Source organism: Acidovorax sp. (assembly GCF_046291265.1).
In the GTDB taxonomy this organism is placed as follows: Bacteria; Pseudomonadota; Gammaproteobacteria; order Burkholderiales; family Burkholderiaceae_C; genus Acidovorax.
The window spans coordinates 53,258-109,696 of the sequence record NZ_JBKBTV010000002.1; the positions used below are offsets into that span (position 1 = coordinate 53,258).

General features: G+C 64.3%; 52 protein-coding genes and 1 tRNA gene (2 of these 53 only partly in view). 36 read left to right on the plus strand and 17 right to left on the minus strand.

Features of this window, described 5'->3' with window-relative positions; translation table 11 throughout:
* The 6 genes from ACK41V_RS01170 to ACK41V_RS01195 form a co-directional block, all read left to right on the plus strand.
* Positions 1-313, plus strand: the 3' portion of a protein-coding gene (locus ACK41V_RS01170) for a hypothetical protein (RefSeq protein WP_409776624.1). It extends 38 nt beyond the left edge of the window; the window shows 313 of its 351 coding nt (coding positions 39-351); its start codon lies beyond the left edge, outside the window; the stop codon is at positions 311-313.
* 202 nt (positions 314-515) lie between these two features.
* On the plus strand, positions 516-995 hold the full coding sequence (gene aroQ / locus ACK41V_RS01175; RefSeq protein WP_409776627.1) for a type II 3-dehydroquinate dehydratase: 480 nt from the start codon (positions 516-518) through the stop codon (positions 993-995).
* 30 nt (positions 996-1,025) lie between these two features.
* The gene (gene arfB / locus ACK41V_RS01180) at positions 1,026-1,442 is read left to right on the plus strand and encodes an alternative ribosome rescue aminoacyl-tRNA hydrolase ArfB (protein ID WP_409776630.1); all 417 of its coding nucleotides are present in this window, start codon (positions 1,026-1,028) and stop codon (positions 1,440-1,442) included.
* A gap of 137 nt (positions 1,443-1,579) precedes the next feature.
* Positions 1,580-2,419, plus strand: a complete 840-nt coding sequence (locus ACK41V_RS01185) for a DODA-type extradiol aromatic ring-opening family dioxygenase (protein WP_409776632.1) — start codon at positions 1,580-1,582, stop codon at positions 2,417-2,419.
* A 214-nt stretch (positions 2,420-2,633) separates the two neighbouring features.
* Positions 2,634-3,305, plus strand: coding sequence for an alpha/beta hydrolase (locus ACK41V_RS01190; protein ID WP_409776635.1), 672 nt, complete (start codon positions 2,634-2,636; stop codon positions 3,303-3,305).
* 150 nt (positions 3,306-3,455) lie between these two features.
* Positions 3,456-4,346 carry a DUF3014 domain-containing protein gene (locus ACK41V_RS01195; RefSeq protein ID WP_409776638.1) on the plus strand — a complete coding sequence of 297 codons (891 nt, stop codon included), beginning with the start codon at positions 3,456-3,458 and terminating at the stop codon, positions 4,344-4,346.
* A 27-nt stretch (positions 4,347-4,373) separates the two neighbouring features.
* Here the strand turns inward: ACK41V_RS01195 and ACK41V_RS01200 are convergent, their stop codons facing one another.
* Positions 4,374-4,841: an Lrp/AsnC family transcriptional regulator gene (locus tag ACK41V_RS01200; protein WP_409776641.1), complete on the minus strand. Its 468-nt coding sequence runs from the start codon at positions 4,839-4,841 to the stop codon at positions 4,374-4,376.
* A 102-nt stretch (positions 4,842-4,943) separates the two neighbouring features.
* Between ACK41V_RS01200 and mdeB the strand changes: the two genes are divergently transcribed.
* Positions 4,944-7,607 carry an alpha-ketoglutarate dehydrogenase gene (gene mdeB / locus ACK41V_RS01205; RefSeq protein WP_409776644.1) on the plus strand — a complete coding sequence of 888 codons (2,664 nt, stop codon included), beginning with the start codon at positions 4,944-4,946 and terminating at the stop codon, positions 7,605-7,607.
* A 198-nt stretch (positions 7,608-7,805) separates the two neighbouring features.
* On the opposite strand, the gene ACK41V_RS01210 is transcribed toward mdeB, so the two are convergent.
* The 10 genes from ACK41V_RS01210 to ACK41V_RS01255 form a co-directional block, all read right to left on the minus strand.
* Entirely contained in the window at positions 7,806-8,957 is a 1,152-nt protein-coding gene (locus ACK41V_RS01210) for a DSD1 family PLP-dependent enzyme (protein WP_409776647.1), read from the minus strand.
* Between the two features lie 30 nt (positions 8,958-8,987).
* Entirely contained in the window at positions 8,988-9,959 is a 972-nt protein-coding gene (locus ACK41V_RS01215; protein WP_409776650.1) for a threo-3-hydroxy-L-aspartate ammonia-lyase, read from the minus strand.
* A gap of 70 nt (positions 9,960-10,029) precedes the next feature.
* A complete protein-coding gene (locus tag ACK41V_RS01220; protein ID WP_409776652.1) occupies positions 10,030-11,028 on the minus strand; it encodes an ornithine cyclodeaminase family protein in 999 nt (332 codons plus the stop codon).
* Positions 11,029-11,035: 7 nt separating this feature from the next.
* Complete coding sequence (locus ACK41V_RS01225; protein WP_409776654.1) at positions 11,036-11,728, minus strand: transcriptional regulator; 693 nt, start codon at positions 11,726-11,728, stop codon at positions 11,036-11,038.
* A gap of 107 nt (positions 11,729-11,835) precedes the next feature.
* A complete protein-coding gene (locus ACK41V_RS01230) occupies positions 11,836-12,666 on the minus strand; it encodes a zinc-dependent peptidase (protein WP_409776657.1) in 831 nt (276 codons plus the stop codon).
* Between the two features lie 35 nt (positions 12,667-12,701).
* Entirely contained in the window at positions 12,702-13,493 is a 792-nt protein-coding gene (locus ACK41V_RS01235; RefSeq protein ID WP_409776660.1) for a UDP-2,3-diacylglucosamine diphosphatase, read from the minus strand.
* A gap of 36 nt (positions 13,494-13,529) precedes the next feature.
* Positions 13,530-14,036: a peptidylprolyl isomerase gene (locus tag ACK41V_RS01240; protein WP_409776662.1), complete on the minus strand. Its 507-nt coding sequence runs from the start codon at positions 14,034-14,036 to the stop codon at positions 13,530-13,532.
* 26 nt (positions 14,037-14,062) lie between these two features.
* The gene (locus ACK41V_RS01245) at positions 14,063-14,644 is read right to left on the minus strand and encodes a peptidylprolyl isomerase (RefSeq protein ID WP_409776665.1); all 582 of its coding nucleotides are present in this window, start codon (positions 14,642-14,644) and stop codon (positions 14,063-14,065) included.
* On the minus strand, positions 14,641-15,933 hold the full coding sequence (locus ACK41V_RS01250; RefSeq protein WP_409776668.1) for a L,D-transpeptidase family protein: 1,293 nt from the start codon (positions 15,931-15,933) through the stop codon (positions 14,641-14,643). Before ACK41V_RS01250 ends, ACK41V_RS01245 begins: the two co-directional genes overlap by 4 nt.
* 60 nt (positions 15,934-15,993) lie before the next feature.
* Positions 15,994-17,082 carry a tetratricopeptide repeat protein gene (locus tag ACK41V_RS01255; protein ID WP_409776671.1) on the minus strand — a complete coding sequence of 363 codons (1,089 nt, stop codon included), beginning with the start codon at positions 17,080-17,082 and terminating at the stop codon, positions 15,994-15,996.
* Between the two features lie 213 nt (positions 17,083-17,295).
* Here ACK41V_RS01255 and cysS point away from each other — a divergent pair, with 213 nt between their 5' ends.
* The 7 genes from cysS to ACK41V_RS01290 all read left to right on the plus strand — a co-directional run bounded on the left by cysS (position 17,296) and on the right by ACK41V_RS01290 (position 25,087).
* A complete protein-coding gene (gene cysS / locus ACK41V_RS01260; RefSeq protein WP_409776673.1) occupies positions 17,296-18,678 on the plus strand; it encodes a cysteine--tRNA ligase in 1,383 nt (460 codons plus the stop codon).
* 48 nt (positions 18,679-18,726) lie between these two features.
* Entirely contained in the window at positions 18,727-19,398 is a 672-nt protein-coding gene (locus ACK41V_RS01265) for a DNA-3-methyladenine glycosylase family protein (protein ID WP_409776676.1), read from the plus strand.
* A 98-nt stretch (positions 19,399-19,496) separates the two neighbouring features.
* Positions 19,497-20,474 carry an acetyl-CoA carboxylase carboxyltransferase subunit alpha gene (locus ACK41V_RS01270; RefSeq protein ID WP_409776679.1) on the plus strand — a complete coding sequence of 326 codons (978 nt, stop codon included), beginning with the start codon at positions 19,497-19,499 and terminating at the stop codon, positions 20,472-20,474.
* Positions 20,475-20,660: 186 nt separating this feature from the next.
* Entirely contained in the window at positions 20,661-22,511 is a 1,851-nt protein-coding gene (locus ACK41V_RS01275; RefSeq protein WP_409776682.1) for a methyl-accepting chemotaxis protein, read from the plus strand.
* Positions 22,512-22,638: 127 nt separating this feature from the next.
* Positions 22,639-23,604 (plus strand): tRNA lysidine(34) synthetase TilS, encoded by a 966-nt coding sequence (gene tilS, locus ACK41V_RS01280; RefSeq protein WP_409776685.1) that lies wholly within the window; start codon positions 22,639-22,641, stop codon positions 23,602-23,604.
* Between the two features lie 79 nt (positions 23,605-23,683).
* Positions 23,684-24,952 carry an aspartate kinase gene (locus tag ACK41V_RS01285; RefSeq protein ID WP_409776688.1) on the plus strand — a complete coding sequence of 423 codons (1,269 nt, stop codon included), beginning with the start codon at positions 23,684-23,686 and terminating at the stop codon, positions 24,950-24,952.
* A 42-nt stretch (positions 24,953-24,994) separates the two neighbouring features.
* Positions 24,995-25,087 (plus strand) — tRNA-Ser (locus ACK41V_RS01290).
* Between the two features lie 152 nt (positions 25,088-25,239).
* Here ACK41V_RS01290 and ACK41V_RS01295 read toward each other — a convergent pair.
* From ACK41V_RS01295 to ACK41V_RS01305, 3 genes are read right to left on the minus strand one after another with little or no spacing between them, the layout of a single operon-like run.
* Entirely contained in the window at positions 25,240-25,683 is a 444-nt protein-coding gene (locus ACK41V_RS01295; protein ID WP_409776691.1) for an RNA-binding S4 domain-containing protein, read from the minus strand.
* Positions 25,680-27,143: a sensor histidine kinase gene (locus ACK41V_RS01300; protein WP_409776694.1), complete on the minus strand. Its 1,464-nt coding sequence runs from the start codon at positions 27,141-27,143 to the stop codon at positions 25,680-25,682. The genes ACK41V_RS01295 and ACK41V_RS01300 overlap by 4 nt, the downstream gene beginning before the upstream one ends.
* The gene (locus ACK41V_RS01305) at positions 27,140-27,829 is read right to left on the minus strand and encodes a response regulator (protein ID WP_409776697.1); all 690 of its coding nucleotides are present in this window, start codon (positions 27,827-27,829) and stop codon (positions 27,140-27,142) included. The genes ACK41V_RS01300 and ACK41V_RS01305 overlap by 4 nt, the downstream gene beginning before the upstream one ends.
* Before the next feature lie 275 nt (positions 27,830-28,104).
* On the opposite strand from ACK41V_RS01305, the gene ACK41V_RS01310 reads away from it, so the two are divergent.
* The 15 genes from ACK41V_RS01310 to ACK41V_RS01380 all read left to right on the plus strand — a co-directional run bounded on the left by ACK41V_RS01310 (position 28,105) and on the right by ACK41V_RS01380 (position 46,019).
* Complete coding sequence (locus tag ACK41V_RS01310; RefSeq protein ID WP_409776700.1) at positions 28,105-29,064, plus strand: Bug family tripartite tricarboxylate transporter substrate binding protein; 960 nt, start codon at positions 28,105-28,107, stop codon at positions 29,062-29,064.
* A 90-nt stretch (positions 29,065-29,154) separates the two neighbouring features.
* The gene (locus tag ACK41V_RS01315; RefSeq protein ID WP_409776702.1) at positions 29,155-29,673 is read left to right on the plus strand and encodes a tripartite tricarboxylate transporter TctB family protein; all 519 of its coding nucleotides are present in this window, start codon (positions 29,155-29,157) and stop codon (positions 29,671-29,673) included.
* Between the two features lie 12 nt (positions 29,674-29,685).
* A complete protein-coding gene (locus ACK41V_RS01320; protein ID WP_409776705.1) occupies positions 29,686-31,191 on the plus strand; it encodes a tripartite tricarboxylate transporter permease in 1,506 nt (501 codons plus the stop codon).
* Between the two features lie 334 nt (positions 31,192-31,525).
* Positions 31,526-32,179 carry a DUF2325 domain-containing protein gene (locus ACK41V_RS01325; RefSeq protein ID WP_409776708.1) on the plus strand — a complete coding sequence of 218 codons (654 nt, stop codon included), beginning with the start codon at positions 31,526-31,528 and terminating at the stop codon, positions 32,177-32,179.
* Between the two features lie 105 nt (positions 32,180-32,284).
* Positions 32,285-33,793 (plus strand): sigma-54 interaction domain-containing protein, encoded by a 1,509-nt coding sequence (locus ACK41V_RS01330; RefSeq protein ID WP_409776710.1) that lies wholly within the window; start codon positions 32,285-32,287, stop codon positions 33,791-33,793.
* A gap of 151 nt (positions 33,794-33,944) precedes the next feature.
* Positions 33,945-35,141, plus strand: coding sequence for a substrate-binding domain-containing protein (locus ACK41V_RS01335; RefSeq protein WP_409776713.1), 1,197 nt, complete (start codon positions 33,945-33,947; stop codon positions 35,139-35,141).
* Positions 35,142-35,365: 224 nt separating this feature from the next.
* Positions 35,366-36,904, plus strand: a complete 1,539-nt coding sequence (locus tag ACK41V_RS01340; RefSeq protein ID WP_409776716.1) for a prolyl oligopeptidase family serine peptidase — start codon at positions 35,366-35,368, stop codon at positions 36,902-36,904.
* A 228-nt stretch (positions 36,905-37,132) separates the two neighbouring features.
* Positions 37,133-37,915, plus strand: a complete 783-nt coding sequence (locus tag ACK41V_RS01345) for an ABC transporter ATP-binding protein (protein WP_409776719.1) — start codon at positions 37,133-37,135, stop codon at positions 37,913-37,915.
* A complete protein-coding gene (locus ACK41V_RS01350; protein WP_409776722.1) occupies positions 37,912-38,637 on the plus strand; it encodes an ABC transporter ATP-binding protein in 726 nt (241 codons plus the stop codon). Before ACK41V_RS01345 ends, ACK41V_RS01350 begins: the two co-directional genes overlap by 4 nt.
* Positions 38,638-38,752: 115 nt before the next feature.
* Entirely contained in the window at positions 38,753-39,742 is a 990-nt protein-coding gene (locus ACK41V_RS01355) for a branched-chain amino acid ABC transporter permease (RefSeq protein ID WP_409776725.1), read from the plus strand.
* 7 nt (positions 39,743-39,749) lie between these two features.
* Entirely contained in the window at positions 39,750-40,823 is a 1,074-nt protein-coding gene (locus ACK41V_RS01360; RefSeq protein ID WP_409776728.1) for a branched-chain amino acid ABC transporter permease, read from the plus strand.
* A gap of 79 nt (positions 40,824-40,902) precedes the next feature.
* A complete protein-coding gene (locus ACK41V_RS01365) occupies positions 40,903-43,053 on the plus strand; it encodes a D-(-)-3-hydroxybutyrate oligomer hydrolase (RefSeq protein WP_409776731.1) in 2,151 nt (716 codons plus the stop codon).
* A 94-nt stretch (positions 43,054-43,147) separates the two neighbouring features.
* Positions 43,148-44,314, plus strand: coding sequence for an ABC transporter substrate-binding protein (locus ACK41V_RS01370; RefSeq protein ID WP_409776734.1), 1,167 nt, complete (start codon positions 43,148-43,150; stop codon positions 44,312-44,314).
* Positions 44,315-44,481: 167 nt separating this feature from the next.
* A complete protein-coding gene (locus ACK41V_RS01375) occupies positions 44,482-45,351 on the plus strand; it encodes an alpha/beta fold hydrolase (RefSeq protein ID WP_409776737.1) in 870 nt (289 codons plus the stop codon).
* Between the two features lie 200 nt (positions 45,352-45,551).
* Positions 45,552-46,019: a DM13 domain-containing protein gene (locus tag ACK41V_RS01380; protein ID WP_409776739.1), complete on the plus strand. Its 468-nt coding sequence runs from the start codon at positions 45,552-45,554 to the stop codon at positions 46,017-46,019.
* Positions 46,020-46,032: 13 nt separating this feature from the next.
* Here the strand turns inward: ACK41V_RS01380 and ACK41V_RS01385 are convergent, their stop codons facing one another.
* A complete protein-coding gene (locus tag ACK41V_RS01385) occupies positions 46,033-46,275 on the minus strand; it encodes a glutaredoxin family protein (protein ID WP_409776742.1) in 243 nt (80 codons plus the stop codon).
* A 120-nt stretch (positions 46,276-46,395) separates the two neighbouring features.
* Here ACK41V_RS01385 and ACK41V_RS01390 point away from each other — a divergent pair, with 120 nt between their 5' ends.
* From ACK41V_RS01390 to ACK41V_RS01415, 6 genes are all read left to right on the plus strand, one after another.
* On the plus strand, positions 46,396-46,962 hold the full coding sequence (locus ACK41V_RS01390) for a lipocalin family protein (protein WP_409776745.1): 567 nt from the start codon (positions 46,396-46,398) through the stop codon (positions 46,960-46,962).
* On the plus strand, positions 46,959-47,978 hold the full coding sequence (locus ACK41V_RS01395; RefSeq protein WP_409776748.1) for an NAD(P)/FAD-dependent oxidoreductase: 1,020 nt from the start codon (positions 46,959-46,961) through the stop codon (positions 47,976-47,978). The genes ACK41V_RS01390 and ACK41V_RS01395 overlap by 4 nt, the downstream gene beginning before the upstream one ends.
* Positions 47,979-48,024: 46 nt before the next feature.
* On the plus strand, positions 48,025-48,210 hold the full coding sequence (locus ACK41V_RS01400) for a DUF2256 domain-containing protein (RefSeq protein WP_409776751.1): 186 nt from the start codon (positions 48,025-48,027) through the stop codon (positions 48,208-48,210).
* On the plus strand, positions 48,207-49,529 hold the full coding sequence (locus ACK41V_RS01405) for a DASH family cryptochrome (RefSeq protein ID WP_409776754.1): 1,323 nt from the start codon (positions 48,207-48,209) through the stop codon (positions 49,527-49,529). The genes ACK41V_RS01400 and ACK41V_RS01405 overlap by 4 nt, the downstream gene beginning before the upstream one ends.
* Positions 49,526-51,076, plus strand: coding sequence for a cryptochrome/photolyase family protein (locus ACK41V_RS01410; protein ID WP_409776757.1), 1,551 nt, complete (start codon positions 49,526-49,528; stop codon positions 51,074-51,076). Before ACK41V_RS01405 ends, ACK41V_RS01410 begins: the two co-directional genes overlap by 4 nt.
* Positions 51,077-51,374: 298 nt before the next feature.
* Positions 51,375-52,088 (plus strand): SDR family NAD(P)-dependent oxidoreductase, encoded by a 714-nt coding sequence (locus tag ACK41V_RS01415; RefSeq protein ID WP_409776759.1) that lies wholly within the window; start codon positions 51,375-51,377, stop codon positions 52,086-52,088.
* 145 nt (positions 52,089-52,233) lie between these two features.
* On the opposite strand, the gene ACK41V_RS01420 is transcribed toward ACK41V_RS01415, so the two are convergent.
* Together ACK41V_RS01420 and ACK41V_RS01425 are read right to left on the minus strand one after the other, a co-directional pair.
* Positions 52,234-53,910 (minus strand): response regulator, encoded by a 1,677-nt coding sequence (locus tag ACK41V_RS01420; RefSeq protein ID WP_409776762.1) that lies wholly within the window; start codon positions 53,908-53,910, stop codon positions 52,234-52,236.
* A gap of 11 nt (positions 53,911-53,921) precedes the next feature.
* Positions 53,922-55,457, minus strand: a complete 1,536-nt coding sequence (locus ACK41V_RS01425; protein WP_409776764.1) for an ATPase domain-containing protein — start codon at positions 55,455-55,457, stop codon at positions 53,922-53,924.
* A gap of 335 nt (positions 55,458-55,792) precedes the next feature.
* Here ACK41V_RS01425 and ACK41V_RS01430 point away from each other — a divergent pair, with 335 nt between their 5' ends.
* Positions 55,793-56,439 carry the 5' portion of a lysophospholipase gene (locus ACK41V_RS01430; protein WP_409776767.1) on the plus strand. The gene runs 235 nt beyond the window's last position, so the window shows 647 of its 882 coding nt (coding positions 1-647); the start codon lies at positions 55,793-55,795; its stop codon lies beyond the right edge, outside the window.

The following is a 56,439-nucleotide window of genomic DNA, read 5'->3' on the forward strand; positions in this document are numbered from 1 at the left end:
GGCTGGTGTGGCGCTGGCCTTGTTGACTGGTGCTGGCGCTGCCCAAGCCCGCAATGACGTGAATTGGTCGATTGGTGTCGGCGTACCCGGCGTGGTGATCGGTGCCAGCAATGGTTACTACGCACCCGCACCCACTTATTACGCCCCGCCACCCCCTGTGTATTACGCGCCTCCCCGGCCTGTGTATTACGCACCTCCCGCTTATTACGCTCCAGCGCCGGTTTATTACGGCCATGGCTATCGCGGCCACCGCCACCATGACCGTCACGACCGCCACCACGGCCGTGGGCATGACCGCCACGGTCACCGTTGATCGGCTAATCGGTCTGTTTTTGTAACCAACCTCTTGGGCGCAAGTCGCGCTCACAGGCAGCTTCCTGCGAGGGCTGCTTTTTATAACGGCCCTTCGGGGCCGTTTTTCTTGGGCGTCTGCTTGGCGGCGCTGTTTGGGCGCGCCGCATAATCCGGCACTCTGGCCTGCCAGCGTGGCAGGCGCAACGCCCCCGGAGTGCTGCATGTCGTCTGTGAAGAACCAAACCGTTTTTGTATTGAATGGCCCCAACCTGAACCTGCTGGGCACGCGCGAGCCTGCTGTGTATGGCGCCGCCACCTTGGCCGATGTCGAAAAGCTGTGTGCCACAGCGTGCGAGCGCCACGGTTTTGCGCTGCGGTTTCACCAAAGCAACCACGAAGGCGCGCTGGTGGACTGGATTCACGAGGCTGGCCGCCTGCACGCTGCGGGCGAACTGGCGGGCGTGATCGTCAACGCCGGGGCCTACACCCACACCAGCATTGCCCTGCACGACGCCACCAAGGGCACGGGCATCACGCTGATTGAGCTGCACATCAGCAACGTGCATGCGCGCGAGTCGTTCCGCCACCATTCGTACATGGCGGCTGCTGCCAAGGCGGTGATGTGTGGTTTTGGCGTGTTGGGCTATGGCCTGGCGATTGATGGACTGGCCCAGTTGCTGGCCCAGAAGCCTGCGGCCTGACGCTGCACAGGCATGGGGGTAGATAGATATATGAATCCCCCATTGCCCCTGCAGGTGTCTGAGGACGAGGTAGAAATTACCGCCATGCGCGCGCAGGGCGCGGGCGGGCAGAACGTCAACAAGGTATCGAGCGCGGTGCACCTGCGTTTTGACGTGATGGCATCGTCGCTGCCGCTGGACGTGAAAGAGCGCCTGCTGTGTTTGCGCGATTCCCGCATCACGCAAGACGGGGTGGTGATCATCAAAGCCCAGCAGTACCGCAGCCAGGACCAGAACCGCACCGACGCGCTGGAGCGGCTGAACGCGCTGGTCAACACCGTGGCAGTGCCGCCGCGCGTGCGCCGGGCCACCAAACCGACCTATGGCTCCAAACAGCGGCGGCTGGAGGGCAAAACCCAGCGCAGCGAGACCAAGGCGCTGCGGGGCAGGGTGCGCGACGGGTCTTGATGGGCGCCATCGAGGCGCATCTTTTGCAGTCGTCAATGCACTATTGGACCCACCAGTAGAACAATCTGTCTGGCCTGCAGGGCTTGGTATCGGGGGCCATCGGTCCTACATTCAGTGCATCCACCAATGGAATCGCCATGTCTGACTTTGCCCAAGCCCCCATCCCTGTCACTGCTCCCGCTGTGACTGTTCCCGCGCTGTTCGTATCACACGGCGCGCCGTTGTTTGCCATCGATGCTGGCACCACGGGGCCTGCGCTCACGCAGTGGGGCGCAAGCCTCAAGGCGCAATACCCCGGCCTGCGCGGCGTGGTCATCATGTCGCCGCACTGGATGGCGCGGTCCCCACAGGTTATGACCGGGCCGCAGCCTGCCACCTGGCACGACTTTGGTGGTTTCCCCCAGGCGCTGTACCAGTTGCAATACCCCGCCTCGGGCTCGCCCGCGCTGGCGCAAGAGGTGCTCAGCCTGCTGCAGGCCGCCGGTGTGGCCGCGCAAGGCGATGCGGCCCGCCCTTTTGACCATGGCGCCTGGGTGCCACTGATGCATTTGTTCCCGCAGGCCGACCTGCCGGTGGTTCAGGTGGCCTTGCCCGTAGGCGCTGGCCCGGCCGAGGTGTACGCGATGGGTGCCGCCCTGCGCAGCCTGCGCGATCACAACGTGCTGGTGGTGGGATCGGGCAGCATGACGCACAACCTGGCCGAGTTTTTTGGCGGCGAGCGCGAGCCCGCACCCTATGTGCTGGAGTTCAGCCGCTGGATTGAAGACGCGCTGGCCCGTGGTGACATGGCCGCGCTGCTCAACTACCGCAGCCAGGCCCCGCACGCCAGCCGCGCGCACCCGACCGAAGACCACTTCCTGCCCATCTTCTTTGCGCTGGGCGCGGCGGGCGACGACCTGCACGCAAACTACTTGAGCCGCGAGGTGATGTACAGCATGCTGTCGATGGATGCTTTTGCCCTGGAACCGGTGCATTAAGGATGGCCCGCATAACTCCCTGCGGTCGGTGACAGCGCGGCATCGGGCGGTCTACTGCGTTGCTTTTCTTGCCAATAGCCGGGCTATTGGCTGCAAAAAGACGCCTTGTAGCCCATCCCGATCCGCACTATCACCGCCTCGCGAGGGTCATGCAGGCCATCCTTAATCCCCGGTTTCACAATTTTTAAGTAAAAACTGCCGCTAGCGCTTATCTATGCTCAATCTACCGCTCACATTTTTGCAGCGCCCCGCTGCCTCCACCACGCCCCGCCCCTGGCTGCTGGTGCTGATGCACGGTGTGGGCAGCAACGAGCAGGACCTGTTCAGCCTGGCGCCGCAGATTCCGGAGCGTTTTCATGTGCTGAGCCTGCGTGCACCGTTTCGCATGGGGCCGGGCTCGCATGCGTGGTTTGATTTTTCGATCGAGCCGGGTGGCGAGCGCAGCATCAACGAGGTGCAAGAGGCCGAAAGCCGGGCTGTGTTGGCCCAGGCAATCCAGTCTGCGGCCGAGCAACTGGGCATTCCGCCCGAGCGTGTGGTGGTGGGCGGCTTCAGCCAGGGCGGCATCATGGCGCTGTCGTTGCTGCTGACCCAACCCGCGCTGATGCAAGCCGCCATGGTCTGGCACAGCCGCCTGTTGCAGCAGGTGGTGCCGTTGACGGCGCCTGCAGACGCGCTGCGCGGCAAGCAGCTGTGGCTGAGCCACGGCACCCACGACAACGTGATCCCGCTGGCCCACGCGCAGGCCATTGCGCACCACATGGCGCCGCTGCCGGTGACGGTGTCGTACCACGAGTTCCCCAGCGCGCACGAGATTCGGCCGTCTGAGCTGGCGGCCACCGTGGCGTGGTTGGAGTCGCTGTCGACCACGCCGACGGCGTTTTAGTAGCGGGTTCGTGAGGCCCGGTCTACATCGCGTTACCGGCGCCTCAACAAGCGGGTTTCCAATCAAGCAGCTCCCATGTGGGAATGACATGGAACGCCCGGCGCAGCAGCCGCTCGGACAAGGGTTGTTCCTGATCTTCAAGGAGACCCGATGCCCGATCAAGAAACCGCCGAATTCCGCCCCGCGCCAGAGCGCACATCGTCCACGCCTTGGGTTGCCGCTGGCGTACTGGCCTGTGCGGTCGCCGCCGGTGCCGCCTGGTGGTTCTGGCTGCGCCCTACCGAGCCACCGGCGGCGCCCCCGCCCGTGACCACCGCCCCCGAAGCACCCGCGGCGCCGCCCCCCATGTCCGAAGCCTCGGTCCCCCAGAACCCTGTCGATGCGCTGGCCCCGGCCGACACCGCCTTGCCCGCACTGGCGGAGTCCGACAAGCGGGTGACAGAAATGCTGGCCGAATTGCTGGGCAGCGACAAGGTCGCAAGCTTCTTGCTGACCGAAGGGTTTGTCCGCCGCGTGGTGGCCACGGTCGACAACCTGGGCCGCGCCCAGGCCCCGTCGCGCATGTGGCCTGTGCAGCCCATGCCACAGCGGTTTGTGGTGGATGGCGAGGGCGATGCGCCGACCACCGTTGCCGCCTCCAATGCCGCCCGCTACAGCGCCTTTCTGACCTTTGCCGAAGCCGTGCCGCTCGAATCTGCCGTGGCCTTGTATGCGCGGCTGTACCCGCTGTTCCAGCAGGCATATGAAGAGCTTGGCTACCCCAAGCGCTACTTCAACGACCGCCTGGTGGCCGTGCTGGACCACCTGCTGCTGGCGCCCGAACCCCAGGGCCCGCTGCGCGTAAAGCTCACGCCGGTCACTACCGAAGTGCCCAACCTGCGCCCCTGGGTGCGGTATGAGTTTGTCGACCCGGCGCTGGAATCGCTCTCCAGCGGGCAGAAGGTTCTGGTGCGCATGGGGCCTGCCAACGAGGTGCGTGCCAAGGCGCTGATCCGCGACCTGCGCAAGCGTGTGGCGACGAGCGAGGTGGCGCGCAAGTAGCGCACCTTTTTCAGCCCGCAGGTGGCGTTATGCCGCGGGCAGGGGCAGGGCGGTTTTGTAGCGCACCTGCTTGAGCGCAAAGCTCGACCGGATCTTCTCCACCCCCGGGATGGGGGCGAGCTGCTCCAGAATGAACCGCTCCAGCGCCCCAATGTCGGCCAGCGCCACGCGGATCAAATAGTCGCTGTCGCCGCTCATCAGGTAGCACTCCATCACCTCGTCGTGCTCGGCAATGCGCCGTTCAAAGTCGGCCAGGGCTTCCTTGCTTTGGGTCTTGAGGCTGATGCTGATGAACACGTTGAGCCCCAGGCCCAGCGCCGCCGCGCTGGCCAGCGCCACGTAGCGGTTGATGACACCCGCTGCCTCCAGCGCCTTCACGCGAGCCAGGCAGGGCGAGGGCGACAAATGCACGCGCCGCGCCAGCTCCACGTTGGACAGTGAGCCGTCAGCCTGCAGCTCGGCCAGAATGCGCACATCGAGGGTGTCCAGTTTCATGTGCTGCAGTTTATGGGTTTTGCGGCATAAAGTGCCATGGTGACGATGGGCGGAAGCCAGAACGGCAACTCATTTGGGCGAAGCCTCGCTACAGTGGCAAGCATGAACGCCCTCACCCATCACGCCCTGCTGCAACAAGCCCCTGGCGCAATCCTGGACGCCGACCCGGAAGAAACCGCGGAGTGGCGCGATGCCTTCCTGGCGCTGGTCGCCACCCAAGGCCCCGAGCGCGCGCGGCACATGCTGCAAGAGCTGGTGCGGATGGCGCGCGCGCAGCGCATCGGCTGGCAGCCCGACCTGAACACGCCGTATGTGAACACGGTGGCGGTGCAAGACCAGCCTGTGTTCCCCGGCGACTTGGCGGTGGAAGAGCGCGTGGCCTCCATCGTGCGCTGGAACGCACTGGCCATGGTGGTGCGTGCCAACCAGGCCTATGGTGAACTGGGCGGCCACATCGCCAGCTATGCCAGCGCGGCCGACCTGTTCGAGAGCGGGTTCAACCACTTCTTCCGTGCCCGTGAAGGGCTGGGCGAGGGGCAGCACCGGGGCGACCTGGTGTTCTTCCAGCCGCACAGCGCGCCCGGCGTGTACGCGCGCGCCTTCATGGAAGGCCGCCTGTCCGAGCAGGACCTGATGCACTACCGCCAGGAGCTCACGGCGCCGGCCGCCGGCGCGCAGGGCCTGTCGAGCTACCCCCACCCCTGGCTGATGCCGGACTTCTGGCAGTTCCCCACCGGCTCCATGGGCATCGGCCCCATCAGCAGCATTTACCACGCGCGCTTCATGCGCTACCTCACGCACCGCAACCTGCTCGACTGCAGCCAGCGCAAGGTGTGGGGCGTGTTCGGCGATGGCGAGATGGACGAGCCAGAGAGCATGAGCGCGCTGACCCTGGCCGCGCGCGAGGGCCTGGACAACCTGGTCTGGGTGGTCAACTGCAACCTGCAGCGGCTGGACGGCCCGGTGCGCGGCAACGGCCGCATCATCGACGAGCTGGAGCGCCTGTTTGCTGGCGCGGGCTGGAACGTGGTCAAGCTGGTCTGGGGCAGTGACTGGGACGGCCTGTTCGCCCGCGACCTGACCGGGGCGCTGGTGCGCACGCTCGAAGGCACGGTGGACGGCCAGATGCAGACCTTTGCCGCCAAGGACGGCCGCTTCAACCGCGACAATTTCTTTGGCCAGAACCCCGAACTGGCCGCGCTGGCCCAGGGAATGACCGACGAGCAGATCGACCGCTTGAAGCGCGGTGGCCACGACCTGGTAAAGATCCACGCTGCCTACGCTGCTGCCAGCGCGCACAAGGGCCAGCCCACCGTGATCCTGGCGCACACCAAGAAGGGCTACGGCATGGGCACGGCCGGGCAGGGCAAGATGACTACGCACAGCCAGAAGAAGCTGGACGAGACCGACCTCATCGAGTTCCGCAACCGCTTCAACCTGCCGCTCAGCGATGAGCAGGCCACCAGCCTGGCCTTCTTCAAGCCTGCCGAAGACAGCCCCGAGATGCGCTACCTGCGCAGCCACCGCCAGGCCCTGGGCGGCTACCTGCCGCGCCGCGACACCACCTGCGACGCGCTGCCCGTGCCCGCCATCGAAAGCTACGCACAGTTTGCGCTGCGGGCCGATGGCAAGGAGATGAGCACCACCATGGCCTTCGTGCGCATGCTCGGCAGCCTGCTCAAGGACGCCACGCTGGGCCCGCGCATCGTGCCCATCGTGGCCGACGAGGCGCGCACTTTCGGCATGGCCAATTTGTTCAAGCAGGTCGGCATCTACAGCAGCGTGGGCCAACGCTATGCGCCCGAAGACATCGGCTCGGTGCTGAGCTACCGCGAGGCGCTGGACGGCCAGATCCTCGAAGAGGGCATCAGCGAGGCCGGAGCCATCGCCAGCTGGACGGCCGCGGCCACCAGCTATACGGTGCATGGCCTGGCCATGCTGCCGTTCTACATCTACTACTCGATGTTCGGCTTTCAGCGCGTGGGCGATGCCATCTGGGCCGCAGCCGACCAGCGTGCGCGCGGCTTCCTGCTGGGCGCCACCTCGGGCCGCACCACGCTGGGCGGTGAGGGCCTGCAGCATCAGGACGGCAGCAGCCACCTGGTGGCCGCGACCATTCCCAACTGCAAGGCTTATGACCCGGCCTACGCGGGCGAGATGGCCGTGATCATCGACGCCGGCATGCGCGAGATGGTGACCGAGCAGCGCGACGTCTTCTACTACGTCACGCTGATGAACGAGAACTACGCGCAGCCGGACCTGCCCGAGGGTGCGGCAGAAGGCGTGTTGCGTGGTTGCTATTGTTTCAAGAGCTATCAGCGCTTGTCAGATAAGCGCGAGAGCCCGATTTCATCCAAAACTATCACCCTGATGGGCTCCGGCGCCATCCTGACCGAGGTGGTCAAGGCCGCTAAGTTGCTGGCCGCCGAAGGCGTGGATGTCACCGTGCTCAGCGTGACCAGCTGGAGCGAATTGGCACGCGATGGTGTGGCCTGCGAGCAGCGCGCCATCACAGGACAAGATACGCCGGGTACCCCCTGGCTTGCAGCACAGCTGGCCGCCACCAGCGGACCGGTGATTGCTGCCACCGACTACGTGCGCGCTGTGCCCGAGACGGTGCGCGCCTTTGTGCCCGAGGGGCGCAAGTACATCACGCTGGGCACCGATGGCTTTGGCCGCAGCGACACGCGCGCAGCGTTGCGCGAGTTCTTCGGAGTGGATGCGGCTGCGGTGGCGCGGGCAGCGCGGTTTGCGCTGAATGTGTGATGTTTTGTCTGATGGGGTGCGTGCCTCAGACAGACCGTTCGCCCGGAACCAGTTGAAGGGCAGTTCGCAAAAAGCGCCCTGGTTTCGACAGGCTCAGCCTGAACGGATGGGACGAATCTGAGGCAGATAGAAAATCAGGTGTTTTTGGCCTCTAGCGCTTATCCTATAAGCGCTAGTAGCTATTAATTTGGGAGTAAATCACCACCCGCCGAACCGCGCCCAGGTTTCCTTCACCACACCGTCTTCTACCGCGTGGTACTCGCCGTACTGCGCACCTGTGGCACACGCATGGTTGGGCAATATGCGCAGCTGCATCCCTACCGGAAACCGCTGTGCAATATCGACGTCGCTCTGCAGTTGCCCGTCGGCGCGCGACAGAATGCCGTGCTCCTGGTTGGCCCCGGTTAGCACATAGCCGTCCAGCACGTTGCCGTTCACATCACACACCTGTCCGTAGCCATAGTCGCGCGGCTGTTTTTGTGTGCCCCGGTCGCGGCTCATCGCCATCCAGCCCGCGTCGACGATGGCCCAGCCCTTGTCCGCCTGGTGGCCGATCACGGTGGTGAGCACGCTCAGTGCGATGTCGTCGGTGCTGCACACGCCGACGTTGTGCATCACCAGATCAAAGAACACGTAGACGCCAGCGCGCACTTCGGTCACGCCCTCCAGGCTGCGGGCCGACAGCGCAGTGGGGGTGGAGCCCACACTCACCACGGCGCAGGGCAGGCCCTCTGCGCGCAGGCGCTCCGCAGCGCGCACGCAGCCTGCGCGCTCCTGCTCGGCCAGGGCCGTCAGCGCGTCTGGCGTGTTCAGGTCGTAGCTGCCTCCGGCATGGGTCATCACACCGGCCAGGCGCATACCGCCGTCGTGCAGCGCGCGGCCCACGGTGATGAGGGCGGCCTCGTCGGGCTTGATGCCGCTGCGGTGGCCGTCGGTGTCCACTTCGATCAGCACGTCAAACACTTCGCCCTGCGCGCGGCCAAATTCGGCAATCGCGGTGGCGGCTGCCGCGTTGTCGGTGATGATTTTCAGGTCGCACCCTTTGCGCCGCAACGCCAGCGCCTGGGGCAGTTTGTGCGGCACCATGCCCACGGCGTAGAGGATGTCGGTCACACCGTCGGCAAAGAACTGTTCGGCCTCTTTCAGCGTGGACACCGTGATGCCCTGCGCGCCCGCAGCCACCTGCGCGCGCGTGACCGCCGTGCATTTGGCCGTCTTGGCGTGCGGGCGAAACCGCACCCCCAGCGCGTTCATGCGCGCTTGCATCCGGGCGATGTTGCGCTGCATGCGGGGCCGCTCGATGAGGGCTGCGGGCGTGTCGATGTTGATGAGAGCGGCATGGGTTGGCATGGGGCGGTCCTGAAGGTGTGGCGGGGCTGCTTATGCCGATAGCAAGGCGCTGAACCGCGCCAGGTCCACATTGCCGCCGCTGATGAGCACGCCCACGCGCTGGCCCTTGAGTTCATCGCGCATGGCCCGCGCGGCCGCAAAGCCCAGGCAGCCGGTGGGCTCCACGATGAGCTTCATGCGCTCGGCAAAAAAGCGCATGCCGTCCACCAGCTGTTCGTCGGTCACGGTCAGGATGTCGTCCACATCGCGCTGGATGATGGGGAAAGTGATGTTGCCCAGATATTGCGTTTGCGCGCCGTCGGCAATCGTCTGCGGGGTATCGATGCGCACGATGGCACCGCTGCGAAACGACTGCTGGCCGTCGTTGCCCGCTGCGGGCTCGACGCCGTAGAGCTTGGTCTTGGGCGACAGCGCCCGCGTGGCCAGGGCCGAGCCCGACAGCAGGCCACCGCCGCCCAGGCAGACGAAAAACGCGTCCAGCGGGCCCACTTCTTCAAACAGCTCCTTGGCCGCTGTGCCTTGCCCGGCCAGCACGTCGGCGTGGTCGTAGGGTGGGATGAGCGTGAGGCCGTTGCGCTCGGCCAGGTCGCGGGTGATCTGTTCGCGGTCTTGGGTGTAGCGGTCGTAAAACACCACGGTGGCGCCGTAGCCCTGCGTGGCGGCCACCTTGGCGGCAGGCGCATCCTGCGGCATCACGATGGTGGCGGGTATGCCCAGCTCGCGCGCAGCCAGTGCAATGCCCTGCGCGTGGTTGCCGGACGAGAACGCGATCACCCCTGCCTTGCGCTGCGCCGCGTCAAACTTTGCCAGGGCGTTGAAAGCGCCCCGGAACTTGAAGGCGCCCATGCGCTGCAGGTTCTCGCACTTGAAGAACACCTGCGCACCAAACTCTTCGTTGATGGTGCGTGAGGTGAGCACGGGCGTGCGGTGCGCGTGGCCGGCAATGCGGGCGGCGGCGGCTACCACGTCGTCGTAGGTGGGGAGCGTCTGGGCAGGGGTCATGGTGTTGCGAAGTCCAGGTGGGGTCAAAAAAGGGGAGGAACAGGAACGGGAGGTGAGGGGCTGCAGCCGATCACCACGGCCAGTCGATGCGAATGCCCAGGCCCTGTGCCATGGCCTGCGTGTGCAGCATGCGGGCCACGGTCAGGTCTTGCAGGGCCAAGCCGGTCATGTCAAAAACAGTGATGTCATCGGCGCTGCGCCGCACGGCCAGCTGGCTGGTGAGCACGTCGCCCAGCTCGGTGCAGGGCAGCTCGGGTGCCGCCCACTGCGCCTCGCCGATCTGGCGGGCCTGGGTGGCATCGTCTACAAACAGCCGGGTGCGCTGCAGCAGGCTCTCGGGCAGCTCGCGTTTGCCTTGGGTGTCGGTGCCCACGGCGTTGATGTGGGTGCCGGGCTGCACCGCGTTGGCGTGGAACAAGGGGCCACCGCCGGGTGTGGCGGTGATCACTACGTCGCTGGCGGCCACGGCGGCATCCACGTCAGAGGCCAGCGCCATGTCGCAATGGTCGGCAAACGCCGCTTCAAAGGCCGGTGCGCGCTGGCCGTTGTGCGTGGCGTAGCGCACGGTGCGCAGTGTGGGCAGGGCGGCCAGTGCATGGCGCAGTTGCACGCGGGCCTGCACACCGGTGCCGAAGATACACAGCCGTTCGCTGCCGGGGCGGGCCAGTTGCAGCAGGCCCAACGCCCCTGCTGCACCCGTGCGCTCGGTCGTGATGGCGTTGCCGTCCAGCACGCACAGTGGGCGGCCTGTGGCGGGGTCGATGAGCAAGACGGTGGCCTGGTGCGGCTCGCTGCCGCGTGCGCGGTTGGCAGGCCAGAAGCCCGCGGCCTTGAAGCCCAGCAGGCCTTGGCTGGACACATCGCCCGCCTTGATGCCGAACACCCCGCCCGTGGGCAGTGCCTCGCGCACCACCGGGAACACGCGGCCCGCGCGCTGGCTGTGCAGGGTAAAGGCCTCGCGCACGGCGGCCAGCACAGCGTGCGGCTGCAGCAGGGCGGTGACCTGGTGCGTGTCGAGCAGCAGCAGTTGCTGCGCCGACGTTGCAAGGGGTGTGTTGGCCACGGTCATGGTGGGGTTACCTCACGTCGCCGTACACGGTGGCGCGCGATACGCCCAGGTGCTGGGCCACCACCTCCATCGCGCGGCGCACTTCGAGGCTGCCCGAGTCCTTGAGTTCGCGCAGCAGCGCGCGCCGCTCGGCCGCCTTCAGCGCGCGCGGCGCGGTGGACAGGCGTGCCGCAAACTGGTCGATGCGCTGGCGGATAGCCTCGGCGCCCGCGGGGTCCAGGGTCTCGCTGAGGCCGGTCTCGCCCGTAATCGCCGTGAACTGGCCCACCACACTTTGCAGGCTGCGGAACTGCGTGAGGTCCACATTCAGGCACAGCGCCGCAATGTAGTGGCCCGACGCATCCTTGATGCCCACGGACGTGCTTTTGGCCTGGCGGCCATCGGCAAACTGGTTGGCGTAGTTGGTAATGACCTGTGGGTAGTCGGGGTCGGCAATGCGGGCCAGGCCCAGTTCGGTGGTCGGGTCGCCCACGCCACGGCCCGACAGGTTGTTGTGGATGGCCAGGATGGAGTGTTTGGGGTCGAGCAGGTCGTGCACCACCACTTCGCAGAACGGCGCGAAGGTAGCGGCCAGGCCTTGCGCGATCTGTTCGATCTGGCTGAGCAGGGCGGTCTGCTCAGCGGCGCGTGCGTTGCGTGCGGAGGGGCGGCGTGCGACGCGGGGGGATGGCGAGGAATGGGGAGCGGCTTTGTCAGGCATGTCGACAATTTATGCAATTTTGGATAAATTGTCAAAAAATGGACAAACCGTCTATCCGTTGATCCGCGCGGCGTTCATCGCTGGCGGCAGGCACAGGGCAAAGGGGCTCAGTGTGCGAGTGCAGGGCGCTTGAAAAACGCGTCCAGCGCGGGCATCAGCGTGGGGAACTCTTGCGCGAATCTCTCGCGGTTTACAAAGTACGCCTCGCAGGCCACTGCAAAAAATTCTGACTGCGATGTGGCGCCGTAGGCGTCCAGCCAAGGGCGCTCGGTACCAAAACGCTCGGACAGGATCACGCGCTCGCGAAACTGCTCATACGCGGGCTCCCAGGCCGCCCACCAGGCGGCATAGGCCGCGCGGCCACTGCGGGTGCCCAGAAAACCTGCGGGCAGGGGCGGGCAGCCATTGGGCTGGCCGTTGCGCATGTCGAGCTTGTGCACAAACTCATGCACCACCACGTTGTGGCCGCGCGCCGTGTTTTCGGTGGCATTGGCTACATGTTCCCAGCTCAACATGATGGGGCCGCGCTCCATGGCCTCGCCCAGCAGCACCTGCGTGTGTTCGTGCACCACACCGGCTTCGTCCACGGTCTGGCGGCGCGCCACGGCCTCACCCGGGTGCAGCACGATGGTGACGAAATCGTCGTACCAGTCCAGCGCCTTGGCCGGGTCGCCCCAGTGCAGCAGCGGCAGGCAGGCCTGGGCAGCAATGTCGATGGCCATGGCGTCGGTCACCACCAGGCCGTGCGCTCCGTGGAACTGCTTGTGGTGCAGAAACAAGGCGCTGATGGCGCGCAGCTTGGACTGGTCGTGCAGCGACAAGGCGGCCAGAAACGGGTAGCGGTGCAGCGTCTGGAGCCACAGCGCAGCGGAGATGTCGGGCACGGGCGCCACGGTGGCGCGCACGCGGCTCCAGAGTCGATTGAAAAGAGGTGGCATGGCGATCAGGCAGCAGGAATCAAGTCCCGCGCAGTTCAGGATCGCTCGTACATGGGGACCAGGGCGATGCGTTCCAAGCCCGCGCGGGACAAACGCAGTGTTTCTGCGCGGGGAGGTAATGCGGCGGCGTCCCAGTCGCTCAGCACCACGCGCTGCAGCCCGGGGGCCAGCATGTGGTTGGCCGGACGGTGGGTGTGGCCGTGGATGAGGGTGTGCGCGCGCGCTGCTTGCAACCATGCGATGGCCGCGGGGCCATCGACATCGGCATAGGTGGCGCCCGATTGTTTGCGGGCCTCGCTCTCCTCGCGAATGCCACGCGCCTGCGCGCGACGCGTGGCCAGGGGCTGGGACAGAAATTGCGTTTGCCACGCTTCGCTGCGAGCCTGCACGCGAAACCGCTGGTAGTCCACATCGTCCAGGCACAACAAATCGCCATGGCTGAGCAGGAAGCGCTGGTCGCCAAACCCAAGCACCGTGGGGTCTGAAAGGCCCGTGATGCCGCAGTGGGCAAGGAAAGCAGCGCCCGCCAGAAAGTCGCGGTTGCCGTGCATGAAGTACACGGGCAGGCGCTGGGCGGCGGCCTTTAACGCTGCGCAGCCTTGGGCTTCAAAGCTGCCGGGCTCCAGCAGGGCATCGTCGCCCACCCACACCTCGAACAGATCGCCCAGGATGAACAGGGCGTCGGCCTGTGTGGTTTGCAGGTAGTGCTGCCACGCGGCGACAGTGGCGGGCTCGCTGGCCTGCAGGTGCAGGTCTGAAATGAATTCGACCGTGCGCCAGTGCGAAGGAGCGGCTAGCTCCTCGAACCGGGGCACGGTCGTGGTCACGACTTTGAAATCAGGCAGCGCTAGATCAAAGTGAGATCAGAGTGCCACGGCCTTCTCGATGATCACGTCTTCCTTCGGCACGTCGTCATGGAAACCCTTGCGGCCCGTGGGCACAGCCTTGATCTTGTCCACCACGTCGGCGCCACCAACCACCTTGCCAAACACGGCGTAGCCCCAGCCCTGAGCCGAGGGAGCGGTGTGGTTCAAAAAGCCGTTGTCGGCTACGTTGATGAAGAACTGCGCGGTGGCCGAGTGCGGGTCGCTGGTGCGGGCCATGGCCACGGTGTAGTTGGCGTTCTTGAGGCCATTGTTGGCTTCGTTCTCGATGGGCGCATCCGACGTCTTTTGCGTCATGCCGGGCTCAAAACCACCGCCTTGCACCATGAAACCGGGGATCACGCGGTGGAAAACGGTGTTGTTGTAGTGGCCTTTGTTCACATAGGCCAGGAAGTTCTCGACCGACTTGGGCGCCTTAGCGGCGTCGAGTTCGAGGGTGATGACGCCGTAGTTGGCGATGTGCAGTTCGACTTGGGGGTTGCTCATGGCAATGCTTCTTTCTGAATGAAAAATCACTTCACCAGCGTGGCGGACGTGATGGTGACGGGGGTGTTGGGCACGTTTTGGTGGCCGCCCTTGTTGCCAACGGCTACGGCCTTGATCTTGTCGACCACGGCCGTGCCTTCAACGACTTTGCCGAACACGGCATAGCCGTGGCCGTCAGGCTGGGGGGCGTTGAGCATGGCGTTGTCCTTCACGTTGATGAAGAACTGCGAGGTGGCCGAGTTGGGGTTGCCCGTGCGGGCCATCGCAATGGTGTAGGTGTCGTTCTTGAGACCGTTGCTGGCTTCCAGCGCGATCGGTGGCTTGGTGGGCTTTTGCTGCATGTCGGCCGTGAAGCCGCCGCCCTGGATCATGAAGCCGTCCATCACGCGGTGGAACACGGTGCCGTCATAGTGCTTGTCGTTGACGTAGGCCAGAAAGTTCTCGACCGTCTTGGGGGCTTTGGCCGGGTCCAGTTGCACCACGATGTCACCCATCGAGGTGGTCAGCTTGACCTTGGGCGCAGTCTGTGCGTGCACATTTGCTACTGAAAACATAGCTGCTAGCGCAACACTGGCAAGCGCCAGGGTCGAATTTCTTCTGGAAATCATCCAATTACTCCTTCGAAAAATATCTGCCATTGTTGGCCACGTCGCGTCCAGTATTGGCGCTTGACGGGGCCGGTGCGGGCGCCTTCGGCGACTTCGCCGAACGTTACCACCATGGTGTCGGCCGAGTCGGTCCACCGCAGGTAAGACTTGTCCTTGAGGTGGAGTTCCCGGCCGCGCAGGGCACGGGTTTCGGTCTGTAACACCTGGGTCCACTCGGTCAGCGGCTTCTTGCGGTGGCTTTGAAAGTCTGGCGCATAAAAGCCGAGCAGACGTTTCATGTCGCCCTCGGTCTTGGCGCTGCGCCAGGCGTTCAGCACGGCGTCAAACGCCTTGCGGTCTGCCTGGACGCTGTGCGGCGCCACCCACTGCAGTTGCCGCGCAATCACGACGGGGGTGGAGCGGGGCTCCACGGTGCGCAGGATGCGCTCCAGGTCGGGGTTGGCCAGCACCAGGCAGCCATCGGTGGCCAGCGGGGCGCGCGCAAACTGGTCGGGCGGCGTGCCATGCAGCCAGATGCCGCTGCCGGTCTTGCCCCGGCTCAGGTCCAGCGGGTTGGGGTAGTTGATGGGCAGGGCGCCCGCGCCGTAGAAGTCCTTGAGCGTGGCGGGGTCCAGGCGACTGGTGATGAAATACACCCCGAGTGGGGTGCGCTGGTCGCCTTCCACCGTCTTTTCGATGCCAAGCTTGCCCACCGAGGCGTAGTAGTCGGCGACCAATCGCAGGCCCGTCGCCGTGTTCTCGAACAGGTACAGGCGCGAGCGGGAGGCGTCAATGGCGATGGCGTGGCGCGAGCGGGGGGGGAGTTCCAGAAACTGCGCTGGAATCGTGTGCGCCGCAGGGCGGCTGCGCTGCGCGTCGACACGCTGGCGGGATTCGGTACGCAACTCTTCCAGCGTGGTGGCAGCCTGGATGCTGCGGGTGGAATCCGGCTCGGGCAGGTCGCCCAGGCGGCGGATGGGGCGGGTGCGGGCCGTCAGCAGGTCGCCCACGGCCAGCTGCGCCAGCTGAAAGTTGGGGTAGTCGCTGGCCAGGGTTTCGGCCTGTTTGAGGGCTTCTCGCCCGCGGCCTTCTGCAATGAGCTTGTATACCGCCAGCAAGCGGGCTTCGGCCTGGCCGTCACGCAGGTGGGTGCCGGGTGTGGGTGCGGTGGCTGGAGCGGACGGTGCGGGGCGCCGTGCAACGTTGTTTTGCGACAGCACGGGGGTGGCCTGCAGGAGCGCGGCCCATACCAAAACGCCGACCAGCGTCTGTCGGCTGCGCGCGTCCCAGTGCACAGAGGTTTGCGGCATCTCAGGGCAGCAAAAAAAACGCCCGCGCTCCAGGCGCAGGCGCGGTGGCGGAAATCACGATCAACCGCCTGTGGATTCGCGCACGATGGTCCAGCGACCATTGTTGTTCACAAGGTCCAGCGTCTTGCGGCTGGACACGTTGAGCGCGTCGGCGCTGTAGGCCTGGCGAAACCGTGCGGTGGCTTTGGCGCCACTGACGGAAACGGTCATGTCAGACAGCTGCACATTGATTTTGGATTTGCCCACGATGCGCGATTCGCGCTCTTTTTCCCACGCGCTGCGCGACTGGCTGCCAGGCGGGTCAAAAGATTTGTCGTACGCCGCCAGGTAGGCAGGCATGTCCTTGGCTGACCATGCCGACGCCCACGCCTGCACCGCCGAAGTGACGGTCTGGATGGCTGCATCGCTGGCCGCAGCCGAGGGCGCTGCGGGTGCAGGAGCGGGCGCAACGGGCGCGGCCGCCACTGCCGGGGCTGGAGTGGGGGCTGCTGCAGGTGCGGGAGCCGCTGGCGTTGCCGCGGGGGCTGGGGTCGGTGCAGCAGCTGGTGCCGGTGCTGGCCGCTGCGTAGCCACAACGGCTGGGGCAAGGGCTGCAGCGGCAGGGCGCCCGGCTTTGCCGGTGGTGTCTGCCGAAAACAGTTCGCGGATCAATGCCAGCTTGGGTTTGACCGAGTTGGCATTGTTGGCGTCCAGCTGCAGCGCCTTGTTGTAGGCCTGGCTGGCCAGTTTGGCGTAGATGTCGCCCAGGTTTTCGTGTGCGGTGGCGTAGCTGGGGTTGGTGCGGATCGCCATTTCCAGCGCGGTGCGGGCCTTGTCTAACTGGTTCTGGTTGGCGTGCAGCACGGCCAGATTGTTGTAGGGCTCGGGCAGCTCTGGGTACTCTTCGGTCAGCTTGGTGAAGGTGGCGATTGCATCGGCCTGCTTGCCGGAGTCGGCCTGCGCGACACCGCGCAAGAAGCGCAGTTGCGGGTCCTTGGGGTTGGCGGCCAGGCGCTGGTCGGCTTTGGTCAGCGCTTCGGCGGCCTTGCCCGCTTTGAGCAACTGGGTGATGTCGGCATAGTCATCGGCGTGAACCACGCCAGTGCCCAGCAGCGCGGTCAGGGCCAGCAGGCGCAAAAGTCGTGGGAGTGTGCTTCGGACTTGCTTCATGGGGGATCAATTGGGTTGGGCAGCGTCTCGCTGGGCGGGCAGCTTATACTGCGGCGGATTGTAGCTGAGGGGGTTGTCATGACGGTGCGCTGTTGCCGCTGGTGATTTTGCTGGTCGCCCCTTGCCGGGCGCTCCCCCTTGCGGGGCCATCGCCCCTTGCTGCCGGGTGAGCCGCCTCGCCCATCCTCCCCCATCTCCCGTTATTGGTATCCCATGAGTTTGCGTATCTACAACACGCTGTCGCGTGCATTGGAGGATTTTTCCCCGCTCGAACCTGGCCATGTGCGCATGTATGTGTGCGGCATGACCATTTATGACCTGTGCCACATCGGCCACGCCCGCATGATGATGGCGTTTGATGTGGTGCAGCGCTGGCTCAAGGCCAGCGGGATGAGGGTCACGTATGTGCGCAACATCACGGACATCGACGACAAGATCATCAAGCGCGCGCTGGAGCGCGGCATCACCATCCGTGCCCTCACCGACGAGATGATTGCTGCCATGCACCAGGACATTGGCCTGCTCGGCATCGAGCCCCCGTCTGCCGAGCCCCGCGCCACCGAATATGTGCCCCAGATGCTGTCGCTCATCAGCCAACTGGAAGGTAAGGGTCTGGCCTACCGAGCCAGCAATGGCGACGTGAACTACTCGGTCCGCAAGTTTGACGGCTACGGCAAGCTTTCGGGCAAATCGCTCGATGAACTCCGCGCTGGCGAGCGCGTGGCCGTGCTCGATGGCAAGGAAGACCCGCTCGACTTTGTGCTGTGGAAGTCCTCCAAGCCCGAGGAGCCGCCCGAGGCCAAGTGGGACAGCGAATTCGGCTCCGGCCGTCCCGGCTGGCACATCGAGTGCTCGGCCATGTGCGGCGCCACGCTGGGCGAGACATTCGACATCCACGGCGGTGGCATGGACCTGCAGTTCCCGCACCACGAAAATGAGATCGCCCAGAGCGAGGGCGCCACGGGCAAGCCCCTGGCCAAGTTCTGGGTGCACAACGGTTTTGTGCGGGTGGACAACGAGAAGATGTCCAAAAGCCTGGGCAATTTCTTCACCATCCGTGATGTGCTCAAGCAGTACGACGCTGAGACGGTGCGCTTTTTCATCGTCCGCGCCCATTACCGCAGTGCACTCAACTACAGCGACGCCCACCTGGACGACGCGCGCCAGGCCTTGAAGCGCCTGTACACCGCCCTTAGTCTGGTCGCGCCTGCTGAAGTGGGTACCGTCGATTGGGCTGACCCCTACGCCGCGCGCTTCAAGGCGGCGATGGACGAGGATTTCGGCACGCCCGAGGCCGTGGCCGTGCTGTTTGATCTGGCAGGCGAAGTCAACAAGACCCGCTCGGCCGCACTGGCGGGGCTGCTGAAAGCGCTGGGCGGTTGCCTCGGTATTCTTCAGGGCGACCCCAAGACCTTCCTGCAGGCCGGCGCGTCGGATGTGGGCGAGGCCGAGATCCAGACGCAGATCACCGCACGCGCGGCTGCCAAGGCTGCGAAGAACTTCGCCGAGGCCGACCGCATCCGCAATGCGCTGCTGGCCCAGGGCATCGTGCTGAAGGATTCAGCCGCCGGAACCACCTGGGAAGCCGCGCAGTGATTTTGGTATTTTTAATGAAAAACGCCTCCAGGGCATATGGGACGCCCGGTGGCAGCTACTAAAAAAATAGCATCTGATGTGCCGGATGTTGAGTCCGTGTTGGCCACGCCCGACTACTGGGCGGAGGCTTGCAGGCACCTGGTGAAGAAGGACCGGGTGATGAAGCGTCTGATCCCGCAGTTTGGCGATGCCGCATTGCAGAAACGCGGCGATGCGTTCACCACGCTGGCGCGGTCGATCGTGGGCCAGCAGGTCTCGGTGAAGGCCGCGCAGACCGTGTGGGAGCGTTTTGTTGCGCTCCCCCGCAGCATGAAGCCCGGCAGCGTGCTCAAGCTCAAGATCGACGACATGCGGGCGGCGGGCTTATCCGCGCGCAAGGTCGACTACCTGGTAGACCTTGCGATTCACTTCGAAGAGGGCAAGCTGCACGTGAAGGACTGGGCGGCGATGGACGACGAAGCCATCATTGCCGAGCTGGTCGCCATCCGCGGCATTGGGCGCTGGACGGCCGAGATGTTCCTGATCTTCTACCTGATGCGCCCCAACGTGCTGCCGCTGGACGACCCGGGGCTGATCACCGGCATCAGCCAGAACTACTTTTCTGGCGAATTGGTCAGTCGCAGCGATGCCCGCGAAGTGGCCGAAGCCTGGAAGCCCTGGTGCAGTGTGGCGACTTGGTATATTTGGCGCTCGCTGGACCCCGTACCCGTTGCCTACTGACGCTGTCTGACGCGCCCTACACAACCCGTTACACGTCGGTTACAGTGCGTGCCATTCGTGGCAGCCGTACACCGGTGCGATCCCCAAGGAGAAAAACGTTGGCGAAAAAAACCTTTCTGGATTTCGAACAGCCCATTGCTGAGCTGGAGTCCAAAATCGAAGAACTGCGCTACGTGCAGACCGAGAGTGCCGTCGATATCTCGGAAGAGATCGACCAGCTGAGCAAGAAGAGCCAGCAACTCACCAAAGACATTTACAGCGAACTGTCGCCCTGGCAGATCACGAAGATTGCCCGCCACCCCGAGCGTCCCTACACGCTCGACTACGTGCGTGACATCTTCACCGACTTTGTCGAACTGCATGGCGACCGCCACTATTCGGACGACCTGTCCATCGTGGGCGGCCTGGCGCGTTTCAATGGCCACGCCTGCATGGTGCTCGGCCACCAGAAAGGGCGCGACACCAAAGAGCGCGCCATGCGCAACTTTGGCATGAGCAAGCCCGAGGGCTACCGCAAGGCCCTGCGCCTGATGAAGACGGCCGAGAAGTTCAAGCTGCCCGTGTTCACCTTTGTGGACACGCCCGGTGCCTACCCCGGCATCGACGCCGAAGAGCGCGGCCAGTCCGAAGCCATCGGCCGCAACATCTTCGAGATGGCCCAGCTCGAAGTGCCCATCATCACCACCATCATTGGCGAAGGCGGCTCCGGCGGAGCACTGGCCATAAGCGTGGCCGATCAGGTGGTCATGCTGCAGTACGCCATCTACTCGGTCATCAGCCCGGAAGGCTGTGCCTCCATCCTCTGGAAGACCAGTGACAAAGCCCAGGAAGCTGCCGACGCCCTGGGCATCACCGCCCACCGCCTGAAGGCGCTGGGCTTGGTGGACAAGATTGTGAGCGAGCCCGTGGGTGGAGCCCACCGCGACCACAAGCAGATGGCGGCCTTCCTGAAGCGCGCCTTGGGCGACGCGTTCCGTCAGGTGGCCGACCTCAAGACCAAAGACCTGCTGGACCGCCGCTACGACCGCCTGCAGAGCTACGGTCGTTTCACGGATACCAAGGCGGATAGCCGATAAAACACCATCGGTTGTGAGCCACTGGGTCGCAATGCATCGCTGCACATCGTCAACGGCCCTTCAGGGCCGTTGTTGTTTTCAGGGCTGTAAGGCAGCTATCCGCGCAAACCCTCGCTGGCGCGCGGTGTGATACCGGATGTAACATGACCGCCGGGCCGCCCATGCGGGTGGATCAAGGGGTGCTCCATGTCGCTTCTGAAGACGCTCAAAGGCCAGATCCTCCTGGTGTCGATTGGTTGTCTGGTGGCGGGGCTGTTGGCACTCACCGTGGCCAACTACCTCACCGCGCGATCCCAGGCGTACGCCTCGCTCACCGCACAGTCGCAGGCGCTGGCCCACAGCCACATTGAGACCTTGCGAGACTGGGCGCGTGGCAAGGCTGCGGTGGTCGAGTCTGCGTCGGCCGCACTCGAAGATGCCGAGGCTGCGAAGTCGCTACTGATGCTGGCCAAGGCAGGCAACTTTCTGACCACGTATTTCGGCTATGCCGACAAGCGCACAGTGTTCTCGGAAAAGCAGAACCTGCCGCCCGACTATGACCCCACCGGCCGCCCTTGGTACAAACAGGCAGCGGGTGCAGACGCTGCGGTGTTGACCGCGCCTTACCCTGACGCTGGCGGAGCCGGTCTGGTGGTCACCTTTGCCAAGGCGGTGCGCGAAGGAACCAACGTCAAGGCGGTGATGGCGGGGGATGTGTCCCTCGCTGCTGTCGTGGCCAATGTGGCGTCCATCAAGCCTACGCCCGCCAGTTACGCTTTTCTGGTGGGCAGCGACGGGAACATCATTGCCCACCCGGATGTGAAGCTGGCGCTGAAGCCTGCGACCGATTTGGCGCCATCGCTCAGCGCCGCAGCTCTGGCCGACATGGCCAAGCGCGCCGACCTCAACGCGCTGGATCTGCAAGGTCGCCCGGTGTTGCTCACGGTGGCGCCGGTCACGGGAACGCCTTGGCTGCTGGCGATTGCGCTGGATCGGGGCGAGGCCCTCCAGGCCATTCGCACCATGCTGCAGGTGTCCATTGGCGCAGGCATCGTGGTGCTGCTGGTGGCGCTGGTGGTGTTGGCGGGCATCCTGTCGCAACGGCTGCGCAGGCTGACGCAAGTGCGTGATGCCATGCACGAGATCGGTGCTGGCGATGGCGACCTCTCGCGCCGCATCGATGCGCAGGGCGAGGACGAGCTGGCGCAGATCGCCGCCAGCTTCAACAGCTTTGCAGGAAAGCTCTCGGGCGTATTGGCGCAGATCCGTGATGCCAGCAGCTCGGTGCGTGTGGCTGCTGAAGAGATTGCTGTCGGCAACCACGATTTGAGCGGGCGCACCGAACTCACAGCCTCCAGCCTGGAGGAAACATCGGCATCCATGCAGCAACTGACTGAAACCGTGCGGCACAACGCTGACGCTGCCCGCCAGGCCAACCAGCTGGTGGCCCAGGCGTCTAGCGTGGCGCAGCACGGCGGCCAGGTGGTGGGCAACGTGGTGACCACCATGGACCAGATCAACGTCGCGTCGCGCAAGATCAACGACATCATTGGCGTGATCGATGGCATTGCCTTTCAGACCAACATCCTCGCGCTGAACGCGGCGGTGGAGGCAGCGCGCGCCGGCGAGCAAGGTCGTGGCTTCGCGGTGGTCGCCAGTGAAGTGCGCAGCCTGGCGGGGCGCAGTGCGGAGGCCGCCAAGGAAATCAAGCAGCTCATCAGTGCGTCGGTGGAGCAGGTGGAAAATGGATCCCGCCTGGTCCACGATGCAGGCACCACCATGAACGACATCGTGACCTCGGTGCAGCGTGTGACGGACATCATGGCCGAGATCACCGCATCGACCAACGAGCAAAGCACCAGCATCAACGAGGTAGGCCAGGCGGTGTCGCACCTGGATCAGATGACCCAACAAAACGCTGCGCTGGTAGAGCAGAGCGCCGCAGCCGCGCAGAGTCTCAAGGACCAATCGGTGCGGCTGTCTGAGGTGGTGGGCACGTTCCGCTTGTCCGCTGATACCTCGCAGGCAGGGCCGCGTTTGTCTGGGCCGGCCCGCTGACAAGGGTGAATGGCGTAGCCAGGAGAGGGCGCCCGCGATAATCGGCGCCCATGCATGCCCGCCCTGTTCATTGCTTTTGTTCGCTGGATGCGGCACCACCACCTCACGCTTCGGGCCGGGTGTCGGCATGACCCTATCGTTCGATGCTGCCATGCAGGCCTTTGCGCCCACGCTGCCTCTGGCAGTGGGCCTGAGCGGCGGGGCGGACTCCACGGCGCTGCTGCTGGCCTGCGCGCGTCGCTGGCCCGGGCAGGTGCAGGCCATCCATGTGCACCACGGTTTGCAAGCGGCGGCCGATGGTTTTGAACAGCACTGCGTGGCCCTGTGCCAAAGCCTGGGCGTGCCCCTGTTGACAGAGCGCCTGGATGCACGGCACGCCCCGGGCCAGAGCCCCGAGGACGCGGCCCGGCAGGCAAGATATAAGGCTTTTGAGGCTGTAACGCTTGTCAGTCAAGCGCGAGTAGCTATTAAATCAATAGCAATCGCCCAACATGCGGATGACCAGGTTGAAACCCTGTTGCTGGCGCTGTCGCGCGGTGCGGGCGTGGCTGGGCTCGCCGCCATGCCCGCCCGATGGGAGCGTGCGGGCGTTGCATGGCACCGTCCGTTGCTGCAGGTGGCGGGAGAAGACGTGCGGAACTGGCTGCGCCTGCAAGGACAAGTGTGGATGGAGGACCCGACCAACACCGACGAGCGCTACACCCGCAACCGCATTCGTGCCCAGCTGTTGCCTGTGCTGGACGCTGCGTTCCCCGCGTTTCGCGACACTTTTGCCCGTTCAGCCGCGAACGCGGCGCAGGCGTCAGAGTTGCTTGAAGACTTGGCGGTGCAGGATTTGGCCCAGGTTGGCGTCCCGCCGCAGATCACCCTGCTGCAAAGCCTGAGCCGGTCGCGCCAGGCCAACGTGCTGCGCCACTGGTTGCGCCACACCCACCACACCACCCCCGCTGCGGCGCAACTGAACGAGTTGCTCGACCAGGTGGCCGCCTGCGCCACGCGCGGCCACCACATTCGCATCAAGGTGGGGCGCGGGTTTGTGGTGCGGGTCGGGCCACATCTCGATTGGTACAATCCACAGGTTTTGGTCCCCTAAATCGCACGAACAACGGCGGCGCGCCAAAACAGTGTTTCACCCTGCGCCGCGGCTTCGGTTTGTCACCCCAAAAATTCCAATGGCATTGATCGTTCACAAATACGGCGGCACGTCGATGGGCTCTCCAGAGCGTATCCGCAACGTCGCCAAGCGCGTGGCCAAGTGGGCCCGCGCCGGCCACCAGATGGTGGTGGTGCCCAGCGCCATGAGTGGCGAGACCAACCGCCTGCTTGCGCTGGCCAAGGAACTCGCTCCTGCACGCGCCACAGACGCCTACAACCGCGAACTCGACATGTTGGCCTCCACCGGCGAACAGGCATCGTCAGCCTTGCTGGCGATTGCATTGCAGTCCGAAGGCATGGGCTCGGTCAGCTACGCAGGCTGGCAGGTTCCCATCCGCACCGACAGCAGCTACACCAAGGCCCGCATCGAGTCGATTGACGACCAGCGCGTGCGCGCCGACCTGGCCAACGGCAAGGTGGTCATCGTGACGGGTTTCCAGGGCATTGACGAGCACGGCCACATCACCACGCTGGGTCGCGGCGGTTCGGACACCTCCGCCGTGGCCGTGGCCGCTGCGATGAAGGCCGCTGAATGTCTGATCTACACCGACGTGGATGGTGTGTACACCACGGATCCCCGCGTCGTGCCTGAGGCGCGCCGCCTGCACACGGTCAGCTTCGAGGAAATGCTGGAAATGGCCAGCTTGGGCAGCAAGGTCCTGCAGATCCGCTCGGTGGAGTTTGCTGGCAAATACAAGGTGCCCATGCGCGTGCTCTCCAGCTTCACGCCCTGGGACATCGACATCAACGAAGAAGCCAAGTCCGGCACGCTGATCACTTTTGAGGAAGACGAAAAAATGGAACAAGCCGTTGTATCCGGCATCGCTTTCAACCGCGACGAAGCCAAGATCTCCGTGCTGGGCGTGCCCGACAAGCCCGGCATTGCGTACCAGATTTTGGGCGCTGTGGCCGATGCCAACATTGAAGTGGACGTGATCATCCAGAACGTGAGCAAAGACGGAAAGACCGACTTCAGCTTCACGGTCAATCGCGGCGACTATGCCCGCACCGTAGACCTGCTCAATGAAAAAGTGGTGCCAGCGCTGGGTGCACAAGAAGTGGTGGGCGACACCAAGATCTGCAAGGTCAGCATCGTCGGCATCGGCATGCGCAGCCATGTGGGCGTTGCCGCCAAGATGTTCCGCGTGCTGAGCGAAGAGGGCATCAACATCCAGATGATCTCGACGTCCGAAATCAAGACCTCGGTCGTGATCGATGAAAAGTATGTCGAGCTGGCGGTACGAAGCCTTCACAAGGCTTTCGAGCTGGACCAGGAAGCCGCCTAACCCGCCAGAACGGCCTCTGAAATGAGGCATAATAGCCGGATTGGAAACGTGACCGAGTGGCCGAAGGTGCTCCCCTGCTAAGGGAGTATGGGGTGTAGAGCCTCATCGAGGGTTCGAATCCCTCCGTTTCCGCCAAAACAACAAAGCCCCGCCTAGTGATAGTCGGGGCTTTTTTGTTTCCGAGCGTGATCGATGAAATCGCATCACACGTCAGCAGAGCGGTTGCGCTGCACGGGTGTCGCCTTGTTAGACCGTGACAGCTAGGTCGTCCCCATTTCCTTCGGTGCTCATTCGTCCACAGACGCACTCCACCTATCCCCCCAGCTTTTGTCGCGACTGCCAGAGCGGTCGTTGACGCGATCGATTTCTCGGCGGTCGCGTTTGGTGGGGCGTCCTTCCTGCAGGGTGGCCGCGGGCTCCGGGGCCAGGCGCCGTTGCTCGGCGGCTTTTTCGCGGGCTGTGATGCTCTCCGGGGTTTCCTCATACAACTGTTGCGCGACCGGGGCGGGCCCACGGGCGCCGCTCAGGCCTTTCACGATCATGGTGCGAGCGATGGTGCCTTGGCGCAGGGCCACGGTATCGCCGCAGCGCAGGTCGCGCGCTGCTTTTACAGCCTGACCGTTGACAGTGACTCGGCCTTTGCCGATCTCTTCGGTGGCCAGGCTGCGGGTCTTGTAAAAGCGTGCGCACCAGAGCCATTTGTCCAGCCGCATTGTCTCCAGCGTATTCATGGGGGGGATTGTGCCGCTTGCAGGGTGTTGGCGTTGTCCGCCCAGGGATGCGCAATCGGTAGGCGAACGACCGCATCCAGCCCGGTGATGCGACCCCCTTCAGAGCGATTGGTGAGGGCGATGCTTCCCTCCAGGGCCAGCACAATCTCCTGGCAAATGGCCAGACCGAGCCCGCTGCCCGTGCGCACGTCGCCCGCTGAGAACGGTTGAAACAGGCGTGTTGCCAGTTCGTCATCAATGCCTGGGCCGTGATCACTGATGGTGAGAGCAACGTGGCGGCCATCTGTGCGCAGGTCGACGGTCAACTCGCTGCGTTCCGGGGCATGGCGTACGGCGTTGTGCAGCAGGTTGCGGCTGAGTTCGCGCAGCATCCATTCATGGGCTGGCATGTACGTGGGCTCGGTGTGGATGCCGAAGTCGAGGTCACGCTGCGCGATCAGCGGCGAGATTTCGAGTGCGATGGTGCGCAGCACCTCGTCAAATCGCGTGACAGGAGGGGCGCTTTGCTGGCGCAGTTGCTCTACCTTGGCCAGGGCCAGCATCTGGTTGGCCAGCTGGGTGGCGCGGTCGACGGTGTCGCTGATCTCGCGCAGCGCCTGCACCGGTTCCACGTCCCCGCGCAATGCCGATTGCACCTGGGTCTTGAGCACCGCCAGCGGGGTGCGCAGTTGATGAGATGCATCGCGCACAAAACGCTTTTGGTGCCGCAACAGGTGCCGCAGGCGCTGCATGACTTCGTTTGTGGCGTCGATCAGCGGCTGCAGCTCGCGCGGTGCGGAGGGTGCGGCGATGGGGCTGAGATCGCCTTCGCGGCGCGCCTGCAACTGGTGACTGAGCTTGCGCACAGGGTTGGTGGCGCGTTGCACCACCAGCACCACGGTGAACGCAATCACTGCCACCAACAGCGCCTGGCGCAGCAAGGTGTTCCACAGAATCTGCAATGCCAGCGTCTCGCGCACCTCCAGGGTTTCTGCCACCTGGATCACGGCCATTGCGCGGCCGTTGGAGCTGGCCACCGGTTGCAACAGCACCGCCACGCGCACATCGCGGTCGCGAAAGCGGGCGTCATAAAAGTCCACCAGCGCGGCGTAGGGCGGCCGGTCGGGGATGGTGCCGCGCCACACCGGTAGCTCGGCAAATCCGGACACCATCTCGCCTTGCAGGTTGGACACGCGGTAGAACATCTGGCTCTGGTTGTCTGCCTCAAAAGCCTCCAGCGCCGAGTAAGGGACGGTTGCGCGCAGCTCTGCGTTCTCGTCGTAGCCTTTGACATCCAGCTGCTCGCTGATGCTCTTGGCCGATGCGAGCAAGGTACGGTCGTAAGCCGTGTTCAGCGAGTTCAAGGTCTGGCGGTACAGGCTGAACGTGTTGAACCCCACAAAAAGTGCCACCGGCAGCAAAATGCCCAGCAGCAGCCTTCGCCGCAGCGAGTGGTGACCCGGCACCCGTGCGGCTTTCATGTGTCGGTCCGCAGCAGATAGCCCAGTCCGCGCAGTGTCATCAGTGTCAAACCGGTGCCTGTCAGCTTCTTGCGCAGCCGGTAGACCACAACCTCAATGGCCTCGTACTGCACGTCGAGCTGGCCGGGGAAAACCAACTCATACAGGCGTTCCTTGGTGACGGCGTGGCCGGGCTGCGCCAGCAATGCGTGCATCAGTGCCAGCTCACGCGGGGTCAGCTCCATCACCTCTCCGTTCAGGTACAGCGCGCCGCTGCTCTTGTCGTAGCGGATGGCGCCAATCTGCACATTGCTCGGTGCCAGTGGCGCAGCATTGGCATTGGGGTCAGCGCTGCGGCGCACCAGGGCGCGCAGGCGGGCCTCCAGTTCATCCAGATCAAACGGCTTGGGTAGATAGTCATCCGCACCCGCGTTCAGGCCCATGACCCGGTCGCCCACCGTGCCGCGCGCCGTGAGGATGAGCACGGGTGTGCGCAGACCGCGGGTGCGCGCCTGTTGCAACACCTGCAGGCCATCCAGGCCGGGCAGGGTGAGGTCCAGGATGACCGCATCGGGCTGGCGAGCCGCCCATTGGCTGAGCGCTGCGCGGCCGTCTCCGACGGCGGTCACTTCCATGCCACGGCGCGTCAAGGCGCGGTGCAGCGTGGCTTGCATGGTGGGGTCGTCTTCGACAAGAAGCAGTTGCATGCGCGGGACCATATCACTCCCAGGCAGGCTGCGAGTGCTGCACGGTCTGCCGCAGGGCCGCTCCCCGCTTGCTGCTGTTCAAGATGCGCGCGGTCCTGGGCCAGCGCCCCCGCGCAAGGGCCGCCCCGCCACGCTGGGGGCGTCCCCCTGAGGGGGAAGGCGCGCAGCGACTCAGGGGGCTCTAGATGCTAGTGTTTTCCCTGAGTCTGAGGACAGCCGTTTGACAGGCAGGGCGCGCATCATCGAGCGGTTCGCAAACCTTACAAGGAGACACCATGCGTCGCGATACCTTTCTCAAATCCATGGCCGCTATGGCTGCAGCAAGCGTGCTGCCCGTGTCGGCGCAAACAGCGTTGGCCATCAAAATGATGGTCCCCGCCAACCCCGGCGGTGGCTGGGACTCCACAGGCCGTGCGCTGGGCAAAGCGATGCAGGATGCCGGAGCAGCGTCGTCGGTGTCTTATGACAACAAGGGTGGTGCGGCCGGTGCGATTGGCCTGGCGCAGTTCTCCAACTCCAGCAAGGGCGACCCGAACGCCCTGATGGTGATGGGTGCCGTGATGCTGGGCGGCATCATCACCGGCAAGCCACCGGTGGGTCTGGACAAGGTGACGCCTCTGGCGCGCCTGACCAGCGAATACAACGTGTTTGTATTGCCCGCCAACTCGCCCTTCAAGACCATGAAGGATGTGGTTGACCAACTGCGCAAGGACCCTGGCAGCGTGAAGTGGGGCGGCGGTTCACGCGGGTCCACCGAGCACATCGCGGCGGCCATGATCGCCCGCGAAGTGGGTGTGGACCCCGCAAAGATCAACTACGTGGCCTTCCGTGGGGGCGGTGAAGCCACTGCGGCCATCCTGGGCGGCAACGTCACCGTGGGCGGCAGCGGCTACAGCGAGTTCGCCGAGTACATCTCCGCCGGCAAGATGCGTGCTGTGGGCGTGACGTCTGCACAGCGTCTGAAGGGCGTGAGCGTGCCTACGCTCAAAGAGCAGGGCATCAATGTCGAAATCGGCAACTGGCGCGGTGTCTACGGCGCGCCTGGAATCACGGCCGAGCAGCGCAAGGCGCTGATCGACGCGCTCGCCAAGACCTTCAAGCACAAGGCTTGGCAGGACGCGATGGAAAAGAACGGCTGGACCTCTGCATGGATGGCGGGCGACGAGTTCTCCAACTTTGTGGATGCCGAATTTGCCAGCCTGCGCGCCACGATGGTCAAGTCCGGAATGATCTGATCTGAGGCCAGCTCGCAAATGAGGTAGCCCAGCCGCGTGCCCAGTGGGGCACGCGGCTGAGTCTTTGACCGGTCGGTGCGAAAGAACAACATGACACAACAACACTCATCGCGCTCCAAGCCGCTGCAGACACTGATAGGTGCAGGCCTCGTCGTGCTTGCGCTGTCGCTGGCCTGGGGTGCCAGCACGGTCAGCTCAGAGGCGGGATATGGCGGCGTGGGCCCCAACTTTTTCCCTTGGGTGGTCAGCATTGCCTTGCTGATCTGTGGTGCGCTGTGCGTGGTGCACGCGCTGACCGGGGGGTTTCGTGTGCTGGAAGAAGGGTCGGGCGCCGAGCGCGCTCACTGGAAGGGTTTCATCTGGGTATCGGCGGGGCTGTTGCTGAATGCCCTGCTCATCACCACGTTGGGCTTCATCCTGAGCTGTGCCCTGTGTTTCGTGCTGTCGGTGCGCGGATTTCGGAGTTCGGAAGGCGAGCTGGACCTGCGCCTGCAAGCCTGGATCAAGGACTCCTTGATTGGCGTGGCTGTGGCCGCTCCAGTTTTCTGGATGTTTACGCAACTGCTGGCCATCAACCTGCCCGGCCTGACGAAAACGGGGTGGCTTTAAAGCCTGCACGCCATGGAAACGTTTAACCTTTTGATGCAGGGTTTTGCAACCGCTGCAACACCCATCAACCTGATGTGGGCCTTTGTGGGCTGCGTCATTGGCACAGCCGTCGGCGTGTTGCCCGGCATTGGCCCGGCGGTGGCGGTGGCCATGCTGCTGCCTATCACGGTCAAGGTAGAGGCCACGGCCTCGATGATCTTCTTTGCCGGTATCTACTACGGTGCCATGTACGGTGGTTCGACCACGTCCATCTTGCTCAACACCCCCGGTGAGGCTGGGTCCATGGTCACGGCCATGGAAGGCAACAAGATGGCCAAGAACGGCCGTGCTGGTGCGGCGCTGGCGACTGCGGCCATTGGCTCGTTTGTGGCGGGCACCATTGCGACGGTGCTGGTGACGTTTTTTGCGCCGCTGGTGGCCGAATATGCCGTGCGCCTGGGGCCGCCGGAATATTTCATGCTGATGGTGCTGGCATTCACCACCGTCAGCGCGGTGCTTGGCAAAAGCACGTTGCGTGGCATGGTGGCGCTGTTCGTGGGCCTTGCCATGGGGCTGATTGGGATCGACCAGATTTCTGGCCAGGCGCGCTACACCGGTGGTGTGCCCGAGCTGATGGACGGTATCGAGGTGGTGCTGATTGCCGTGGGCCTGTTTGCTGTGGGCGAGGCCCTGTACAACGTGATGTACGAAGGCCGCACGGTAGAAACACAGAACAAGCTCACGGGCACGCACATGACCAAACAGGAGTGGAAGCGCTCCTGGCCCGCTTGGCTGCGTGCCACGGCCATTGGCTTTCCGTTTGGCACCGTGCCTGCAGGCGGTAGCGAGATCCCGACCTTCTTGAGCTATGCAGCCGAAAAGAAGCTGAGCAAACACAAAGAAGAATTTGGCACTACGGGCGCCATCGAAGGCGTCGCAGGCCCCGAGGCCGCCAACAACGCAGCCATCACGGCCACGCTGATTCCGCTGCTCACGCTGGGCATCCCCACGTCCAACACCACCGCCATCCTGCTGGGGGCTTTCCAGAACTACGGCATCCAGCCCGGTCCGCAGTTGTTTAACACCAACGGTGCGCTGGTGTGGGCGCTGATTGCGTCGATGTACATCGGCAACGTGATGCTGCTGATCCTGAACCTGCCGCTGATCGGCCTGTGGGTGAAGCTGTTGAAAATTCCCAAGTCGTACCTGTACGCGGGCATTTTGGTGTTCTCCACGCTTGGCGTGTATGGGATGCGCCAAAGCGCGTTCGACCTGGTGCTGCTGTATGCGATTGGCCTGCTTGGAGTGGTGATGCGCCGTTATGACTTCCCTGCCGCTCCGGTGGTGGTGGGCATGATCCTGGGGCCCCTGGCCGAGGCGCAGATGCGCAATGCGGTGTCGATTGGCGAAGGCAAATGGACGATCTTCCTGGAGCGTCCGGGCTCGCTGACGCTGATCATCATCGTGCTGGCCGTGCTCATCCTGCCTCGTTTGCTGCGGCGCTGGGCGGCAAGACGCTTGGCCATGGCACAGGCCTAGACCTGATGGGCGCGCAGACCACGCCCCATCACCCATAAAAAAACCGCGCTGACATGGCGCGGTTTTTGTTTTGTGGCGTCCTGTTGAGGGAATCGCACTGCAGGTGTTTGCGCAAGCCAGACACCGGAGGCTTTGTGCCCCCGGTGCCCTCCCCACCAAGGCGACTTGCTGACTGATTCCATTTCTATATCCAACGTGCACTTTGTCGGCTTCGCTTGCCGTACGCCTGTACTGTCTGCGCTTCGCCTTCGCGTTCACGCTGGATCTAGAGATGGACTGACAAGTCGCAAATGTACCATAAAATGCGAATCGTTCTTATTTGCAAGGATGGTGCATGCATTCACTTCCGCAGGAATTTTTGGCCCTTTGCCGCCAGTTGGGCGATGCCCAGCAACGCTGCAGTGCCGCCATGGCGGCGCAGGCCGCCGAGATCAACGCTTTGAGGTCTGAAATCGTGCGACTGCGGGGAGCGCTGGTGGTGCGCGACACGCGCCTGGCCATGGCACACGACGCACTGGAGCACGCCCAGGCCGCAACCCCCGGCCTGCCGCGCCGCAAAGCCATGGCGCGCCATATCAGCATGCTGGCCGAGCGCATCACCACCTTGTCGCGCGAATGCCTGCGCTGGCGTCTGGCCGCCGAGGTGGATGCGCTGGACCTCCAACGCGCAAAGCAGGGCGGCGCCGCGCTGGCCGAGGCCGCCCATTCCGCACACACGCGGCCCATGGGTGAGGCGCAGGCGTATGACCTTGATGCCAACCTGGCCGCCGCAGACCTGGTCATCTGTCAAACCGGTTGCATCAGCCACGACGAATACTGGCGGGTGCAGGACCATTGCCGCCGCACCGGCAAGCCCTGCATTCTGGTAGACCAGCCACTGGCCACGCTGCAACCCCTGCGGGTGTTTCGCATGACCCGAACACCGCCCGCAGCGCCGATGGCTCTCACCGCAGAATCGTCTGTGATTTTGAATGAAAATGGCCTCTAGCGCTTGATGGATAAGCGCTAGTAGCTATAAAAATGATAGCTTTCTGAGTTGGCAATGCCTTTGCAGCCGACCCATCCCGCACCGCCTGCGCGCTACCATCCGCAGATGCCCTTGATCACCGACGACGCCCCCGCACTGCCGCTGGATGCCCAGGGCATTCTCGAACTGGCGGCGCGCTCCATGTTCCAGCTGTTCTCCAGTGTCAGCCAGGGCATGTTTTTGGTGGACCGCAGCGGGCGCATCGTGTGGGTGAATGAGGGTTACCAGCGCTTTCTGCCCGACCTCGGTTTTTCGTCGGTCGACCAGTTTGTGGGCCGCACGGTCGAAGAAGTCATCCCCAACACCCAGATGCGCCGCGTGCTGGAGACGGGCCAGCCCGTGCTGATCGACCTGCTCACCAACAAGGCCGGCACCTTTGTGGTCAGCCGCATCCCGCTGCGTGACGATGCGGAGCGCGTGATCGGTGCCATCGGCATCGTGCTGTTCGACCACCCCGAAACCACGCTGCAGCCGCTGATCAGCAAGTTTGCGCTGCTGCAGCGCGATCTGGACGACGCCCGGCGCGAGCTGGCCAGCCAGCGCCGCCGCAGCCTGGCGGTGGCGGGTGATGGCGAGCGGCGTTCCAAATACACCTTTGCCAGCTTTATCGGCTCCAGCCCCGCTGCCGCCGAGGTCAAGCGCCAGGCGCGCCGTGCGGCGCAGTCGAGCAGCCCCGTGCTGCTGCTGGGCGAAACGGGCACGGGCAAAGAGCTGCTGGCCCACGCCATCCACGCCGCATCCAGCCGCGCCAGCGGCCCGTTCGTCAGCGTCAACATCGCTGCCGTGCCTGACACGCTGCTGGAGGCCGAGTTCTTCGGCGTGGCGCCGGGTGCCTACACCGGCGCCTCGGCCAAGGGGCGCGACGGCAAGTTCAAGCTGGCCGATGGCGGCACGCTGTTCCTCGACGAAATTGGCGACATGCCACAAAGCCTGCAGGCCAAGCTGCTGCGTGCGCTGCAAGAGGGCGAGATTGAGCCGCTGGGCTCCAACAAGCTCGTGCCCTTCAACGTGCGCATCCTCGCGGCCACCTCGCGCGACCTGGCTGGCCTGGTGCGTGAAAGCAAGTTCCGCGAGGATTTGTTCTACCGCCTGCATGTGCTGCCGGTGCGCGTGCCGCCGCTTCGCGCGCGGCGCAGCGACATTCCTGCGCTGGTGGAGGCCCTGGGCGATGACCTGGCGCTGCGCAACGGCACGCCGCCACCCGAGCTGTTGCCAGAAGCCATGGCCTTGCTCGCTGGCCAGCCCTGGCGCGGCAATATCCGCGAGCTGCGCAACGTGCTGGAGCAGGCCGTGATGCGCAGCGAAGGCCAGTCCATCGACGCCGCGCAACTCGAACGCATCCTGCGCGAGGCAGGTGTGGAGCCCGCAGCGCCGGTGCAGGACACCACCGCCGTGGTGGTCGAGGCCGAGGACGAGTCGCGCTACCTGCGGCCCTTGGCCGAGCAGGTGGCCGAGCTGGAGCAGCGGGCCATCCACGCCGCCATGAAGGCCCATGGCGGCAACAAGCTGGCGACGGCGCGGCAGCTGGGGATTTCGCGTGCCACGCTCTATGGGCGTCTGGAAAACCCTGAATAAATTTCAGGCAAATGTCTGAAATTCAGACATTTTTTGTGTATTTAATTCAGACATTGTCACCGATGTGTCATAAAAAGTATCTTTGAAATCAACCACTTGGATGCTGGCACAGACTGTGCAATAAAGAAACATCACAACAGGAGACATCGCCATGCATCGTCGCAATCTGGTTGCACTCGCCGCCCTTGCCGTTTCTGCCGCCACCCTCACGGCGCCAGCCGCCTTCGCGCAGTCGGGTGAAATCCGCATCGCCCACGTCTACAGCAAGACCGGCCCCCTGGAGGCCTACGGCAAACAGACGCAGACCGGCCTGATGATGGGCCTGAGCTACGCCACCGGCGGCAGCATGACCGTCAACGGCAAGAAGCTGGTCGTGATTGAAAAAGACGACCAAGGCAAGCCCGACCTGGGCAAGAGCCTGCTGGCCACCGCGTACTCTGACGACAAGGCCGACATCGCCGTGGGCCCCACCGCATCGGGCGTGGCCCTGGCCATGCTGCCGGTGGCCGAGGAATACAAAAAGATCCTGCTGGTCGAGCCCGCCGTGGCCGACTCGATCACGGGTGACAAGTGGAACAAGTACATCTTTCGCACCGGCCGCAACAGCAGCCAGGACGCGATCTCCAACGCTGTGGCGGTGGACAAGGAAGGCGTGACCATTGCCACTCTGGCGCAAGACAACGCATTTGGCCGCGATGGCGTGAAGGCGTTCAAGGACTCGGTCAAGAAGGCCAAGCTGGCGCACGAGGAATACCTGCCCGCCGCCACCACCGACTTCACCGCCGGTGCCCAGCGCATCATCGACAAGCTCAAGGACCAGCCTGGCCGCAAGATCATCTGGGTGGTTTGGGCAGGCGCCGGCAACCCCTTCAAGATCGCCGACATGGACCTGAAGCGCTACGGCATCGAGATTTCCACCGGCGGCAACATCCTGCCCGCCATGGCTGCGTACAAAAATTTCCCAGGCATGGAAGGCGCCACGTATTACTACTTCGGCATCCCCAAGAACCCCGTGAACGAAGCCCTGGTGGCCGCGCACTACAAGGAGTACAAGACTCCGCCAGACTTCTTTACCGCAGGCGGCTTCAGCTCGGCCATGGCGCTGGTCACCGCGCTCAAGGCCACGGGTGGTGACACCAACACCAACAAGCTCATCAAGACCATGGAAGGCATGAGCTTTGACACCCCCAAGGGCAAGATGACCTTCCGCAAGGAAGACCACCAGGCCATGCAGAGCATGTACCACTTCAAGATCAAGGTGGACCCAGCCTTTGCCTGGGGCGTGCCCGAGCTGGTGCGCGAGATCAAGCCTGAAGAAATGAACGTGCCGATTCGCAACCAGCGATAAGCCGCGCGGGCAGGCCCGCTGCAGGGCCTGCCAGCCACCCGACGCGCAGACACGACACCCGACACGGTTTGCGTGGCCCGGCCAGAGCATCCTAGCGATGTCCTTGGCCGGGGTTCATCCCGCAGGGGCGGCCGCCCCTTTTTTTCCAGTACCTAGACGAATGAACCCCCGGATACACGGGGGCATGGTGAGTGCTTTTCCAAAATATTCAGGAGACAAGACACATGACGTTCCCTCGGTTTTCACGGATTCTTATCGCGGCCGCCGCCACCGCCCTCGCATCGGGCGTGGCGCTGGGTGCCACACCGCTGGCCCAGTACAACATCAACACCAGCAAGATCAGCGTGTCGGGCCTGTCGTCCGGCGGGTTCATGGCCAATCAGCTGGGCGTGGCGTACTCCACCACCTTCATGGGCGTGGGCGTTTTTGCAGCGGGCCCCTACATGTGCGCGGGGCACAACAACTACACGGCGTGCATGTACAACGCCAGCATCAGCGCCAGCCAGCAGACCACGATGCAAAACAGCCTCAACAGCTTCAGCAGCGCGGGCACCATCGACAACAAGTCCAACCTGGCCAGCCAGAAAATCTACATCTTTACGGGCACCAGCGACACCACGGTGGGCCCCAACCAGACCACGGCGCTGCAGACGCAGTACCTCAACAACGGCGTGCCCGCGGGCAACATCTCGTATGTGCAGCGCGCCAGCACGGCGCATGTGTTCCCCACCGACTTTGACAGCACCGGCAACAACGGCTGCACCAGCGCCGCGTCGCCCTACATCAGCAACTGCGGTTACGACGGTGCCAAGGCAGCGCTCACGCATTTCTACGGCGCACTCAACCCGCGCAACAACACGCCCGCTGCAGGCAACTACATCGAGTTCATTCAGAGCACCTACACAGGCAGCAACCCGGGCATGGCGGCCAACGGCTGGCTGTATGTGCCTGCCAGCTGCGCCAGCGGCGCCACCCAGTGCAAGCTGCATGTGGCGCTGCATGGCTGCCAGCAAAGCACCGACAAGATCGGCGACAAGTTTGTGAAAAACACGGGTTACAGCCGCTGGGCAGATACCAACAATATCATCGTGCTGTTCCCCCAGACCAAGGTGGACAACACCAGTCGCAGCACCGCCGCCAGCGGCTCGCTGCCCAACCCCAACGCCTGCTGGGACTGGGTGGGCTGGTACGGCAGCAACTTCGCCAAGAAGGCTGGCACGCAGATGGTCGCCATCAAGGCCATGGTGGACCGCATTGCGTCGGGCGCGGGCTCGGGCAATGGCGGTGGTGGCACTAATCCCGATCCGGTGGCCTTGCCAGCACCCACGGGCGTCAGCACCTCGGGCGCCACCGCCAGCGGCATGACCATCGGCTGGAACGCCGTCACCGGCGCCGCCAGCTACAACGTGTACCGCAACGCCAACAAGGTCAATGCACTGCCGGTGTATGGCACCAGCTATGGCGACACGGGCTTGGCAGCATCGACCACCTACAGCTGGACGGTGCGCGCCGCTGATGCCAACGGGGCCGAAGGCGCCACGTCTGCCGCAGCCTCTGGTACCACGCTGGCGGGCTCGGGCGGAGGTACCGCCACCTGCACCACGGCCAGCAACTATGCCCATGTGCAGGCAGGCCGGGCCTACCAGCAGGGCGGCTATGCCTATGCCAATGGCTCCGCACAGAACATGGGCCTGTGGAACGTGTTTGTCACCAAAACCCTGAAGCAGACGGGCCCGAATTACTACGTGATTGGGACCTGCTGAAGTATGAGCAACCCCCTGAGCCGCTTCGCGTCTTCCCCCTTCTCTCGACTGGCTTCGCCATTCGGGAAGGGGGACGCCCCCAGCGCGGGGGCACTGGCGTGGGTCGCGCCAGTGGCACGCACTCTTGACAATGGATACGCCGTGAAGGTCACGGCAACCCAACCGCAGGGCTGGGTTGCCTGGCTCTTTGAATGAAATGATGACGACCGAGAAAGTGAAACCCCACCCATGAGCACCTTGGCCACCAAGGACTTGACCATCCGCTTCGGCGGCCACGTGGCGGTCAACAACGTGACCTGCTCTTTTGAGCCCGGTACGCTGACCGCCATCGTGGGCCCCAACGGCGCGGGCAAGACCACGTATTTCAATCTCATCTCGGGCCAACTGCGTGCCAGCAGCGGCACGGTCACGCTGGGCGGGCAGGACATCACGGGGATGTCCGTGTCGGCACGCACGCACGCTGGGCTGGGCCGGGCGTTTCAGCTCACCAACCTGTTTCCCAACCTCAGCGTGCTGGAGAACGTGCGCCTGGCCGTGCAGGCCACGCAAGAAGGCAAACACCGCCGGGGCCTGAACCTGTGGAGCATCTGGAGCGACCACACCGCACTGGTCCAGCGCGCCCGCGTCATTCTGCAGGCCGTGGCCATGAATGACCGTGCCGACACGCCCGTGGCCAGCCTGCCGCATGGCGACCAGCGCAAGCTGGAAGTGGCGCTGCTGATGGCGCTGGAGCCGCAGGTCTACATGTTTGACGAACCCACCGCGGGCATGAGCCACGACGAGGCCCCGGTGATCCTGAACCTTATCCGCGAATTGAAAAAGGACAAGACCAAGATCATCCTGTTGGTAGAGCACAAGATGGACGTGGTGCGCGAGCTGGCCGACCGCATCATCGTGTTGACCAACGGCACGCTGGTGGCCGACGGCCCACCGGCCGAAGTGATTGCATCGCCCGTGGTGCAAGAGGCCTACCTGGGCGTCACCAAGGACGCAGAGAAGGAGGCCGCATGAGCACCAATCTTCTGGAGCTTCGTGGCGTGCACACCCACATCGGCGCGTACCACATCCTGCACGGTGTGGATTTGGCCGTGCCCAAGGGCCAGCTCACCATGCTGCTGGGCCGCAACGGCGCAGGCAAGACGACCACACTGCGCACCATCATGGGCCTGTGGCATGCGTCCAAAGGCAGCATCCACTTTGGCGGCAAAGACATCACGGCGCTGAACACGCCCGCCATCGCGGGCATGAACATTGCCTACGTGCCCGAGAACATGGGCATCTTCTCTGACCTCACGGTGAAGGAGAACATGCTGCTGGCCGCACGCGGCGCGCGCAATGCCGCGCAGATGGACGAGGCCCGGTTGCAGTGGATCTTCAAGCTTTTCCCCGCCGTGGAGCAGTTTTGGAACCACCCCGCAGGCAAGCTCAGCGGCGGGCAAAAGCAGATGGTGGCCGTGAGCCGCGCCATCGTCGAGCCGCGCGACTTGCTCATCGTCGATGAGCCCAGCAAGGGTCTGGCGCCCGCCATCATCAACAACATGATCGAGGCGTTCGACCAGCTCAAAAAGAGCGGCGTGACCATCTTGCTGGTCGAACAGAACATCAATTTCGCAAAACGGCTCGGCGACACCGTGGCCGTGATGGACAACGGCCAGGTGGTGCATGCAGGCAGCATGGCCGCGCTGGCCGAAGACGAAGCACTGCAGCGGTCGCTGCTGGGGTTGGCACTATGAGTGGTATTGCAGTTTTTAAGTCTTTTTGGCCTCTAGCGCTTATTGGTAAAGCGCTAATAGCTATTAAATTAATAGCATTCGAAGTGGGCGGTTGCCACGCTGCAGGAGAACTCGCATGAGCGCCACCCTCCGCGACTTCGACTGGAAGCCCCTGGCCCTGGTGCCCGCGCTGGCCCTGCTGGTGCTGCCCTTCATCGGCTCGCCCAGCACCTGGCTCACGCTGACCGTGGCGGGGCTGGCCATGGGCATGATCATTTTCATCATCGCCTCGGGCCTCACGCTGGTGTTTGGCCTGATGGACGTGCTGAACTTTGGGCACGGCGTGTTCATTGCACTCGGCGCCTTTGTGGCCACCAGCGTGCTGGGCGCCATGGGCGACTACACCCAAAGCGCCGACCTGTGGCGCAACCTGATGGCTGTGTTGCCAGCCATGCTGGTGGCCATGGCAGTGGCAGGCGCGGTGGGCCTGGCGTTTGAGCGCTTCATCGTGCGGCCCGTGTACGGCCAGCACCTGAAGCAGATCCTTATCACCATGGGCGGCATGATCATTGGTGAAGAACTCATCAAGGTGATCTGGGGCCCGGCGCAGATCCCGCTGCCGCTGCCCGAAGGCATGCGCGGCTCCTTGCTGATTGGCGACGCCGCCATCGAAAAATACCGCCTCATCGCGGTCGTCGTTGGTCTGCTGGTGTTTGCCGTGCTGGCCTGGGTGCTTTCGCGCACCAAGGTGGGCCTCTTGATACGCGCGGGTGTGCAAGACCGCGAGATGGTCGAAAGCCTGGGCTACCGCATCCGCCGCCTGTTTGTGGGCGTGTTTGTGGTGGGCTCTGCGCTGGCCGGGCTGGGCGGCGTGATGTGGGGGCTGTACCAGCAAAGCGTCATCCCGCAGATGGGCGCGCAGGTCAACGTGCTGATCTTCATCGTGATCATCATCGGCGGGCTGGGCAGCACGGGCGGGGCACTTATCGGCGCGCTGCTGGTGGGGCTGATGGCCAACTACACCGGGTTTCTGGTGCCCAAGGTGGCGCTGTTCTCGAACATCGCGCTCATGGTGGCCATTTTGCTGTGGCGCCCACAGGGCGTCTATCCAGTGACGAACCGGTGATATCTCTATGCTGAACCGTCTTATTTCCAACGACCACCCGCGCAGCAAAATCCTTGCGGCCATTTTGCTGGCCCTTCTGGTGGGGCTGGCGCTGGCGCCATTTCTGTTCCCCGGCGTCAAGGCCCTGAACGTGGCTGCCAAGGTGCTGATTTTTGTGGTGCTGGTCGCCAGCTTTGATTTGCTGCTGGGCTACACCGGCATCGTGAGTTTTGCGCACACGATGTTCTTTGGCATTGGCGCTTATGGCGTGGCCATTGCCACCACACGCATGGGCGGCACCTGGGGCGCGCTGGCGGTGGGCATCGTTTGCGCGCTGGGCATCAGTTTGCTGCTGTCGCTGGCCGTAGGGTTGTTTTCGCTTCGCGTGCGGGCCATCTTTTTCGCCATGATCACGCTGGCAGTCGCAACGGCTTTTCAGACCCTGGCGTCACAACTGTCGGAGTGGACGGGCGGTGAAGACGGCCTGACCTTCAAGATGCCGGTGTGGTTGTCGCCCAGCTTTGAGCCGTTTGAGAACGAAGTGCTGGGCGTGCTCATCGACGGCAAGATCATCACCTACTACCTGCTCTTCGTGGTGGCCGTGGTGCTGGTGCTGGCGCTGCTGCGCATCGTCAACTCGCCGTTTGGTCGCGTGCTGCAGGCCATTCGCGAAAACGAGTTTCGCGCCGAGGCCATTGGCTACCGCGTGGTGGTCTACCGCACCACGTCCAGTGTGCTGTCAGCGCTGTTTGCCACGATGGCCGGGGCCATGCTGGCGGTCTGGCTGCGCTACAACGGGCCCGACACCTCGCTCAGCTTCGAAATCATGATGGACTGCCTGCTCATCGTGGTGATTGGCGGCATGGGCACCATCTATGGCTCGGCCATCGGGGCTGTGCTTTTTCTGGTGGCGCAAAGCTATCTGCAGGATTTGTTGCGCCTGGGGAGCGAGGCTGCGTCGGCCTTGCCATGGCTGTCCGCACTGCTTTCGCCCGACCGCTGGCTGCTGTGGCTGGGCGTGCTGTTTGTTCTGTCCGTTTATTACTTCCCCACCGGTGTGGTGGGGCGCCTGCGCGCGGCAGCTGCGCGCAAGGCGGCATGACGAAGCCAACGCCGCCTCGGCGGTCGTTGGTGGTGGTAGCTGCACAAAAACGCTAACAAAAATACCAGGAGACAAGCACATGAAGAAGATGAGCACGATGAAGACACGGGTTCGCCCGTTGGTTCCCGCCGCCTTGGCAGCCGCTGTTCTGGCCGCTTGCGGTGGCGGTAGCGACGGCGACAGTGCCGCCGTCAACACCAAACCGGCCTACCTGGGGGCCATCAGCGAGGCTGCGTACGACGGCACCAGCAACGACCTGCTCACCGCAGGCCTGGGCGCCACGGGCCTGGCCGCCGCTGTGCCGCCTGCCTATGCCGACCCGCTCAAACCGACCGCTGCCGAGCTGCGCCGCACGGCCATCCACACCAACTACCGCGCGATGCTCGACATGACGGTCGCAGGCGGCTACGGGCTGCTGTACGGCCCCAATGTGGACGCGCAGGGCAAGGTCACTACGGGCGAAGGCAAGGTGGCAGGCGCCGAGTACATCGCCTTTGCCGACGACGGCACGGGCCGCAAGAACGTCACGTTGATGGTGCAGGTGCCTGCCAGCTTCAATCCGGCAAAGCCTTGCATGATCACCGCCACCGCATCGGGTTCGCGCGGTGTGTATGGCGGCATCTCCACGGGCGAATGGGCGCTCAAACGCGGTTGCGCCGTGGCTTACTCTGACAAGGGCACGGGCGGCGCGCCGCACGACCTGCAAAACGACACCGTGCCGCTGATGGACGGCACCCGCACCACGGCTGCGGCTGCGGGCAAGAACGCGGCGTTCAACGCAGGCCTCACGGCCACGGAACTCGCGGCCTTCAACACCGCCAACCCCAATCGCTTTGCGTTCAAGCATGCGCATTCCGGCCAGAACGCTGAAAAGGACTGGGGCGCCAGCACGCTGCAGGCTGTGGAGTTTGGCTACTACGTGCTCAACCAGCGCTACGGCAACACCAACGCGGCGGGCCAGCGCTTGAAGACACTCACGCCGTCCAACACCATCGTCATTGCGTCCAGCATCTCCAACGGCGGCGGCGCTGCGATTGCAGCGGCCGAGCAGGACACCCAGGGCCTGATCACCGGCGTGGCCGTGTCCGAGCCCGCGCTGGAGCTGCCTGCCAACCCCGGCGTCACCGTGCGCCGCGGCGCTGCCGAGGTGGCCGTGACCGGCAAGACGCTGGTGGACTTTACGACCTACGCCAACCTGTACCAGGCCTGCGCATCGCTGGCGCCCTCCGTCAGCACCAGCCCTTATGCCGCCGCGTTCGCTGCAGGCTTTGCCAGCGCGGCGCTGCCGATTGCGCCCAACCGCTGCGCGGCGCTCAAGACGGCGGGCTTGCTGACGGCATCCACCACCGCCACGCAGGCCGAAGAAGCGCTGCAAAAGCTGCGCGCCTACGGCTGGGAGCCCGAGTCGAACGACCTGCACGCATCGCTGGCCGCGTTTGAAGTGGCGCCTGCTGTGTCCGTCACCTTTGCCAACAGCCTCTCGCGCAGCAGCGTAAAGGACAACCTCTGCGGCTTCAGCTACGCCGCCACCACGGCAGCCGGTGCAGTCACCACGTTGGCCCCTGCCGCGTTGGCAGGCATGTTTGCCACGGGCAATGGCGTGCCCCCATCGGGCGGCATCAACCTGGTCAACAACAACAGCGTGGCGGGCCCTGCGCGTGATTTCCTGTCGTTCACGGCAGCTGGCGTGGCCGACTGGAACACCGCAGGCGCGCTGTGCCTGCGCAATCTGGCGACCGGCACCGATGCCGCCGCCAAAAAGCTGCAGACCGGTGTGGATGAAACCCGCCGCAGCGGCAACCTGCGTGGCAAGCCCACGGTCATCGTGCACGGCCGTGCCGATGCGCTGCTGCCCGTTAGCCACACGTCGCGCCCCTACGCAGCGTTGAACAAAAAGGTCGAGGGCAACGCCAGCAAGCTCAGCTATGTCGAGGTGGCCAACGCCCAGCACTTCGACAGTTTCATCGGCCTGCCCACCGTGTTGCCTGGCTACGACTCGCGCTATGTGCCGCTGCATGTGTACCTGAACCACGCGCTCGACGCCGTGTACGAACACCTGGCCAACGGCAAAACATTGCCAGCCAGCCAGGTGGTGCGCACCGTGCCGCGGGGCGGCACACCGGGCAGCGCACCCGCCATCACCGCGGCCAATGTGCCGCCGCTGGCCACCGCGCCCGCGGCCGCAAACGCCATTGCCATCACCGCTGGAGCCATCTCCATTCCCGACTGAGTGGTGGGCGATAGCCCGCAGACAGACCGGCGACAAACCACAGCCGTGTGCGTGCCAATGCTGCACGCGGCCTGTACCTCAACCAAGGATGGACATGAAGACTGTGTGGATGACATGGGGCCGCCGCATGGCGGCAGCCCTGGCGATGCCGGGCGTGCTGATGGTGGCCGGGCTGGGGGCCGCAATGCCCCTACGCGCTGCCGAGCTGGTGGTGGGCCAGGTGGCGCCGCTGTCGGGCGTGCTGGCCAGCACGGGCGCGCAGATGGTGCTGGGTGGCAAGATTTACTTTGACTGGGTCAATGCCCAAGGCGGTGTGCATGGCGCGTCCATTCGCCACACGGTGGTGGACGACGCCTACAAGGTGGCCGACACCGTGCGCCTGACGCGCGAATTGCTGGCCAAACCTGAGGTGGTCGCTTTGTATGGTTTTGCGGGCACGGCCAACGTCACGCAACTGCTGGCCGATGGTGTGTTGGAGCAAGGCGGTGCTGCGCTGGTGGCGCCTTACACGGGGGGCGAGTCCTTGCGCAACCCGTTCAATCCGTGGATTTTTCATGTACGCGCGGGCTACGCCGACGAAACCGAGCACATGGTGCAGCAGCTCACCACGTTGGGCATGAACCGGGTGGCCGTGATGTACCAGGACGATGGTTTTGGCAAGGCGGGCCTGGCGGGTGTCGAGGCGGCGCTGGCCAAGCGCAACCTCAAGCTGGTGGTGGCTGCGGGCTACGAGCGCAACACCGACAAGGTGGACGACGCGGTAAAAGCCATCAAGGCCTCCGATGTGCACGCCGTCATCATGATCGCGGTGAACAAGCCGGCCGCTGCATTCATCCAGCGCTACCGCGAGCAGGGCGGCGGAGCGCAGCTGTACAACATTTCGGTGGTCGACCCGACCGAGTTGGTCAAGCTGGCGGGCCTCAAGAACGCCCACGGCCTGGGCATCAGCCAGGTGGTGCCATACCCTTACCGGCCGCAGTTACCGGTGGTGCGCGAATACCAGACGTTGCTCAAAAAATACGCGCCCGAGGCCGAGGTCAACTACACCAGCTTTGAACAGTTCCTGGGTGCCAAGGTCTTGGTCGAGGCCCTGCGCCGAGCGGGGCCTGCGCCCACGCGCACCAAGGTAGTCAAAGCGCTGGAGTCGCTGCAAAGCTATGACTTGGGTGGCATCACGCTCAGTTACTCGCCCACCAACCGCATCGGCTCGCGTTACGTTGAAGTCACTGTCATTGGCAGCAATGGCCGCCTCATGAAATGAACGCGACTCAAAAAGCTCTCCTGGCGTCGTTGTTGCGTCTTGCCGTACTGTCTGCGACGCAACGCCTAGCCAGGACCGCTTCGCTGAGTTTTGTGAGCCGCTACCCATCCACAGGTTGTTTTGTCTCCACCCTGCAATCCCACTACTGACTCACAAGGTTGTCCACCATGACTCCGTTATCGCGCTACGCCAACTGCGCTGGCTATGAAATCCACTATTTGGAGTGGGGTGCGCCCGACGCACCAGTGGTGGTCGCTTGGCATGGCCTGGCGCGCACCGGGCGCGACATGGATGAGCTGGCTGCGCACCTGGCACCGCGCTACCGCATGATCTGCCCAGATGCCATTGGCCGGGGCCTGAGCCAGTGGGCGCGTGCGCCGCAGGACGAATACCGCCTGTCGTTCTACGCACGCATTGCAGCTGACCTGTTTGACCAGCTGGACATCGAGAAGGCGCACTGGGTGGGCACGTCGATGGGCGGTGCGATTGGCACGGTCTGCGCGTCAGGGTTGTTTGAGCCAAAGCTCAAGGGCCGCATCCAGAGCCTGCTGCTCAACGACAACGCCCCGCGCCTGGCAGATGCCGCGCTGGAGCGCATCAAGGCTTACGCGGGTAACCCGCCCGCATTCGATACGGTGAAAGAGCTGGAGGCGTTTTTTCGGCAGGTGTACCAGCCGTACGGATGGCTCAGTGACGCGCAATGGCGCCTGCTGACCGAAAGCAGCACCCGCCGCCTGCCTGACGGCCGTGTAACGCCGCATTACGACCCGGCCATGGTGCAACAGTTCACGCACCACGCCAACGACTACCTGATCTGGGACCACTACGACGCGATCGACGTCCCGGTGCTGTGCCTGCGCGGGGCCGACTCAGACCTGGTGCTGCGCGAAACCACGGTAGAGATGCTGACGCGCGGCCCCGGCGCCAAGGGCTTGGCGCGCGTGGTGGAGGTGCCAGGCTGCGGGCATGCACCGGCCCTCAACGTGCCGGAACACTACGCATTGGTGGATGAGTTCCTGACCCGTGCAGCGGGGTGAGAGCGTCTAACAAAACTCTTCTGGCGTCGTTGCCGCGCCTTGTCGTACTGCTCGTACTGCCTGCGGCGCAGCGCCTAGCCAGAACCGCTTCGCTGAGTTTTGTTAGCTGCTCTGAATGAGATGAAGAGGTGAAGGGTTGACGAGGAGCCGCTGGGGCTCTGCTGGCGGTACATTGGTGCAACGCTTTTCAGCTGGCCGCCATGAAACCCCTTTTGCTCATCGCCTCGCACCTTCTGACGCTGGTCATCGGTTTTGCGGTGGGTGTGTATGTGCTGCCCATCCTCATTGCACCGGAGGCCCCCACGCAGCAGGCGATTGAGGCCAGCACCCCCACCGCGTTGTGGACCGCCACCTTCCGCCGCGACCTGCAAGACAGCGACGCCCTGCATTGGGGGGAAGGCGCTGTCTCCATCGGCCCGCAAACCATCAGCCTGGTGGGCAAACTGGCCCCGGGGCCGGACTACAAGCTCTATCTGTCGCCCGAGTTTGTACAGACCGAAGCCGACTTCAAACGCCTCAAGCCGCAGATGTTGCGCGTGGGCGATGTGAAGACGTTCAACAATTTCATCGTCCCCGTACCCCAGGGCGTGGATCCCGCCAAGTTCAACACCGTGATCGTGTGGTGCGAGACGTTCAGCGAGTTCATCACCGCCGCGCAATACCGGTAGAAAAAACCGGTGCTTACTGGCCGACCTGTGCCAGTGCCGCCTGTAGGCCCGCCAAGCCACCCACGCGCTGGTCGTTGATGAAGATCTGCGGCATCTGCCGCACCGACGGCCCGCACTTGGCATAAAACGCCAGGCGCTCGGCCTCGTCATCGATCTTGATTTCCTCGTAGGGCAGGGCGCGCGATTGCAGCAGCTTCTTGGCGGAATCGCACTGCGGGCAGGCGGATTTGGAATAAATGGTGATCTTGAGGGTCATGGTGCCCAAGTTTACGGGCCTGCCATGGCACAGGCAGCCAAGAGGTCATCGGCAACCACCCATCACAGGGGCGCAGCACTGAGTTACCATTTGGTTTGTTTTATGACTGATTGGTAATTTATGCCATTGCTGTTCGCTTGGGGTCGCCGGTCCGCGCTGGTTTGGTCCGCGGCTTTATTGTTCGCGCTTGCGGGTTGTTCCTCGGTCAGCCCGCCGCCCGGCATTACACCCGTCACCCCCTTTGACCTCACCCGCTACGAGGGCCGCTGGTACGAAGTCGCCCGGCTCGACCATTCGTTTGAACGCGGCATGACGGACGTGAGCGCCACCAACCAACGCCAGTCTGACGGCAGTGTGCGTGTGCTCAACCGGGGCTTTGACACCGGCAAGAACGAATGGCGCCAGGCCGAAGGCAAAGCCAAGTTCACCGGCGACGCGAACACTGCCTCTCTCAAGGTGTCGTTCTTCGGTCCGTTCTACGGCGGCTACCACGTGGCCTCACTCGATGCAGACTACCAATGGGCGCTGGTGGTGGGGCCCGACCGCAGCTATTGCTGGATTTTGTCGCGCACCAAGCAGCTGTCTGCGGGTGTGCGCGAGCAGCTCACCGCCCGCGCCAACGCTTTGGGCATCGACACCCAGGCACTGATATGGGTGACCCACAACCGCACCGACCCACAGCCATGAGCCATGTTGCGCCCCACACCATGGCTGTCGTCGGCGCGGGTTTGGCGGGCTTGTCATGCGCGCAGGCCTTGCTCCAGGCGGGCCATACGGTGCATGTGTTCGACAAGGCCCGTGGCCCCTCGGGCCGCATGAGCACGCGGCGCGCTGAGGATGAACACGGCCCCTGGCAGTGCGACCACGGCGCGAAATATTTCACCGTCCGCGACGCGGCCTTCCGTGCCGAGGTCGCCCGGTGGCAGCAGGCGGGCGTGGCTGCGGTGTGGGATGCCCGGCTGGCCAGCTTTGACGGCAACGCCTGGACCACATCGCATACCCCGATTGAGCGATTTGTGGGCACGCCCCGCATGACATCGCCCGCCGCATGGCTGGTGCAAAACCTGGGCGAGCATGCGCTGGCGCAGTGGCAAACCACCGTGCAGCGGATCGAACGTTCTGAGGACAGTTGGGTCGTCATCTCCGCAGAACACGGCCCACATATCCAACGTTACGACGCCGTGCTGCTGGCGGTGCCTGCCCCACAGGCCGTACCGTTGCTCAAGCCGGTGGCGCCTGCAGGCGCTGCCGTGGCCACCAGCGCCCGCATGCGCGGCAGCTGGGCGGTGATGCTGCGATATTCCAGCCCCGTCGTCATGCCGTGGGACGGTGCCTTTATCAATACCGGCCCGCTGCGCTGGGTGGCGCGCGACAGCAGTAAGCCGGGCCGCACGGGCGCAGAGACCTGGCTGCTGCACGCCAGCCCCGAGTGGAGCGAAGCGCACATGGAAGACAGCGCCGAGTCCGTCACTGCCGCGCTGCTCGCTGCCCTTGCGGCCCTTTCCGGCTTCACCGGCCCTGCACCTGTGGCCGCCACGGCCCACCGCTGGCGCTATGCCGACACTGAAGCGCCACTGGCGCTGGGCGGCTGGTGGGACGCATCGCTGCGCGTGGGCCTGTGTGGCGATTGGTTGAATGGCGGCAAGGTCGAAGGCGCCTGGCTCAGCGGCCAGGCACTGGCTGCGCAAGTGCTGCAGGCCTGACCGCTTCCCAGATTCCACATCTCACGTTCCACTCACGTCCGCCGCTATGCGCATGCGCAAAAAACACGATCTGCCGCAGAAGACCTGCCAGCACTGCGGCCTGCCCTTCACCTGGCGCAAGAAGTGGGAAAAGGTGTGGGACGAGGTGAAGTTCTGCTCGGACCGCTGCCGCAGCGAGCGCAAGCGTGGTGGTAGCGCAGACGACGGCTCAGCCGGGGAGGGTGCCGCATGAGTACCGTCCTGTTCTGGTTTCGCAGTGACCTGCGCTTGCACGACCAGCCAGCGTTGCAAGCCGCCCTCCACAGCGGTGCTACCCATCTGCTGCCCGTGGTGTGCCAGCCGCCCGTGGATGAGCCCACCCCCTGGGGCTTTGCCCGCGTGGGCCCACACCGCCAGGCGTTTGTGGCCGCTGCGCTGCGTGACTTGGGCGCACGCATGGCAGCGCTGGGCAACCCGCTGCACGTGTGCCACGCCGCGCCCGCCACGGCATTGCCTGTGCTGGCGCGCGCCGTGGGCGCAACGACCGTGGTGTGTGAAGACATCGCAGCCCCCCATGAGCAGGCCGAGGTAGCAGCCTTGCGCGCCGCCGGATTGCAGGTGCACACCGTGTGGCATAGCAGCCTGCTGCAGCCTGCCGACATGCCCTGGCCAGCGTCGGACCTGCCCGCCGTGTTCACCCCGTTTCGCCAAGCGGTGGAGCGCGCGCACATCACGCCCTCGGCACCGTTGCCCGCGCCCGCATCCCTGCTGCTGCCTCCTCGGGTGCCCCCCGATGTGTGGCAGGCCGTGGGCGCAGAGCCTGCAGGGGCAGATCAAGGTGCTGCCGCAACCGACAACCCCGGCGGGCGCGACCCGCGTTCGTCCTTCCCCTACGGAACCCCTGCTTTCAATGGTGGCGAGACCGCTGGGCTGGCCCACCTGGCGCAGTACCTGGCCCGCAAGCTGCCCCACAGCTACAAGGCCACGCGCAACGGCCTCACGGGGCTGGACTATTCCAGCAAGTTCTCGCCCTGGCTGGCCACCGGCGCGCTCTCGCCCCGGCAGGTCTACGCGGATCTGAAAATTTTTGAACGCGACCACGGCGCCAACGACGGCAGCTATTGGTTGTGGTTTGAGCTGCTGTGGCGCGACTACTTTCGGCTACTGCACTTGCAATATGGCGCCGCGCTGTATGGCGCGCGGGGCCTGTCTGCACTGCCCCCGGCCCGGCACAACGCGCAGGGCTTTGAGCGCTGGTGCCAGGGCCGCACTGGCGAGCCGCTGGTCGATGCTGCCATGCGCGAGCTGGCGACCACCGGGACCTTGAGCAACCGCCTGCGCCAGGTGGTGGCCAGCTACCTCATCCACGACCTGCACAGCGACTGGCGCGCGGGCGCAGCGTGGTTTGAATCTCAACTGGTGGACTACGACGTGTACAGCAACCAGGGCAATTGGCTTTACATCGCCGGGCGCGGCACCGACCCGCGCGGCGGCCGCCGCTTCAACCCCATCAAGCAAGCGCAAGACCATGATGCCGACGGCATTTATCGTCGCATGTGGGGCACGTTGTGAACACGCCGCCGCCCCGCGCCCACACCCTGCGCCTGCTGCTGGGCGACCAGCTCAACCCAGAGCATTCGTGGTTTGCCGCGCGCGACGAGGGCGTGGTCTACGTGCTGATGGAAGTGCGGCAAGAGACCGACTACGTGCTGCACCACGCGCAGAAAATTCTGGCCATCTTCGCCGCGATGCGTGACCTGGCCCGCCAGCTGCGTGAGGCGGGACACCGCGTGCGCTACGTGGCCATTGACGACGCCAGCAACCGCCAGTCCATCCCCGACAACCTGGCCGCACTCATGGCGCACTACGGCGCGCAGCAGTTGCAGTACCAGCACCCTGACGAATGGCGGCTGGACGAGCAATTGCGGACCTGGGGCGCAGAGCAGCCTTTTGAGGTGCAGGCCGTCAGCAGCGAGCACTTCTACACCACCCGCACCGAAATGGCCGAGGTCTTCAAGGGCCGCAAGCAGTGGCTCATGGAACACTTCTACCGCCGCATGCGCCAGCACCACGGCGTGCTGATCGACGCAGCGGGCGAGCCCGAGGGCGGCCAGTGGAACTACGACCACGACAACCGCAAGCCCTGGTCCGGCACTCCGGAACTGCCGCCCGACGCGAGGCCTTCACACGATCACACCGCCTTGTGGGCAACGATCGAAGCTGCGGGCGTCAAAAGCTTTGGCAACCCCCAGGCAGCCCAACTGCGCTGGCCGCTCAACCGCGCCGAGGCGCTGACGTGGCTCGATCACTTTGTCACCACCACGCTGCCGCACTTTGGCGCGTATGAAGACGCCATGAGCACGCGCAGCACGCGGCTGTTCCACTCGCTGCTGTCGTTCGCGCTCAACACCAAAATGCTGCGCCCGCAAGAGGTGGTGCAACGCGCCCAGGCCGCGTACCACGCAGGCACCGCACCCTTGCCAGCGGTAGAGGGCTTCATCCGTCAGATTTTGGGCTGGCGCGAATACGTGCGCGGCATCTACTGGGCCCACATGCCCGGCTACGACGAGCGCAACGCCCTGGGCCACAGCACGCCGCTGCCCGAATGGTTCTGGACCGGCCACACCCGCATGCGCTGCCTGCAGCACGCCGTGGGCCAGTCGCTGGAGCATGCGTATGCCCACCACATCCAGCGCCTCATGGTCATCGGCAACTTTGCGCTGCTGGCGGGGCTCGACCCCGCCGCCGTGCACCGCTGGTACCTGGGCGTGTACATCGACGCCTTTGAATGGGTGGAAGTGCCCAACACCGTGGGCATGAGCCAGTTTGCCGACGGCGGCCTGCTGGCCACCAAGCCCTATGTGAGCAGCGCCGCCTACATCGACCGCATGAGTGACTACTGCAAAGGCTGCTACTACGACAAGAAACTCAAGGTGGGTGACCGCGCCTGCCCTTACAACGCGTTGTACTGGGACTTTTTTGCACGCAATGAAGGCGTGCTGGGCAACAACTTCCGCCTTGGCATGGTGTACCGCCAACTGCAGAAGATGCAGGGCCCACAGCTCGATGCGCTGCGCGAGCATGCGGCCAGCCTGCGCACGCGGCTGGATGCGCTGTAGCCGCCGCCATGCTCACCGTTTGCCACCCTCCGTTCGCCCTGAGCCTGTCGAAGGGCGGCCCCAATCCCCGGCTTCGACAGGCTCAGCCCGAACGATGGGTGAATGAACAGGAGACCCAAGGCCAAGGTGCAATTCCACCCGTTCGCCCTGAGCTCGTCGAAGGGCTACCTCAGAGCTCCCAAACCGTTCAGCCTGAGCTTGTCGAAGGCAACCCCAGGCCCTGGCTTCGACAGGCTCAGCCCGAACGGTGGTTGTTTGCACAGAGACATTGACCCAGATTGACCCAGAGGACTCGACCATGCCCACCCCATCCCTCCAGTCACTTCCCCACGGCTACCGCGCCCTCGTCATCGGCGCCGCCGGCGCCATCGGCAGCGCCTTGCTCGCCCACCTGCAGGCCGACCCGCGCTGCGCATTGGCTGTGGGCGTGGGCCGCCACACCACCCCGTCGGTAGACCTGGACGACGAGGCCACCATTGCCCACGCCGCCCAACACTTCAAAGCCCAGGGCCCGTGGCGCTGCATCATCCACGCCGCGGGCATGCTGCACGGCCCCCATGGCCTGCCAGAAAAACGCCTGGGCCAGCTGAACTACGCACAGATGGAGGCCACATTTCGCACCAACACCTTCGGCCCCGCACTGGTGCTGGCGCACTTTGCGCCGCTGCTGCCCAAACAAGAGCGCAGCTTGCTGGCCGTGCTCTCCGCCAAGGTCGGCAGCATTGGTGACAACCGCCTGGGCGGCTGGTACAGCTACCGGGCGTCCAAGGCCGCGCTCAACATGCTGCTCAAAACAGCGTCGATTGAAGTGGCCCGCACCCACCCGCTGGCGGTACTGGCGGCGCTGCACCCGGGTACGGTCCGTTCGGCTTTGTCGGCGCCGTTCAACGGGGCAGAGATTGGGCGGGCGCCAGCCGATGCTGCGGGGGATTTGTTGCGGGTGCTGGACGGCCTCAGCGCAGAGGCGACAGGCGGTTTTTATACCTACAACGGAGATCCGTTGCCCTGGTGAAGCTTGGCTTGTTTGCTATGGTTTTGATATGCAAGGTCGTTTACCATCAAGCGCTAGCGGCCAATTTGGCTTAAAAATGGCCGCGTTGAACGGGCTGGGTGGCTGTGCGGTGCCGGGCAGCTACAACCCCCAGGTTTGCTATCACTTAGCCGCGAGATCTTCCACGCGCAAGCTCTGAACCCACCGCCGCGTTCAGCGTCTCCAGGTCAAATGGCTTCTTCAGCACCGACTGCACCCCCACCAGCTTTTCCACCTCTGCCATGTCCGCGTGCCCCGTGGCCACCAACACCGGAATCTGCGGATAGATCTCCCGCGCAGCTGTGATGAATTGGGCGCCGTTCATTCCGGGCATCAGGTAGTCAGACATCAGCAAATCTGGCATGCGGCGCCGCAACTCTTGCAAACCACTCTCGCCGTCGCAAGCCTCGCGCACGCTGTAGTTCAGCAGGCGCAGCCCCTCGGCAATGCCTTGCCGCACCGCCACATCGTCCTCCACCACCAGCACCTCGGTGCGCGTGGTGGTGTTTGGTCCATTGCCGCTGGTAACAACGCTTTCGGGCGCGTCGCTGACCTCCAGCGGTTTGACTTGCGGAAACCGCAGTTTCACGGTGGTGCCCAGGCCTTCGCGGCTGACAATTTCTGCGCTTCCGCCCGACTGATTGGCGAAACCGTAGACCTGGCTCAGGCCCAGGCCTGTGCCCTCGCCATCGCCCTTGGTCGTAAAAAACGGGTCAAAAACCTTCGCCTGAATCGTCTCGGGGATGCCGCAGCCGGTGTCTTGCACGCTGATCTGCACCAGCGGGCGGTTCTCGGCGCTGTTCAGCAGCTCGGTGCGCACCGTCAAACTGCCGCCATCCGGCATGGCGTCGCGCGAGTTGACGGCCATGTTCAGCAGCGCCATTTCCAGCTGCGCACCGTCAATCAATGCCCACGCCTCGCCCTCGCACACGTCAATCTGCACCCGAATCTTGGAGCCCACCGACACCTCGATGAGTTCTTGCAGACTGTTCACCATTTCATTCACGTTGTGCATGCGCGGCAGAAGGCTCTGGGCGCGTGCAAAAGACAGCAACTGCGCCGTCAGCCGTGCACCGCGGTCCACAGAATCTTTGGCGCGGCGGGCGTAGTCGGTGGCCCGGCTTTCGCTGGACAACCGCATGATCAACTGCAGATTCAGGCTGACCGCGTGCAGCAGGTTGTTGAAGTCATGTGCAATGCCTCCCGTCAGCCGCCCAATCGCTTCCAGCTTCTGGCCCTGAACCACGTTGGACTGAATCCGCTCGCGGTCCGCAATCTCGCGCATCAACCGGTCGTTGGCGCCCGCCAAGTCACTGGTCCGCTCGGCGATGCGGCTTTCCAGCTCGGCGTTCAGCCGCTCCACGGTCTGCTTGCCATGCTCAATATCGGTCAGGTAGCGCCGCGCGGCATATTGCCGCACACGGGCTCGCAGCGCCGAACGGGTGGCGCTGAGCAGCGTGTCGGGGTTCAGCGGGCGTTCCAGAATCACCAGATTCCCAAGTTCCTGCATCGATCCCGCCGCATGAAAAGAGCGTTTGCTGGACTGGCGCATGGCCAGCACCACAAACGGAAAATCCGACCACGCCGGTTGCCGAATCAAGAAGTCGCGCAGCGCCTCATCCAGTCCGCCCGCCAGCACCTCCTCCGTCAAGATGGCGGTGGCAGCGGTGCCCAGCTCCAGCTCGCCCAGCAACGCTGCCGCATCACGGCACACCACACATTCAAAGGTGTCCCGTTGCAGCACCGATGCGATGACCGCGGCGTCGCGGCCATGGGGCGCAAGGATCAAGACGCGGCTTTCCATTGCGGCCGCTTTCATCGCGTGGGGGCGGCGACATCCGTGTCACCCAACAAGGCCTGTCGACCCGTATATTGCGCAGCGCCCGCGAGTATTCCGTGGAAGTCCGTCAACGGCTCGCCAATCTCCACACCATTGGGGCCCAGGCGAAACTCGCGAATGGTGGATTCGTGCTGCAGCGTGCGGCTCTTGATGACCGAAATCGCTTTGAGGAAGTTGCCACGCGCTTCAAAGAAACGGTAATGCACCATGGCATCGCTGAGGTAGCTCAGGTCAATGTCCGACTTCATGTCGCCCACAGTGCCGTGCAGCGACAAAATGATCAGCGTGACGATGCCCCGAGCGTTCAGGTAGGCCAGCAATTCATGCATCTGCAGCAGCAGAGATTTGCCCCCCGGCATGGCTTGCAGGTACGAGTTGAGGCTGTCCAGCACCACCAGCTGCACGCCATCTTTTTCTACCGCGTCGCGCACGGCGTTGGCAAACTGGCCGGGCGATACCTCAGCCGGATCAAACGACCGGATCAAAAGGTGGCCCGAGGCAATGAACGTATCCACCTCCAGCCCCAGCGCGCGCGAGCGCAGGCGCAACGTGTTCAGCCCTTCGTCAAACAGGTAGTACGCCACCCGCTCGCCCCGTTGCAAGGCAGCAATGGCGCAACTGGTGGCGGTGGTGGTTTTGCCCACACCCGCCGGGCCGGCCAACAACAGATTGCTACCCGGCGAAAGCCCGCCCCCCAGCATCTGGTCGAGTGCAGCGGTGCCGGTGGACACGGGCTGCGCATTGAACGATTGCCCATGTTCGCCCGCCACCAGCCGTGGAAACACCTGCAGCCCGCCACGTTCCAGGTTGAAGTCGTGCTCACCGCTTCTGAACTTCACGCCACGCAGCTTCACCACACGCAAATTGCGTTTGTCCGGGCCGTAGTCTCTGGCGTTTTGATTCAGATGCACAACACCGTGCGCGATGCTGTGCAACTGTTGGTCTCCCTCGCCCGACGACTTGTCGTCCAGCATCAGCACCGTGCAATCCAGCTGGGCGAAAAACCGCTTCAAGGCCAGTATCTGGCGGCGGTATCGCAAAGAGCTTTGCGCCAGCATGCGCAGCTCAGACAAACTGTCAAACACAACACGGTGCGGTTTGAGGTCGCCCACCAGCCGCATCACCGCATTGGTCGTCTCCCCTAGTTCAAAGTCCGACGGGTGCAGGATGGTCTGCTCGGCTTCTTCACTCAAACCCTCTTCGCTCACCAGGTCGTAGATCTGGATGCCATCCAGCGCCCAGCCATGCGAATCGGCCACCTGCGTCAGCTCTTCCAGCGTCTCCGACAGGGTCACGTACAAGGCGCGTTCGCCTTGCTCGCGGCCCTCCATCAGGAACTGCAGCGCCAACGTGGTTTTGCCCGTGCCCGGGCTGCCTTCGACCAGATACAGGTGCCGCTTTGGCAGCCCGCCGCTCAAGATGTCATCCAGCCCGGCAATACCGGTGGAGGCCAAGGCATGCGGTTGCTGCTGCTGTTGTTGCTGCGGAGGGAGGTGAGAACTGTTCGACAAACGCTGTCCTTTCAAAAGTCCGCGACCCGGGTGCGTGGGCTCTGGCAACGTGGAGCAGAGCGCGGGCAAACGATGAAGCGTGGGAGCGCGGTAGGGGCGCAGATTCAAAACCGTTTCGGTTTCTTTCTGCACTTACCCGAGGCCGCTTGAGGCACTGCCCCGACTATCTCTGAGGGAGGCGGGGTAGTCGGTCAGTCCATTTCGGTATTGAAAGAGCGGCGGCTCCTACAGACGCTATGGGTTGGGCGGGGCAGTATTAATGATGGTGGCAGAGGTGGGCGCAGAAGGCGATGTCGTCGCGACGCGCAGACCAGACCCCGTGCCAGAATGAACCGATGAGCACCACCACCTCCTCCTTCCAGTCCGACGCAGACAGCACCCAGGTCACCACCTACACCTGGGCCGAAACCTCCGGCAAACCTGCGGGCGTTGTGCAGATCTCTCACGGGCTTGCCGAGCATGGCGAGCGCTACGACCGTTTTGCACGGGCGCTGAACGCCGCAGGCTTCATCGTCCACGCCGTGGACCATCGCGGACACGGGCGCACTGCCGGTGGTCGGCTGGGGGACTTTGGCAGCGCTGGTTTCAGCGGCCTCATTGCCGACGTGGCCCAGTTCGGCGCCTTGCTGCGCGCACAGCATCCCGGCCTGCCGCTCTTCCTGTTCGGCCACTCCATGGGCTCGTTCGCAGCGCAGGCGGCGATTCTGGACCACGCAGCCACTTGGTCCGGCGTGATCTTGTCGGGCTCCACCGCCCTCGACCTGTTGGCCGCCGCCATGGCCAACGCCCCCGCCGACGCGCCCGCCGGGCTCGCAGCATTCAACGCCGGGTTTGAACACCGCACCGGCTACGAATGGCTGTCGCGCGACGCTGCAGAGGTAGACGCCTACGTCGCAGACCCCTGGTGCGGCTGGGACATGCCGGACGATGTGATCCCCGCGCTCTTCGCGCCCGCCCCCCGGCTGGCCGACCCCGCGCTGCT

What these genes read in the sequence shown, in the direction of transcription:
- aroQ (WP_409776627.1), top strand. Translation starts at nt 516, where the DNA reads ATGTCGTCTGTGAAGAACCAAACCGTTTTTGTATTGAATGGCCCCAAC.
- arfB (WP_409776630.1), top strand. Translation starts at nt 1,026, where the DNA reads ATGAATCCCCCATTGCCCCTGCAGGTGTCTGAGGACGAGGTAGAAATT.
- ACK41V_RS01185 (WP_409776632.1), top strand. Translation starts at nt 1,580, where the DNA reads ATGTCTGACTTTGCCCAAGCCCCCATCCCTGTCACTGCTCCCGCTGTG.
- ACK41V_RS01190 (WP_409776635.1), top strand. Translation starts at nt 2,634, where the DNA reads ATGCTCAATCTACCGCTCACATTTTTGCAGCGCCCCGCTGCCTCCACC.
- ACK41V_RS01195 (WP_409776638.1), top strand. Translation starts at nt 3,456, where the DNA reads ATGCCCGATCAAGAAACCGCCGAATTCCGCCCCGCGCCAGAGCGCACA.
- ACK41V_RS01200 (WP_409776641.1), bottom strand. Translation starts at nt 4,841, where the DNA reads ATGAAACTGGACACCCTCGATGTGCGCATTCTGGCCGAGCTGCAGGCT.
- mdeB (WP_409776644.1), top strand. Translation starts at nt 4,944, where the DNA reads ATGAACGCCCTCACCCATCACGCCCTGCTGCAACAAGCCCCTGGCGCA.
- ACK41V_RS01210 (WP_409776647.1), bottom strand. Translation starts at nt 8,957, where the DNA reads ATGCCAACCCATGCCGCTCTCATCAACATCGACACGCCCGCAGCCCTC.
- ACK41V_RS01215 (WP_409776650.1), bottom strand. Translation starts at nt 9,959, where the DNA reads ATGACCCCTGCCCAGACGCTCCCCACCTACGACGACGTGGTAGCCGCC.
- ACK41V_RS01220 (WP_409776652.1), bottom strand. Translation starts at nt 11,028, where the DNA reads ATGACCGTGGCCAACACACCCCTTGCAACGTCGGCGCAGCAACTGCTG.
- ACK41V_RS01225 (WP_409776654.1), bottom strand. Translation starts at nt 11,728, where the DNA reads ATGCCTGACAAAGCCGCTCCCCATTCCTCGCCATCCCCCCGCGTCGCA.
- ACK41V_RS01230 (WP_409776657.1), bottom strand. Translation starts at nt 12,666, where the DNA reads ATGCCACCTCTTTTCAATCGACTCTGGAGCCGCGTGCGCGCCACCGTG.
- ACK41V_RS01240 (WP_409776662.1), bottom strand. Translation starts at nt 14,036, where the DNA reads ATGAGCAACCCCCAAGTCGAACTGCACATCGCCAACTACGGCGTCATC.
- ACK41V_RS01245 (WP_409776665.1), bottom strand. Translation starts at nt 14,644, where the DNA reads ATGATTTCCAGAAGAAATTCGACCCTGGCGCTTGCCAGTGTTGCGCTA.
- ACK41V_RS01250 (WP_409776668.1), bottom strand. Translation starts at nt 15,933, where the DNA reads ATGCCGCAAACCTCTGTGCACTGGGACGCGCGCAGCCGACAGACGCTG.
- ACK41V_RS01255 (WP_409776671.1), bottom strand. Translation starts at nt 17,082, where the DNA reads ATGAAGCAAGTCCGAAGCACACTCCCACGACTTTTGCGCCTGCTGGCC.
- cysS (WP_409776673.1), top strand. Translation starts at nt 17,296, where the DNA reads ATGAGTTTGCGTATCTACAACACGCTGTCGCGTGCATTGGAGGATTTT.
- ACK41V_RS01275 (WP_409776682.1), top strand. Translation starts at nt 20,661, where the DNA reads ATGTCGCTTCTGAAGACGCTCAAAGGCCAGATCCTCCTGGTGTCGATT.
- tilS (WP_409776685.1), top strand. Translation starts at nt 22,639, where the DNA reads ATGACCCTATCGTTCGATGCTGCCATGCAGGCCTTTGCGCCCACGCTG.
- ACK41V_RS01285 (WP_409776688.1), top strand. Translation starts at nt 23,684, where the DNA reads ATGGCATTGATCGTTCACAAATACGGCGGCACGTCGATGGGCTCTCCA.
- ACK41V_RS01295 (WP_409776691.1), bottom strand. Translation starts at nt 25,683, where the DNA reads ATGAATACGCTGGAGACAATGCGGCTGGACAAATGGCTCTGGTGCGCA.
- ACK41V_RS01300 (WP_409776694.1), bottom strand. Translation starts at nt 27,143, where the DNA reads ATGAAAGCCGCACGGGTGCCGGGTCACCACTCGCTGCGGCGAAGGCTG.
- ACK41V_RS01305 (WP_409776697.1), bottom strand. Translation starts at nt 27,829, where the DNA reads ATGCAACTGCTTCTTGTCGAAGACGACCCCACCATGCAAGCCACGCTG.
- ACK41V_RS01310 (WP_409776700.1), top strand. Translation starts at nt 28,105, where the DNA reads ATGCGTCGCGATACCTTTCTCAAATCCATGGCCGCTATGGCTGCAGCA.
- ACK41V_RS01315 (WP_409776702.1), top strand. Translation starts at nt 29,155, where the DNA reads ATGACACAACAACACTCATCGCGCTCCAAGCCGCTGCAGACACTGATA.
- ACK41V_RS01320 (WP_409776705.1), top strand. Translation starts at nt 29,686, where the DNA reads ATGGAAACGTTTAACCTTTTGATGCAGGGTTTTGCAACCGCTGCAACA.
- ACK41V_RS01325 (WP_409776708.1), top strand. Translation starts at nt 31,526, where the DNA reads ATGCATTCACTTCCGCAGGAATTTTTGGCCCTTTGCCGCCAGTTGGGC.
- ACK41V_RS01330 (WP_409776710.1), top strand. Translation starts at nt 32,285, where the DNA reads ATGCCCTTGATCACCGACGACGCCCCCGCACTGCCGCTGGATGCCCAG.
- ACK41V_RS01335 (WP_409776713.1), top strand. Translation starts at nt 33,945, where the DNA reads ATGCATCGTCGCAATCTGGTTGCACTCGCCGCCCTTGCCGTTTCTGCC.
- ACK41V_RS01340 (WP_409776716.1), top strand. Translation starts at nt 35,366, where the DNA reads ATGACGTTCCCTCGGTTTTCACGGATTCTTATCGCGGCCGCCGCCACC.
- ACK41V_RS01345 (WP_409776719.1), top strand. Translation starts at nt 37,133, where the DNA reads ATGAGCACCTTGGCCACCAAGGACTTGACCATCCGCTTCGGCGGCCAC.
- ACK41V_RS01350 (WP_409776722.1), top strand. Translation starts at nt 37,912, where the DNA reads ATGAGCACCAATCTTCTGGAGCTTCGTGGCGTGCACACCCACATCGGC.
- ACK41V_RS01355 (WP_409776725.1), top strand. Translation starts at nt 38,753, where the DNA reads ATGAGCGCCACCCTCCGCGACTTCGACTGGAAGCCCCTGGCCCTGGTG.
- ACK41V_RS01360 (WP_409776728.1), top strand. Translation starts at nt 39,750, where the DNA reads ATGCTGAACCGTCTTATTTCCAACGACCACCCGCGCAGCAAAATCCTT.
- ACK41V_RS01365 (WP_409776731.1), top strand. Translation starts at nt 40,903, where the DNA reads ATGAAGAAGATGAGCACGATGAAGACACGGGTTCGCCCGTTGGTTCCC.
- ACK41V_RS01370 (WP_409776734.1), top strand. Translation starts at nt 43,148, where the DNA reads ATGAAGACTGTGTGGATGACATGGGGCCGCCGCATGGCGGCAGCCCTG.
- ACK41V_RS01375 (WP_409776737.1), top strand. Translation starts at nt 44,482, where the DNA reads ATGACTCCGTTATCGCGCTACGCCAACTGCGCTGGCTATGAAATCCAC.
- ACK41V_RS01380 (WP_409776739.1), top strand. Translation starts at nt 45,552, where the DNA reads ATGAAACCCCTTTTGCTCATCGCCTCGCACCTTCTGACGCTGGTCATC.
- ACK41V_RS01385 (WP_409776742.1), bottom strand. Translation starts at nt 46,275, where the DNA reads ATGACCCTCAAGATCACCATTTATTCCAAATCCGCCTGCCCGCAGTGC.
- ACK41V_RS01390 (WP_409776745.1), top strand. Translation starts at nt 46,396, where the DNA reads ATGCCATTGCTGTTCGCTTGGGGTCGCCGGTCCGCGCTGGTTTGGTCC.
- ACK41V_RS01395 (WP_409776748.1), top strand. Translation starts at nt 46,959, where the DNA reads ATGAGCCATGTTGCGCCCCACACCATGGCTGTCGTCGGCGCGGGTTTG.
- ACK41V_RS01400 (WP_409776751.1), top strand. Translation starts at nt 48,025, where the DNA reads ATGCGCATGCGCAAAAAACACGATCTGCCGCAGAAGACCTGCCAGCAC.
- ACK41V_RS01405 (WP_409776754.1), top strand. Translation starts at nt 48,207, where the DNA reads ATGAGTACCGTCCTGTTCTGGTTTCGCAGTGACCTGCGCTTGCACGAC.
- ACK41V_RS01415 (WP_409776759.1), top strand. Translation starts at nt 51,375, where the DNA reads ATGCCCACCCCATCCCTCCAGTCACTTCCCCACGGCTACCGCGCCCTC.
- ACK41V_RS01420 (WP_409776762.1), bottom strand. Translation starts at nt 53,910, where the DNA reads ATGGAAAGCCGCGTCTTGATCCTTGCGCCCCATGGCCGCGACGCCGCG.